Annotated in this window: 61 protein-coding genes and 1 tRNA gene (1 of these 62 only partly in view); 25 read left to right on the plus strand and 37 right to left on the minus strand. The window is 47.4% G+C overall.

The window, feature by feature from the left end; translation table 11 throughout:
- The 3 genes from HMPREF2606_RS07760 to HMPREF2606_RS07770 form a co-directional block, all read right to left on the minus strand.
- The coding region (locus HMPREF2606_RS07760) for a porin (RefSeq protein WP_141762184.1) at nt 1-424 on the minus strand (424 nt) is incomplete at its 3' end.
- A gap of 313 nt (nt 425-737) precedes the next feature.
- Nucleotides 738-1,583 carry a tRNA pseudouridine(38-40) synthase TruA gene (gene truA / locus HMPREF2606_RS07765; protein ID WP_070843482.1) on the minus strand — a complete coding sequence of 282 codons (846 nt, stop codon included), beginning with the start codon at nt 1,581-1,583 and terminating at the stop codon, nt 738-740.
- 231 nt (nt 1,584-1,814) lie between these two features.
- Nucleotides 1,815-3,800, minus strand: a complete 1,986-nt coding sequence (locus tag HMPREF2606_RS07770; protein WP_083325223.1) for a FimV/HubP family polar landmark protein — start codon at nt 3,798-3,800, stop codon at nt 1,815-1,817.
- A gap of 353 nt (nt 3,801-4,153) precedes the next feature.
- Here HMPREF2606_RS07770 and HMPREF2606_RS07775 point away from each other — a divergent pair, with 353 nt between their 5' ends.
- The 6 genes from HMPREF2606_RS07775 to dtd all read left to right on the plus strand — a co-directional run bounded on the left by HMPREF2606_RS07775 (nt 4,154) and on the right by dtd (nt 7,541).
- Nucleotides 4,154-4,687 (plus strand): septation protein A, encoded by a 534-nt coding sequence (locus HMPREF2606_RS07775; RefSeq protein WP_070712274.1) that lies wholly within the window; start codon nt 4,154-4,156, stop codon nt 4,685-4,687.
- Entirely contained in the window at nt 4,687-4,977 is a 291-nt protein-coding gene (locus HMPREF2606_RS07780; protein ID WP_004519663.1) for a YciI family protein, read from the plus strand. The genes HMPREF2606_RS07775 and HMPREF2606_RS07780 overlap by 1 nt, the downstream gene beginning before the upstream one ends.
- Complete coding sequence (locus HMPREF2606_RS07785; RefSeq protein ID WP_070712273.1) at nt 4,974-5,246, plus strand: BolA family protein; 273 nt, start codon at nt 4,974-4,976, stop codon at nt 5,244-5,246. Before HMPREF2606_RS07780 ends, HMPREF2606_RS07785 begins: the two co-directional genes overlap by 4 nt.
- Nucleotides 5,247-5,297: 51 nt before the next feature.
- Entirely contained in the window at nt 5,298-6,170 is an 873-nt protein-coding gene (locus HMPREF2606_RS07790; protein WP_070712272.1) for a peptidylprolyl isomerase, read from the plus strand.
- Between the two features lie 45 nt (nt 6,171-6,215).
- The gene (locus HMPREF2606_RS07795) at nt 6,216-6,980 is read left to right on the plus strand and encodes a peptidyl-prolyl cis-trans isomerase (RefSeq protein WP_070712271.1); all 765 of its coding nucleotides are present in this window, start codon (nt 6,216-6,218) and stop codon (nt 6,978-6,980) included.
- A 99-nt stretch (nt 6,981-7,079) separates the two neighbouring features.
- Entirely contained in the window at nt 7,080-7,541 is a 462-nt protein-coding gene (dtd, locus tag HMPREF2606_RS07800; protein ID WP_003748635.1) for a D-aminoacyl-tRNA deacylase, read from the plus strand.
- A 59-nt stretch (nt 7,542-7,600) separates the two neighbouring features.
- Here the strand turns inward: dtd and HMPREF2606_RS07805 are convergent, their stop codons facing one another.
- From HMPREF2606_RS07805 to hisC, 15 genes are all read right to left on the minus strand, one after another.
- Nucleotides 7,601-8,119 (minus strand): gluconokinase, GntK/IdnK-type, encoded by a 519-nt coding sequence (locus HMPREF2606_RS07805; RefSeq protein ID WP_070712270.1) that lies wholly within the window; start codon nt 8,117-8,119, stop codon nt 7,601-7,603.
- Between the two features lie 90 nt (nt 8,120-8,209).
- Nucleotides 8,210-9,595 (minus strand): GntP family permease, encoded by a 1,386-nt coding sequence (locus HMPREF2606_RS07810; protein WP_070712269.1) that lies wholly within the window; start codon nt 9,593-9,595, stop codon nt 8,210-8,212.
- Nucleotides 9,596-9,886: 291 nt separating this feature from the next.
- Nucleotides 9,887-10,540 carry an oxygen-insensitive NAD(P)H nitroreductase gene (gene nfsB / locus HMPREF2606_RS07815; RefSeq protein ID WP_283122356.1) on the minus strand — a complete coding sequence of 218 codons (654 nt, stop codon included), beginning with the start codon at nt 10,538-10,540 and terminating at the stop codon, nt 9,887-9,889.
- 72 nt (nt 10,541-10,612) lie between these two features.
- The gene (gene tatC, locus HMPREF2606_RS07820) at nt 10,613-11,389 is read right to left on the minus strand and encodes a twin-arginine translocase subunit TatC (protein WP_070712267.1); all 777 of its coding nucleotides are present in this window, start codon (nt 11,387-11,389) and stop codon (nt 10,613-10,615) included.
- A 15-nt stretch (nt 11,390-11,404) separates the two neighbouring features.
- Nucleotides 11,405-12,067, minus strand: a complete 663-nt coding sequence (gene tatB / locus HMPREF2606_RS07825) for a Sec-independent protein translocase protein TatB (RefSeq protein WP_070843484.1) — start codon at nt 12,065-12,067, stop codon at nt 11,405-11,407.
- Nucleotides 12,068-12,070: 3 nt separating this feature from the next.
- On the minus strand, nt 12,071-12,274 hold the full coding sequence (tatA, locus tag HMPREF2606_RS07830; protein WP_003679438.1) for a Sec-independent protein translocase subunit TatA: 204 nt from the start codon (nt 12,272-12,274) through the stop codon (nt 12,071-12,073).
- A gap of 41 nt (nt 12,275-12,315) precedes the next feature.
- Nucleotides 12,316-12,639: a histidine triad nucleotide-binding protein gene (locus tag HMPREF2606_RS07835; RefSeq protein ID WP_070712265.1), complete on the minus strand. Its 324-nt coding sequence runs from the start codon at nt 12,637-12,639 to the stop codon at nt 12,316-12,318.
- A gap of 118 nt (nt 12,640-12,757) precedes the next feature.
- Entirely contained in the window at nt 12,758-13,081 is a 324-nt protein-coding gene (locus tag HMPREF2606_RS07840) for a phosphoribosyl-ATP diphosphatase (RefSeq protein WP_070712264.1), read from the minus strand.
- A gap of 31 nt (nt 13,082-13,112) precedes the next feature.
- Nucleotides 13,113-13,511: a phosphoribosyl-AMP cyclohydrolase gene (gene hisI, locus HMPREF2606_RS07845; protein ID WP_141756549.1), complete on the minus strand. Its 399-nt coding sequence runs from the start codon at nt 13,509-13,511 to the stop codon at nt 13,113-13,115.
- A 53-nt stretch (nt 13,512-13,564) separates the two neighbouring features.
- Entirely contained in the window at nt 13,565-14,332 is a 768-nt protein-coding gene (gene hisF, locus HMPREF2606_RS07850; RefSeq protein WP_070712262.1) for an imidazole glycerol phosphate synthase subunit HisF, read from the minus strand.
- Nucleotides 14,333-14,372: 40 nt separating this feature from the next.
- Nucleotides 14,373-14,690 carry a hypothetical protein gene (locus tag HMPREF2606_RS07855; protein ID WP_036493171.1) on the minus strand — a complete coding sequence of 106 codons (318 nt, stop codon included), beginning with the start codon at nt 14,688-14,690 and terminating at the stop codon, nt 14,373-14,375.
- 167 nt (nt 14,691-14,857) lie between these two features.
- Entirely contained in the window at nt 14,858-15,595 is a 738-nt protein-coding gene (hisA, locus tag HMPREF2606_RS07860; protein WP_036493169.1) for a 1-(5-phosphoribosyl)-5-[(5-phosphoribosylamino)methylideneamino]imidazole-4-carboxamide isomerase, read from the minus strand.
- Between the two features lie 73 nt (nt 15,596-15,668).
- Entirely contained in the window at nt 15,669-16,313 is a 645-nt protein-coding gene (hisH, locus tag HMPREF2606_RS07865; RefSeq protein ID WP_070712261.1) for an imidazole glycerol phosphate synthase subunit HisH, read from the minus strand.
- Nucleotides 16,314-16,481: 168 nt separating this feature from the next.
- Nucleotides 16,482-17,438 carry an imidazoleglycerol-phosphate dehydratase HisB gene (gene hisB / locus HMPREF2606_RS07870; RefSeq protein ID WP_070584979.1) on the minus strand — a complete coding sequence of 319 codons (957 nt, stop codon included), beginning with the start codon at nt 17,436-17,438 and terminating at the stop codon, nt 16,482-16,484.
- A 19-nt stretch (nt 17,439-17,457) separates the two neighbouring features.
- Nucleotides 17,458-18,543 carry a histidinol-phosphate transaminase gene (gene hisC, locus HMPREF2606_RS07875; RefSeq protein WP_070584977.1) on the minus strand — a complete coding sequence of 362 codons (1,086 nt, stop codon included), beginning with the start codon at nt 18,541-18,543 and terminating at the stop codon, nt 17,458-17,460.
- Between the two features lie 218 nt (nt 18,544-18,761).
- On the opposite strand from hisC, the gene HMPREF2606_RS07880 reads away from it, so the two are divergent.
- From HMPREF2606_RS07880 to rplS, 9 genes are all read left to right on the plus strand, one after another.
- Entirely contained in the window at nt 18,762-19,118 is a 357-nt protein-coding gene (locus HMPREF2606_RS07880; protein WP_039862096.1) for a DUF2069 domain-containing protein, read from the plus strand.
- A complete protein-coding gene (locus HMPREF2606_RS07885) occupies nt 19,115-20,947 on the plus strand; it encodes a PglL family O-oligosaccharyltransferase (protein ID WP_070584975.1) in 1,833 nt (610 codons plus the stop codon). Before HMPREF2606_RS07880 ends, HMPREF2606_RS07885 begins: the two co-directional genes overlap by 4 nt.
- Nucleotides 20,948-21,153: 206 nt before the next feature.
- Entirely contained in the window at nt 21,154-21,831 is a 678-nt protein-coding gene (gene misR, locus HMPREF2606_RS07890) for a two-component system response regulator MisR (RefSeq protein WP_003748666.1), read from the plus strand.
- 15 nt (nt 21,832-21,846) lie between these two features.
- Entirely contained in the window at nt 21,847-23,244 is a 1,398-nt protein-coding gene (locus HMPREF2606_RS07895; protein WP_070584973.1) for a HAMP domain-containing sensor histidine kinase, read from the plus strand.
- 55 nt (nt 23,245-23,299) lie between these two features.
- Nucleotides 23,300-25,690: a bifunctional acetate--CoA ligase family protein/GNAT family N-acetyltransferase gene (locus HMPREF2606_RS07900; RefSeq protein WP_070584971.1), complete on the plus strand. Its 2,391-nt coding sequence runs from the start codon at nt 23,300-23,302 to the stop codon at nt 25,688-25,690.
- Nucleotides 25,691-25,765: 75 nt separating this feature from the next.
- Nucleotides 25,766-26,014, plus strand: coding sequence for a 30S ribosomal protein S16 (gene rpsP, locus HMPREF2606_RS07905; protein ID WP_003679465.1), 249 nt, complete (start codon nt 25,766-25,768; stop codon nt 26,012-26,014).
- A 15-nt stretch (nt 26,015-26,029) separates the two neighbouring features.
- Nucleotides 26,030-26,539 (plus strand): ribosome maturation factor RimM, encoded by a 510-nt coding sequence (gene rimM / locus HMPREF2606_RS07910; protein ID WP_070460175.1) that lies wholly within the window; start codon nt 26,030-26,032, stop codon nt 26,537-26,539.
- Complete coding sequence (gene trmD, locus HMPREF2606_RS07915; protein WP_003679468.1) at nt 26,539-27,288, plus strand: tRNA (guanosine(37)-N1)-methyltransferase TrmD; 750 nt, start codon at nt 26,539-26,541, stop codon at nt 27,286-27,288. Before rimM ends, trmD begins: the two co-directional genes overlap by 1 nt.
- 14 nt (nt 27,289-27,302) lie before the next feature.
- Nucleotides 27,303-27,668: a 50S ribosomal protein L19 gene (rplS, locus tag HMPREF2606_RS07920; protein WP_003679470.1), complete on the plus strand. Its 366-nt coding sequence runs from the start codon at nt 27,303-27,305 to the stop codon at nt 27,666-27,668.
- Nucleotides 27,669-27,879: 211 nt separating this feature from the next.
- On the opposite strand, the gene HMPREF2606_RS07925 is transcribed toward rplS, so the two are convergent.
- Entirely contained in the window at nt 27,880-29,289 is a 1,410-nt protein-coding gene (locus HMPREF2606_RS07925) for a PepSY-associated TM helix domain-containing protein (RefSeq protein WP_070712260.1), read from the minus strand.
- Nucleotides 29,290-29,634: 345 nt separating this feature from the next.
- Here HMPREF2606_RS07925 and greA point away from each other — a divergent pair, with 345 nt between their 5' ends.
- Nucleotides 29,635-30,111: a transcription elongation factor GreA gene (greA, locus tag HMPREF2606_RS07930; RefSeq protein WP_003684304.1), complete on the plus strand. Its 477-nt coding sequence runs from the start codon at nt 29,635-29,637 to the stop codon at nt 30,109-30,111.
- 98 nt (nt 30,112-30,209) lie between these two features.
- Entirely contained in the window at nt 30,210-30,638 is a 429-nt protein-coding gene (locus HMPREF2606_RS07935; protein ID WP_070460169.1) for a DUF4149 domain-containing protein, read from the plus strand.
- Between the two features lie 135 nt (nt 30,639-30,773).
- On the opposite strand, the gene HMPREF2606_RS07940 is transcribed toward HMPREF2606_RS07935, so the two are convergent.
- Nucleotides 30,774-31,535: an OmpA family protein gene (locus HMPREF2606_RS07940; protein ID WP_049336752.1), complete on the minus strand. Its 762-nt coding sequence runs from the start codon at nt 31,533-31,535 to the stop codon at nt 30,774-30,776.
- Between the two features lie 442 nt (nt 31,536-31,977).
- Here HMPREF2606_RS07940 and HMPREF2606_RS07945 point away from each other — a divergent pair, with 442 nt between their 5' ends.
- Entirely contained in the window at nt 31,978-32,928 is a 951-nt protein-coding gene (locus HMPREF2606_RS07945; RefSeq protein WP_070460167.1) for a CysB family HTH-type transcriptional regulator, read from the plus strand.
- Nucleotides 32,929-33,014: 86 nt separating this feature from the next.
- Here the strand turns inward: HMPREF2606_RS07945 and fnr are convergent, their stop codons facing one another.
- Nucleotides 33,015-33,749, minus strand: coding sequence for a fumarate/nitrate reduction transcriptional regulator Fnr (gene fnr / locus HMPREF2606_RS07950; protein WP_039862092.1), 735 nt, complete (start codon nt 33,747-33,749; stop codon nt 33,015-33,017).
- Between the two features lie 162 nt (nt 33,750-33,911).
- Here fnr and hemN point away from each other — a divergent pair, with 162 nt between their 5' ends.
- The 3 genes from hemN to HMPREF2606_RS07965 all read left to right on the plus strand — a co-directional run bounded on the left by hemN (nt 33,912) and on the right by HMPREF2606_RS07965 (nt 36,673).
- Nucleotides 33,912-35,333, plus strand: coding sequence for an oxygen-independent coproporphyrinogen III oxidase (gene hemN, locus HMPREF2606_RS07955; protein WP_070460164.1), 1,422 nt, complete (start codon nt 33,912-33,914; stop codon nt 35,331-35,333).
- A 69-nt stretch (nt 35,334-35,402) separates the two neighbouring features.
- Complete coding sequence (locus HMPREF2606_RS07960) at nt 35,403-35,648, plus strand: DUF1289 domain-containing protein (protein WP_070460222.1); 246 nt, start codon at nt 35,403-35,405, stop codon at nt 35,646-35,648.
- A gap of 38 nt (nt 35,649-35,686) precedes the next feature.
- Nucleotides 35,687-36,673, plus strand: coding sequence for a TraB/GumN family protein (locus HMPREF2606_RS07965; protein WP_070460161.1), 987 nt, complete (start codon nt 35,687-35,689; stop codon nt 36,671-36,673).
- Nucleotides 36,674-36,771: 98 nt separating this feature from the next.
- Here the strand turns inward: HMPREF2606_RS07965 and argF are convergent, their stop codons facing one another.
- From argF to HMPREF2606_RS08000, 7 genes are all read right to left on the minus strand, one after another.
- Nucleotides 36,772-37,767 (minus strand): ornithine carbamoyltransferase, encoded by a 996-nt coding sequence (argF, locus tag HMPREF2606_RS07970; RefSeq protein ID WP_070460158.1) that lies wholly within the window; start codon nt 37,765-37,767, stop codon nt 36,772-36,774.
- Between the two features lie 136 nt (nt 37,768-37,903).
- On the minus strand, nt 37,904-38,659 hold the full coding sequence (locus HMPREF2606_RS07975) for a methylated-DNA--[protein]-cysteine S-methyltransferase (protein ID WP_070460155.1): 756 nt from the start codon (nt 38,657-38,659) through the stop codon (nt 37,904-37,906).
- A gap of 96 nt (nt 38,660-38,755) precedes the next feature.
- On the minus strand, nt 38,756-39,889 hold the full coding sequence (gene dapE, locus HMPREF2606_RS07980) for a succinyl-diaminopimelate desuccinylase (protein ID WP_070460152.1): 1,134 nt from the start codon (nt 39,887-39,889) through the stop codon (nt 38,756-38,758).
- A gap of 112 nt (nt 39,890-40,001) precedes the next feature.
- Entirely contained in the window at nt 40,002-40,622 is a 621-nt protein-coding gene (locus HMPREF2606_RS07985; RefSeq protein ID WP_004519621.1) for a glucose-6-phosphate 1-dehydrogenase family protein, read from the minus strand.
- 34 nt (nt 40,623-40,656) lie between these two features.
- Nucleotides 40,657-41,166 carry a hemerythrin domain-containing protein gene (locus HMPREF2606_RS07990; RefSeq protein WP_070712259.1) on the minus strand — a complete coding sequence of 170 codons (510 nt, stop codon included), beginning with the start codon at nt 41,164-41,166 and terminating at the stop codon, nt 40,657-40,659.
- Nucleotides 41,167-41,258: 92 nt separating this feature from the next.
- Entirely contained in the window at nt 41,259-41,837 is a 579-nt protein-coding gene (gene azu / locus HMPREF2606_RS07995) for an azurin (protein ID WP_070712258.1), read from the minus strand.
- Between the two features lie 291 nt (nt 41,838-42,128).
- A complete protein-coding gene (locus HMPREF2606_RS08000) occupies nt 42,129-42,551 on the minus strand; it encodes a DciA family protein (RefSeq protein ID WP_070712257.1) in 423 nt (140 codons plus the stop codon).
- A gap of 154 nt (nt 42,552-42,705) precedes the next feature.
- Between HMPREF2606_RS08000 and secA the strand changes: the two genes are divergently transcribed.
- The 3 genes from secA (at nt 42,706) to HMPREF2606_RS08015 (ending at nt 47,247) form a co-directional block, all read left to right on the plus strand.
- Nucleotides 42,706-45,459: a preprotein translocase subunit SecA gene (gene secA / locus HMPREF2606_RS08005; RefSeq protein ID WP_070712256.1), complete on the plus strand. Its 2,754-nt coding sequence runs from the start codon at nt 42,706-42,708 to the stop codon at nt 45,457-45,459.
- Between the two features lie 132 nt (nt 45,460-45,591).
- Entirely contained in the window at nt 45,592-46,692 is a 1,101-nt protein-coding gene (aroC, locus tag HMPREF2606_RS08010; protein ID WP_070712255.1) for a chorismate synthase, read from the plus strand.
- A gap of 117 nt (nt 46,693-46,809) precedes the next feature.
- Entirely contained in the window at nt 46,810-47,247 is a 438-nt protein-coding gene (locus tag HMPREF2606_RS08015; RefSeq protein ID WP_070712254.1) for a ProQ/FINO family protein, read from the plus strand.
- A gap of 337 nt (nt 47,248-47,584) precedes the next feature.
- Here HMPREF2606_RS08015 and HMPREF2606_RS08020 read toward each other — a convergent pair whose 3' ends face one another.
- Nucleotides 47,585-49,159 carry an inorganic phosphate transporter gene (locus HMPREF2606_RS08020; protein ID WP_070712253.1) on the minus strand — a complete coding sequence of 525 codons (1,575 nt, stop codon included), beginning with the start codon at nt 49,157-49,159 and terminating at the stop codon, nt 47,585-47,587.
- A gap of 153 nt (nt 49,160-49,312) precedes the next feature.
- Between HMPREF2606_RS08020 and HMPREF2606_RS08025 the strand changes: the two genes are divergently transcribed.
- Nucleotides 49,313-50,416, plus strand: a complete 1,104-nt coding sequence (locus HMPREF2606_RS08025; RefSeq protein ID WP_070712252.1) for an anhydro-N-acetylmuramic acid kinase — start codon at nt 49,313-49,315, stop codon at nt 50,414-50,416.
- Nucleotides 50,417-50,463: 47 nt separating this feature from the next.
- On the opposite strand, the gene HMPREF2606_RS08030 is transcribed toward HMPREF2606_RS08025, so the two are convergent.
- From HMPREF2606_RS08030 to HMPREF2606_RS08065, 8 genes are all read right to left on the minus strand, one after another.
- A complete protein-coding gene (locus HMPREF2606_RS08030; RefSeq protein ID WP_070843485.1) occupies nt 50,464-51,141 on the minus strand; it encodes a hypothetical protein in 678 nt (225 codons plus the stop codon).
- A 318-nt stretch (nt 51,142-51,459) separates the two neighbouring features.
- Entirely contained in the window at nt 51,460-53,025 is a 1,566-nt protein-coding gene (locus HMPREF2606_RS08035; RefSeq protein WP_070843486.1) for a TerC family protein, read from the minus strand.
- A gap of 260 nt (nt 53,026-53,285) precedes the next feature.
- Nucleotides 53,286-54,077 carry a fimb protein gene (locus HMPREF2606_RS08040; protein WP_070843487.1) on the minus strand — a complete coding sequence of 264 codons (792 nt, stop codon included), beginning with the start codon at nt 54,075-54,077 and terminating at the stop codon, nt 53,286-53,288.
- A gap of 198 nt (nt 54,078-54,275) precedes the next feature.
- Nucleotides 54,276-54,351, minus strand: a tRNA-Asn gene (locus HMPREF2606_RS08045).
- Between the two features lie 96 nt (nt 54,352-54,447).
- On the minus strand, nt 54,448-54,807 hold the full coding sequence (locus HMPREF2606_RS08050) for a roadblock/LC7 domain-containing protein (protein WP_070460119.1): 360 nt from the start codon (nt 54,805-54,807) through the stop codon (nt 54,448-54,450).
- Nucleotides 54,808-54,846: 39 nt separating this feature from the next.
- Complete coding sequence (locus tag HMPREF2606_RS08055) at nt 54,847-55,488, minus strand: peptidase M23 (RefSeq protein ID WP_070646666.1); 642 nt, start codon at nt 55,486-55,488, stop codon at nt 54,847-54,849.
- A 1-nt stretch (nt 55,489) separates the two neighbouring features.
- Nucleotides 55,490-56,026, minus strand: a complete 537-nt coding sequence (locus HMPREF2606_RS08060; protein ID WP_003748733.1) for a GTP-binding protein — start codon at nt 56,024-56,026, stop codon at nt 55,490-55,492.
- A gap of 10 nt (nt 56,027-56,036) precedes the next feature.
- Nucleotides 56,037-56,863 carry the 3' portion of a response regulator gene (locus HMPREF2606_RS08065; protein WP_070843488.1) on the minus strand. It continues 277 nt past the right edge of the window, so 827 of the gene's 1,104 nt are visible here — the last part of the coding sequence; its start codon lies off the right edge, out of view; the stop codon is at nt 56,037-56,039.

A 56,863-nucleotide genomic window follows, 5' to 3' on the forward strand; every position in this document is an offset into this window, starting at 1 on the left:
AATCTACACGTTTGATTTTACCCAATTGCAGAGCGTCTGCGTTAGCATTACTAGATTCCCAAGGGTCGAAGCTATCGCTGCTGTCGTTCAGAGCAGTATTCAAGTTACCGGCACGAACTTTACCGAAACCGCCTTCCAAGCCCAAGAAAGATTCACGGTTAGCGAAACCAGAGTCACCACCGGCGATAGAAGTTTTTTGTTCAACTTGCCAGATAGCATTCAGGTTGCTACCCAAGTGTTCGTGGCCTTTGAAACCGATGCGAGAGCCGAAGTCAGCAATCTCAGTAGCAGTTTTAGAAGAAGTCTTACCCTCTTTTACTTTAGAAATTTCTACGCCAGCTTTGATTTGACCGTACAGAGTCACATCAGCCATAGCTGCAACAGGCAGAGCTGCCAAAGTCAGAGCAATCAGAGATTTTTTCATTGCTGTATTCCTTTTCTATTGTGAAGAAATAACTTAAGCAGACCGGACAATCCGCTTAGGCTTACTTTATCGCTGGAATCAGCGATTCCATGACTGTCACTATAATTGTTCCTTTCTAAAAAAACAAACTTTATTCAATTCCCCCCCACTACCGCAGAAACCAAACAAAGGCAGAGACAACCCAAAAAATAGAAATTTATTATTTAAAATCAATGATAAATTTCTTCAAAACCCAAATTTGCATTTTTACAACACTTTATCAGTGTACACATCAATCACGCTATTTTGTTGCTTTTATACCAACAATCCGCAGTCAGGCCGTCTGAAAATCATTACCTAGAACGCTCATCCACTCGGGCAAAGATAGTCGTGTCACCCCAAACTCATCAGGATAGTCAACACCTGTTAAATACAGACCATCAGACATAAAAGTTGGTGGAGCCTTCAATCTACTTTTTGCATGAAAAACCGACTCAAACTCATCCACACTGATTCTGCCGCTACCCACATACACCAATGCCCCCATAATATTGCGTACCATATGATGTAAGAATGCATTCCCATGCAAATTAAGGCACAGATAGCGAGAAGTTCCACTAATCTTTGTACTATATAGTGTCTTTATAGGGGATTTCGCCTGACATTCGGCCGCTCGAAAGCTAGAAAAGTCATGCTCACCCTCCAATAAGGCAGCAGCCTGCCTCATCAGATTTAAATCTAATTTCAAATGCGTCCACCCTACTCTGCCAACCAATAATGGAGAACGAACCGGTGAGGATTCCAATAAATAACGATAATGGCGACCATAAGCATCAAATCGGGCATGGAAATGAGGTGCAACTTTTTGCGCAACCAACACAGCAACACCATCAGGCAAATGTGCATTGACACCACGCACCCATGCTTGCTCCGGACGACTTACTGATGTATCAAAATGCACTACCTGGGCAGTTGCATGCACACCCGTATCCGTCCTTCCCGCAACAATGGTATTAATTCGCTCCCCTGCTATTGAAGATAACGCCTGCTCTAAGGCCGTCTGAACAGTCGGCAAATCTCCCACCTGTTTTTGCCAACCATAAAAACGGCTTCCATCATAAGAGAGGGTCAAAGCCCAACGCTGCACGAGATGCCCAATTGTATTTGCTTGTTCAGTCATTTCTTATACTTCTTGTAAATTGATATTGTTGCCTACGCGTAAGTAACAAATATTAAAAAGGCGTGATCAACACACGCCTCCATCCATTATGTATTTCAGACGGCCTTCATCTTCAACCATCACATAAAGCTGAAATCTTACTCAACTGACAATAGACTCAGCCAAAATCTTGCTTTTTAATTTACCATAAAAAAGATGCCGTCTGAAACGGCATCTTCATTTTACTGGCACTTATGCGCCAAGTTCTTTCATCAGTTTTTGGGCTTTATGCAGAATATCGCCTTCAGCCTCTTCAATCAGCCCTTGCAATGTTTCTCGAGCTGCTTCAGGATCACCGATTTCGATGTACATCTTAGCCAAATCATATTTAGCTTCAAACGGTGCAGTTATTCCGACTGATTCTGAAACAAAGCCTCTTTCACTATTGCTTTTATCGGCGGCCACTGAAACATCTTCAGATCCCCATTCCAATGCACCTTCTTCAATCACAAACTCAGAAGCAGCTTCTTCTTTCTCCACTTCTTCTTTGGTTTCTTGAATTTGCAAGTCTTGATCTTGCTTGATATCGAATGGCAACACATGGCCGTCTGAATCTTCAGGGGTATCTACCGTAAACTCGAGTGGCTCTTCATTTCGCGACTCGAAGACTTTTGTCTCTGTCGCAAAATCAAACTCAGCAAATGTATTTGCCTGCTCTTCTTTACGTTCAGGCATAACAACGGATACCGGCTGATATGGATTTTCCGGTTCAGGCTCGTACACGCTTTCTGTTGATTCGATACTATCCCAATCAGCATAGCGACGTTGCTCTGTCTCTGCATCATGCGTTACTGCACCTGAAAGAATACCTGTCTGACTATTGTCAATCTTACCCAAATCAAGTTTGACATCATTAATAGTGGAAGATTCTTCTACTTCATTGATAACCACATCATCTTCGAAATCATCTTCGATAAACAGACCGTCTTGAATTTTTTCAGACGGCGTTACTTTAGTTGCAGCAACCGCAGCAGCTGAAGCAGCAACATTTTTCCGTACGGCCTTCTCTTCATCCTTACGGCTTACAGGTGCTTCTTCCGGCTCATCTTTACGTTTACCGGCAGCTTTCAGCAACAACCAAGCAGCAATAAGGGCTGCACCACCTGCCAACAACCATTTCCATAAATTGCCGTCTGATTCGCTTTCTGTTTGCTCCGCGACAGAATCCGTGGTTGTAACAGGCTCAGAAGCCACTACATTCTCTTGGGCATCAGAAGCCATAGCTTCTTGAACATCGGACGCAGGAACAGTCGATGCGGCATTTTCATTAACAGCTGTAGATGCCGCTTGTTCTGTTTGTTCAGCTGAAGCTTGTTTCACTTCTTCCTGTTGCTGTGTATTTACGCCAGCATCTTTAACCTGGGCTTCAGTTTGAGTCTCAGGCTGAACAACAGGTTTTTCTGTTTTAGCTTCTGTTGCATTGACGGTTTCATTGCCTTTCTCTGTCGCCGTATTGGTTTTAACAGGAGCAGAAGCAGCCAAGCGTTGCAATTCGCTACGGTTTGGAATATTCAGTACTTTACCTGCCAACATACGGTTGGCATTATTATCGATAAATACATCCGGATTGGCATTTACCAAAGCCTGGATGGTTTGATCCAAGGTCATACCCTGAGGACGGATGCTGGACGCGATGGCAATCAGGGTTTCACCCGTACGTACCAAATGCTGCCTGCCTGAACGTGCAGCTGTGTCGTTTTTAGTAGGGGCCGTCTGAACTTGTTTTTTCTCAGCCTTACGCTGCACATCCTTACGCGCTTGAGCTGCCTGATTACCTGCTGCTTTATTGTTTTTAGTTACAGGCTGTTGGGCATTGCGTGTCGGCTCGGAGGATTGAGATTCAGTGGCCGGGCGGGTACGAACAGATGCAGCATCTTTAGAATCATATCCGGCCGGATCGATAATGGCGGTGTATTCACGCGATTGCGCGCCGACACCTACTTGGAAAACCAAAACAGGATCTTTGATGGCTTGAGAAGAGCGGATAGTAACGACTGCCTTATCGCCTGATTTGCGTACCGCCGCGCGCAAATTGCCATTTGAAATAGTGGCCTTACCGCCATTGAGCAGAGCCTGAGCTTCCTCACCAGTCACAGTGATACTGCCTGTAAAAGGCTCACCCAAATGAGATTGAACATTCAAGCCCCCCAAACCCGCAGAGGCACTGAGCGATGTCATTAAAGCGATAGAAGCTGTAATTAATTTAATATTGTGATGTTTTTTCAAAACGGATCCCCTGTTCGAAAATTATGGTACTAACCAATGTGCGCGCATTTAACCATATATTTACTAGATATTACGTCATGATATATTTTTAACCTATTCCTGCCAAGCAATAGAGGCTATTCAGCCTAAAATTCCTTAGCAAATCTATTACTTTTGCATGCTTGTGTTTCTTTTTTACAAATTTCGCCAACCCAAAACAAATATTTTATATAAATATATGTGGTGTTGAAGTTAAGGGGAAAGGTGCAAAAAAACACATCTCCCTGTATGATTAGCATTTACTCAATTAGTTTCATCATTAACATATGAAAGTTTTGAGCGACTTATTCGCCGTATTCTTATTTTTCATTACATACATCATCACCAAAGACATGATTGCCGCCACGGCTGTTGCGGTTGTAGTCGGCATTGCCCAAGCTGCGCTGACCTTTTGGAAACACCGCAAGCTGGACACCATGCAATGGATCAGCCTGATTTTGATTGTCTTTTTTGGCGGTGCAACGATTTTACTGAAAGACAACCGCTTCATCATGTGGAAACCGACCGTTCTGTTTTGGATCGGCGCGATCGTCATGCTGTTTAGTCATCTTGCCGGTAAAAACGGGCTAAAAGCCGTGATGGGTAAAGAAATGCAGCTTCCTGATTTTGTATGGACGCGCCTGACTTATGCATGGATTGGTTTCCTGATTTTTATGGGGGCTGCCAATCTCTTTGTCTTTACGTATTTTCCAGACCAATGGGTCAATTACAAATTGTTTGGCACATTGGGTTTCACAATCATTTTTTCTATCGCACAGGGCATGTATCTGATGCGTTTCCAGCCTAAGGAGAACCAATAATGGAATATTTCATGCTTTTGGCCACTGATGCCGAAGATGTCCACGAAGCACGCATGGCGGCACGCCCCGCGCATTTGGCACGTTTGGAAGAATTGAAAGCGCAAGGCCGTCTGCTGACTGCCGGCCCCAATCCCCTGCCGGATAATCCGGAACGCGTTTCCGGCAGCCTGATTGTGGCTCAATTTGAATCTTTGGACGCTGCACAAGAATGGGCCGAACAAGACCCTTACGTCGATGCCGGCGTATACGCCGAAGTCTTGATCAAACCCTTTAAAGCCGTGTTCAAATGAGCAATATGCGTCAAATTATCGAGGAACGCCTGCAGGCACTTGAGCCTGAGTTCTTCGATTTTGAAGATGAGAGCCATCTGCACGCCGGCCATGCCGGCAATAAAGGCGGCGGGCATTATGCGATATTGGTGGTCAGCAACGCATTTGAAAATATCGGCCGCCTCCAACGGCAACGTATGATTAAGCAGCTTTTACAAGACTTGTTTTCAGACGGCCTGATTCATGCACTCAGCATCAAAGCAACCACGCCGGACGAATACTTCCATTAAGATTACCGCCCAAACTTTGATTTCCAATCATTAATTTAGAAGAGAAATACGATGAAAAAAACCTACTTTGCTTCAGCCTTGATGCTCGCTCTGACTTCCGGCACCCTGTTTGCCCAAACTTTGGTTACCGTCAACGGCCAAGCCATCGACAGCAGCGTGATTGACGACCAAGTGGCTTCCGTACGCGCCAGCAATCCTAACATTCAAGATACGCCTGAATTGCGTCAAATGCTGACTGAACGTCAAGTTATCAGCACTGTTGTTACCCAAGAAGCCAAAAAATTAAAACTGGATCAAAGCGCTGAATTCAAAGCGGCACTGGAGCAAGCACGTGCCGATGCCGCCAAGCAAGGAGCGGATAAAAAGCCCACATTCAAAACCGAATGGGCGGCTTTTGAAAATGATTTGTTAGGCCAAGCTTTCGCGGCACACATCATCCGCCAATTTCCTGTTCAAGAAAAAGATGTTAAAGCCGCTTACAATGATTTCAGCAACTTCTATAAAGGCACCCAAGAAGTCCAGCTGGGCGAAATCGTAACCGACAGCAACAGCAATGCCCAAAAAGCCATTGCCGACTTGGACGCGAAAAAAAGCTTTGCTTCGGTATTGAACCAATATTCAATTGATGAAGCAGCCAAAAAAGCCGGCGGCATCCCTAAAGCTTATGTTCCGCTCAAAGATTTACAAGAATCAGCACCTCCGCTTTATGCAGCCGTCAAAGACCTGAAAAAAGGCGCGCACACTAAAACGCCGCTGCAAAACGGCAATCTGTATGCCGTTTTCTACGTCAATGACCGCCGTAATGTTACCGTGCCTTCTTACGAAGCCTCTAAAAACGAGATTGGCAGCGATTTACAGGGTGCCCGTGTTGATGCGGCCATTCAATCATTACTGAAAAAAGCCAGCATCAAAGTCAACAAATAATATAACGTGCCCGCCGTTTATAGCGGCGGGCAATAAGGAATCCACATGAACATCAAGCCCAAAACTGCCGTTTTGGCCATCCTTACCCTGTCAACGATCGGCTTGGCAACCGCCAAAGCACCTGAAATCGATCCCGCCCGCATCGACAGCATGGTTGCCGAAGTATTGAGACAGGCCGACCAGCATCCCAACCAGACTGCCAAACCCGATGGTCAGGCAATCCGCAAAGATGTGGTTACACGCTTGCAGACTTTGGAAATATTGAAAAATGAAGCCTTCAAAGCTGGTTTGGACAAAGATGCGGAAGTACAGAATCAGTTCAAAAACGTTGAAGCTGAGTTCTATGCCAACCAATACGCTGCTTATCTAGAACGTCAAACCGCAGTTGACGATGCCGAGTTGCGCCGTTTCTACGACCAGCAAACACGCATTATCAAGCTGCAACAAGTCAGCTTTGCCTCAGCCGACGAAGTACGCGCCGCGCAAGAACTGCTGCTAAAAGGCTTGTCATTCGAAGAGCTGATGAAGCGCTATCCTAACCCAGAACAAGAATTTGACGGCTTCATTTCTCCGCAACAGCTCCCTCCCCAACTGGCCGTTGCTTTTGCCGACATGAACCGGGGCGATGTAACGCACGAGCCGATTCAAATGGAAAACCGTTTTTATCTGTTTAAACTCAGTGCAGTAGAGCATGATCCGAATGCCGAACCTTTCGAGCTGGTACGCAACCAAATTGCCCAAGCTGTCAAACGGCAAAAAGTTAATAATCAGATCGAACGCATCTTAAAAGAAAACGGCATTAATCCGTAAATTGATTCAATGGTTTCAGGCCGTCTGAAACCATACTCCAACCCAAAGGGCGTGTCTTTTACGCTCTTTTTCACAAACTTCTTTATATCCAAAAACATCATGCGCGCCGTTATTCAAAAAGTTACCCAAGCCAAAGTTGACGTTTTGTCCGAAAACTCCCGCGAAACCTGCGGAAAAATCGACAACGGATTTATGATATTGCTCGGCGTTACCCACGCCGATACGGAAGCAGATGCCAAATACATTGCGGACAAAACCGCCAACCTGCGTATCTTTGAAGACGAAAACGGCAAATTAAATTTATCGCTCAAAGATGTCGGCGGCTCGATATTATTAGTTTCCCAATTTACTCTTTACGCCGATGCGCGCAGCGGCCGCCGTCCGTCCTTCTCCAATGCCGCCCCTGCCGAACAAGCGGATAAGCTTTATCAATATACCGCGCAACTTTTGCGCGAACATGGACTGACTGTCGAAACCGGCAGATTCCAAACCCATATGCAGGTTTCCCTTTGCAATGACGGGCCGGTTACCTTATTGCTTGATTCGCAAAAAACATTCTAAATCTCATCAAAAAAGGCCGTCTGAAAGATTTCAGACGGCCTTTTCATTTCTGTTCATTATTAAATCAAGCCTTGCACTTTTACCCAGTTCACAATATCTGCCTCAACGGCTTCAGGCGAACCCGGATTGTCGATTTTAACGCCGTACTCATCCGCACCCAGCTCTTCCAAAATCTCCAGCTGCGAATCCAGCATTCCGGCTTTCATATAATGCCCCTGACGCGACAGCATACGTTCGAGATTGATTGCTTGAGGCGGAGTCAGATGGATAAAAGCCACCTTCCCTTCCGCACCACGCAGAATATCGCGATAGTGATGCTTGAGTGCGGAACAAGTAACGATGGAATATTTTTCCCCGTTTTTTGCCTGCTCCGTCATCCAGTCACGCAAATTGCCCAGCCAAGGATAGCGGTCTTCATCCGTCAGCGGAATACCGGCACCCATTTTGTCGCGGTTGGCTTGGGTATGGAAATCATCGCCTTCGGCATAGGGACATTGATCAAGATATTTTTGCAATGAGAGTGCGGCCGTGGTTTTACCGCAACCGCACACTCCCATCATGACAAAATGTGTCGTCATTTTTCTACTCCTTGTTTATCTGAATTTTAACGGTATTTGAAAACAGGCGGATTGTGTTATCTCAAAACACTATACGCCGGCCATTTTCGATTAAACCAAGATAAACAACACTGACGATAAAGCAAAACCGATGAGTGCGATAAGTGTTTGGTTGACCGTCCATGTCTTCAAGGTCGTCGGCACATCCATATCCAACAGACGGCCGACAAGCCAGAAGCCTGAGTCGTTAAAGTGGCTGCAACCGACGGAACCTGCCGCTGTCGCCAATACCACGCAAGTAATCTGCCAATCGCTGAAACCTGCCGCCGCAACGGCCGGCGCCATCAATGCGGCAGCGGTAGTCAGGGCAACAGTTGCAGAACCTTGCGCAATACGCAAAGCCAAAGCCACCAAGAAACAACCCAGCAAAACAGGAATACCCAAGTCCGCCATGCTGTCGGCCAAAGCCTTACCGATACCGGAAGCACGCAATACGCCGCCGAACATACCGCCCGCACCGGTAATCAAAATAACCGAGCAAACCGGGCCCAATGCGCCATCAATGGTTTTCTCCAAAGCGCTGGCTTTTTCGCCACGTTTGCTGCCCAATACATACAGGGCTACCAAAACAGAAATCAGCAAAGCAATCGGTGTAGAACCGAGCATTCGTGCAAACTGCACCCAGCCTTCATCCGCACTGACCATTTTCTCGCTGATCAGAGTAGACAAACCAGTATTCAAGAAAATCAACAACATAGGAATCAGCATAATGCCGATGACTGTAGATGCTTTTGCAGGCGCTTTCGGTTGGTCGTTATCTTGCGTACCGCCGCTGAGCAGATCAGGAACGGGCACATGAATGCTGCGACCCAAAACTTTACCCAATAAATAGCCGCTGAAATACCAAGTAATCAAGGTAACAGGTAAACCCAAAATCAGCAGTTGACCAATATTTGCACCATAAAATTCAGAAGCGGCAATCGGGCCGGGATGAGGCGGCAGGAAGACGTGCATGACGGAAAATGCGCCAATAGATGCCAACGCATAGGGCAAAACAGTTTGCTTCATGCGGCGTGCCGTTGCAAACACAATCGGCAACATCACCACCAAACCGGCATCAAAGAAAATCGGAAAACCGAAAATCAAAGAAGCCACGCCTAAGGCAAACGGCGCACGTTTTTCACCAAAAATCCGAATCAGCGCATCCGCCAAAGATTGGGCACCGCCGGAAGTTTCCACCAAACGGCCGAGCATTGCGCCCAAACCGACCAGCAACGCCACGCTGCCGAGCGTACCGCCAAAGTTTTTGACCAACACATCATTAATGATACTGCCCATAGGCAGGCCTGTTACGATAGCAGTCAGCAGGCTGACCAATACCAACGTCAGCAAAGCATGAACACGCAGTTTCACAATTAAAATCAAAATCAGCAAAATTGCCGCCGCCGCAATACCGAGCAAAGTACCGGCACTCAGCGTTTGAGTCCAACCATCCATTTTGAAGCCTTTCTCTGTAAGAAAAATACAAATTTATTAATGTTTTTTAACATATATGAATACGATAACACATTTATCCATGAAATCGTATGGCTAAATCCGGCCAAAATATAAGCACCTATTTTTCCAAACCCTTTTTGTAAGATGCTTGAAAATAAGGAGGACAAAGAAAAACAAGAGCAATAAAAAGGCCGTCTGAAAAGTAGTTTATTTTCAGACGGCCTGACATTATGCTTCTCAATAAGATAGAAACAGATGGCTTTTTCAAAGATCTGAAACCAAGCCCCTCGGTTATACCTGGGTAAAAATTACCTCGTTTTCCAAACGTGATTTCGGCAATTTGGCATTAAAATCATCTTCGGCGCGATAGCCCAATGCGACAACGGCAACAGCACGATAACCTTTTTCAGCCAAACCAAATTCTTGATCCAAAACAGCCATATCCACCCCTTCCAACGGAACGGCATCCACACCCAAGGCCGCAGCGGCAAACAGGGTGAAGCCCAAATTAATATGAACTTGTCTCGACAACCATTGGGTTTCGTCTTGCATTTGCTTGCGGTGGATACCCAAGAAAGTGCGGCGCGCATTATCGCCCATTTGCTTATTTTCGGCCGTAGCAAAACGTCCGTCTTTATCTTCCTGTTCCAACACGCCTGCCAAATAGTCATCATCGGCATGCACCCGCGCCGCAAATACGATTACATGTGAAGCGTTGATGATTTTGGGCAGGTTGTACGGAAAATTTTCTGCAGATTTGGCTACCCGTGCTTTCCCTGCTTCATTATCTGTAATCACAAAATGCCAAGGTTGGATATTGACGCTGGAAGGACTGTAGCGCAGTGCCGCTTCGATTTGGGCAAAATCTTCGGCTGAAATTTTTTTGGAGGCATCAAAAGATTTGGTGCTGTAACGTTTTTGTACGATATCCTGAACATTCATCATGTTGTTCCTTAAAATTTAAAACTGTCATAAACACAAAGGCCGTCTGAAAAATCCTTCAGACGGCCTTTATTCTCAAATTTCCGCCGGCGGCTGCGGTGTATCCTCATCTTCCTGCTGCGTTTTGGCCTTGGCAAAACGGCTGAACCAAATGCCGGCTTCGTAGAGCAGAATCAACGGAACGGCAAGCAGGGTTTGAGAAATTACGTCAGGCGGCGTGATGATTGCGGCCACGATAAACGCACCCACGATAACATACGGACGGGCGTTCTTAAGCTGAGCGGTCGAAACAATACCCATTTTTGCAAGCAATACCACAACAACGGGCACTTCAAACGTCGTACCGAATGCAACAAACATGCCCAAAATAAAGGACAGGTATTTGTCGATATCGGTCGCCATATTGACGCCGACAGGGGTTACACCGGCCAAGAATTTGAAAATAACGGGAAACACCAGGAAATAGGCAAACGCCATCCCAACGAAGAAGAGCGTCACGCTGGACAACACCAGCGGCGTAATCAAACGCTTTTCGTTTTGGTATAAGGCCGGGGCGACAAACGCCCAAACTTGATACAGCGTGTGCGGCAAGGACAGCAGAAACGCCGCCATCAAGGTAACCTTGACCGGCACAAAAAACGGCGCGATCACATCGGTCGCAATCATGCTGGTATCTTTAGGCAGATTGGCCATCAATGGTTCGGCAACAAAGGTATAGAGCTGCTGGGCAAACGGCATCATGCCCAAGAAGCAGACGACGATGCCGATGACGATCCACATCATGCGGCGGCGCAGCTCGAGAAGATGCTCGATAAGCGGTTGGACGGGTTGTTCGTGTTGAGGTTCGGACACCGGTTGACTCACTTTTTACTTACGGACGCGCAGTTTGGGTTTGGCGTGGAATTTCGGGCGCATATCGCGTTTGCGGCTCATCGCCTGCTTACGCAAAGAAGTCGTATGCGGCGGAGGAACATCGGCAACAGGAGATTCGATATAGCTGACTTCTACCGCAGGAGCAGGTGAAACCGAAGCCGTCAAATACTCACGCCAAGCGCGGTCTTGCTCAGACTCGGCATTTTCAGCCTCGACTAGCTCTTGGGTTTGCACTGCCCCACCCTGCTCAGAAGCCTCGATTGCACTTTCATTCTCAGTGCTGTTTGAAGCCAGATCAGGCAAAGGATTGCCAAACTCATCCACACCGAAATCGGCAGGCGTTTTTTGTTCGGGCAGGCGCTCCCACGGCTTGAGGCCGTCTGAAATATCGCTCAGATTTTTTTGTGCATCATCGCCCAAGTCTTTGATACCGTCGCGAAACTCCGAAGCGGCGGCTTCAAATTCCTGCTTGACTTTGCGCAATTCGTCCAACTCAGCCTGAGTGTTGAGTTCCTGCTTGACGTTGTTGACGAAGCCTTGCAATTTACCAACCAAACGCCCGGCCGTGCGCGCGGCTTGCGGCAGACGTTCGGGGCCTAACACTATCAGGGCGACAACGCCGACCAGCAGCAATTCGCCCAAACCGAAATCAAACATGGATTATGCTTTGTCTTCGTCTTTTTTGTGTTCGATGACTTCGTCTTTTTTGGCATCTTTGCCGTCTGTACCTTCGTTCAGGCCTTGTTTGAAGTCATGCACTGCACCGCCGAGGTCTTTGCCGACGTTGCGCAATTTTTTGGTACCGAATACCAAAACGACGATAATCAGTACGATAATCCAGTGCCAAAGAGAGAAGCTACCCATGATAAATCCTTGAATTTGTTTAATTTAAAAAGAAATAATAATTATACGGGCGTACCCATGATATGAATATGCAGGTGGAAGACTTCCTGTCCGCCGCCTTTACCTGTGTTGATTAGGGTTTTGAAACCGTTGGTCAAACCTGCCTCTTGGGCGATTTGAGGGACTTTCAACATCATTTTACCCAACAGGGTTTGATGTTCGGCAGTGGCGTGTGCCAGTGAATCGAAGTGCACTTTCGGAATCAACAGCAGATGTACCGGCGCGGCGGGACGGATGTCTTTAAAACAAAGCATCTCATCGTCTTCGTAAACGGTTTGTGCCGGAATATCTTTGGCGGCGATTTTGCAGAAAATACAATTATCCATAATGGCTCCAATGGCCGTCTGAAAACGGGTGCAACGGGTTTCGCTAAACAAAGTGAAATCGTTTTTGCCCCAAGAGACGGATTCTGAAACAGGTCAAATACGGGATTGTAATATAAATTCAAGATTCTTTGCGAGAAGCTTTTTCCACCAATCCCGACAAACCTTGACGGCGCGCAAGCTCGTTGACCACATCTTCGGCGCGCAATCCGTGATGCGCCAATAAAACCATGGTGTGAAACCACAAATCCGCCACTTCGTAAACCAAATGTTCGCCACCGCCATCTTTAGAGGCCATCAAGGTTTCACCCGCTTCCTCGATGACTTTTTTCAAAATCTTGTCTTCGCCTTTGTGCAACAGTTGGGCAACGTAAGAAGCATCGGGATCGCCGCCTCTGCGCGAATCGATGACGTTTTGGATTTGGGTAAGGATGGTATCGGTCATGGTCGGTTTCTCTTATTTCTTTCAGACGGCCTTAAGAATGTTTATGTCCGTAAATTGCTTCTTCGTCTTTCAACACGGCATCCACTGTCTGCCATGCACCCTCTTGCCAAACTTTGTAAAAGCAGCTTTCACGCCCGGTATGACAGGCAATGCCGCCGTTTTGTTCAATCAACATAACCACAGCGTCGCCATCGCAATCCAGGCGCAATTCGTGTACTTTTTGCGTATGCCCCGACTCTTCGCCCTTCATCCATTGTTTTTGGCGGGAACGGCTGTAATAGTGGGCAAAACCGGTTTCTACGGTTTTTTGCAGGGCTTCTGCGTTCATCCAGGCAACCATCAGCACACGGTGTGTCTGCCAATCTTGGGCAATCGCGCAAACCAAACCTTTTTCATCAAATTTTACGGCATTCAGCAGCGTTTCGTTTATGTTCGACATTCGCGTTTTTCTCCCATATTTTTCAGACGGCCTTTGGGTAGCAATCACAAACGCACTTCAATTCCTGCTTCACGCATGGCCAGTTTCGCTTCGCGGATACTCGCTTCGCCAAAGTGGAAAATACTGGCGGCCAATACCGCATCAGCCTTACCTTCTTTAATACCGTCCACCAAATGCTGAACCGAACCGACGCCGCCGGAAGCAATGACCGGAATATCGACCGCTTCGCTGACCGCGCGTGTCAAAGGCAGATTGAAACCTTGCTTGGTGCCGTCCCGGTCCATGCTGGTCAGCAAAATCTCGCCTGCGCCGCGCCGCTGCATTTCGACAGCCCATTCCACCGCGTCCAAACCGGTCGGATTACGTCCGCCGTGGGTAAAGATTTCCCAACGGGTGTTTTCAGGGTTGACCGCTTTGGCATCGACAGCAACGACAATCGCTTGCGAACCAAAAAAACCGGCCGCTTCGTTTACCAACTCAGGATTGGTTACAGCGGCCGTATTGATGCTGGCCTTATCGGCACCGGCATTGAGCAGGCGGCGGATATCGGCAACCGTACGCACACCGCCGCCGACGGTTAATGGAATAAAAACTTGCGAAGCGACCGCCTCGATAACGTGCAAAATAGTATCGCGATTGTCGCTGGAAGCGGTGATGTCCAAAAAGGTCAACTCATCCGCGCCTTCATCGTTGTAGCGTTTGGCAACGTCAACCGGATTGCCTGCATCGCGCAAACCCAAAAAGTTGACGCCTTTTACCACGCGGCCGTCTTTTACATCCAGACAAGGAATAATTCGTTTTGCCAATGCCATACCCAATACCTCTTATCCGTTATCAGGCCGTCTGAAACCGTCAGGCCAAAAATTTGCCCAACCAATCCGGCAAATGTTGCAACAATTGAAAATAACCGATACCGGCCATCATCGCCAACACGCAGGAAATAATAAAATTGCTGTCGATACGGCCGACAATGGCGAAAATCAACCCGGCAAATGCCCATATTATCCCGTTGAAAATCATCCAATAGGTATCGATAATCGGCAAATCAAACGCCGTCAGCTGCCGCAATATCACTGCAATCAGTGTAAACCACAAACTTTCGCTTAGCGGATACACTTCGCGGTCGGATGACCAGATAATCCAAAAACCCAAAACAAACGCTTCAAGCATACTAATCCCTTAATAAAAAAATATCGATTGGGTTATTTTTATAATTATTTCAAACAGATATAAACCCATGACCTATACAGGCAATCCCTTTGAGTGCATTTTTGTGTGCTGCGTCAGCCGCTGCGTTTTAATGGCCTGCAAGGTCTTATCCGCATAATCCGACACATTTAAGCTAAAGAATCGGCCAGTTTTTGCGCCTGTGCAAAATCAATGCTTCCCTCGTAAATTGCACGGCCGGTAATCGCTCCGCTCACACCTTCTTTTTCGACGGCACACAATGCGCGGATATCATCCAAATTCGTCAAACCGCCGGAAGCGATAATCGGGATATTCACGGATTGGGCCAATTTGACGGTAGCTTCGATATTCACGCCGCTCATCATGCCGTCGCGGCCGATATCGGTGTAAATAATGCTGTTGACGCCATCGTCTTCAAAACGTTGGGCCAAATCGACGACATGATGTTCCGTTACCGTTGCCCAACCGTCTATCGCCACCATACCGTCTTTGGCATCCAGGCCGACAATAATCTGCCCCGGAAATTCCTTGCATGCTTCGCGCACAAATTCAGGATTTTTTACCGCAGCCGTGCCGATAATCACATCAGTCAAACCCAAATCTAAATACTTTTCAATGGTTTCCAAATCACGGATGCCACCGCCAAGCTGTACCGGAATATCTTTGGCCACGGCAGCCAAAATTTCTTTAATCGCCGGAAAATTTTGAGGAACGCCTGCGAATGCGCCGTTCAAATCAACCAAATGCAAACGGCGTGCGCCTTGGTTGCGCCAATGCAAAGCCATCTCTGCCGGCGAATCGGAAAACACCGTCGCCTGCTCCATCAAACCTTGTTTCAAGCGGACACAACGTCCTTCTTTCAAATCAATGGCAGGTATCAACAGCATTTTTTTCTCCTCTATTCAGTTTCAGTATATTTTACACAAATTAGCGATTTTTAGCAGATTTATGTTAAAAACCTCAAATCTGCCAATTTAAAAAATTCCGCAGCAGCAATAATCCTGCCTGATGACTTTTTTCCGTGTGAAACTGTGTGGCAAACACATTGTCTTGACCGACAATGCAGGCAAATTCATTCGGATATTCGCTGACGCCTAAAACAATCTCTTCATTTTTCGGCGCAAAATAATAGCTGTGAACAAAATAGAAATATTCGTTCTGCCCAATGTCTTGAAACAAAGGATGCGGGCGGGTTTGACGTATTGTATTCCAACCCATATGCGGCACTTTCAGACGGCCTCCCTGTGCATCGGTTTGATTGGGCAAAAACCGTTTGACTTGGCCTTCAAACCAACCCAAACCATCTGTATCGCCTTCTTCGCTGTGTTCAAACAATAATTGAGCACCTACGCAAATTCCAAAAAACGGCTTGTTTTTCAGGCCGTCTGAAACCGCCTCGCCCAAATCGCTTGCCTTCAGCGCCGACATACAATCCGGCATGGCACCCTGCCCCGGAAAGATAACCTTATCTGCCGCCATCACCTCTTCTGGCCGCGAAGTCAGATAAACCTCGGCATTTTGATTGGACAAGACCTGCGCCGCCTGAACAGATTTGAATACTGAGTGCAGGTTTCCCATTCCATAATCGACAATCGCTACTTTCATTGTTTCTCCTCAGGCCGTCTGAAAACATTTAATGATTAATATAATAATAAGAATGATTGTAGCAAAAGATGGTTTAAAACAAAATATTGCCACCATACAAGATGAATAATAAAGGCCGTCTGAAATCCCGATCGGTTTCAGACGGCCTTTATTCATTCACACGATGCCTTATTCTTCAGACGCGGCTTCTGCTTCTTCTTGAACAGACTCTTCACTCAACGTGCCTTTGGTAGAAGGCGTTTGACCCATCATGTGCGGATCGTATTCGACCGCCATGCGCAATGCACGGCCGAAGGCTTTGAAAACGGTCTCGGCTTGATGATGTGCATTACGGCCGCTCAAGTTATCGATGTGCAAGGTCATCATGCTGTGATTTACAAGGCCGTGGAAAAATTCTTCAAACAAATCGACATCAAAACGGCCGATCAGGGCGCGGGTAAAGTCAATGTTGTACACCAAGCCAGGGCGGCCGGAAAGGTCGATGACTACACGGCTCAACGCTTCATCCAGCGGAACATAGGCATGGCCATAACGGGTAATGCCGGCTTTATTGCCAAGCGCTTGTTTCAGGGCCTGACCCACCACGATACCGATGTCTTCAACCGTATGATGGTCGTCAATGTGCAAATCGCCTTTGCAGGTAATATCCAAGTCAATCAAACCATGACGCGCCACTTGGGCAAGCATGTGTTCAAGGAAAGGAACGCCGGTATCCAAGCGATATTTGCCGGTACCATCAAGATTGAGGCTGACGGTAATTTGGGTTTCGCAGGTATTACGAGTAACGGTAACAAAACGGCCTTCGGTTGAAACACCAGTTTCTGCTGCTTCGACAGTTTGTTTTTCCAAACGCGCCGCTTCAACCGCTGCTGCTTTTTCTTGATCTTTGCTGTGACCACGGTTCAGCCAGCCTTTGCGTTTGTGCATACCGGATTCCAACTTCGCAGCCAGGCTCGGACGAATGCCGCGTGCAGACTCATCGCCTGCTTGTTGTTCCAAACGGCGTTTGAGCTGAGACAAAGAGGCGGAGTTTTCATAACCGCACGCGCGTGCAAGCTTGGTCAATGAGCCGGCTTCTTCAACCAGTAACAGAAAATTGGTCAAATGCAGTTGAGCTTTGTTCATAATGGTAGTTTCCTTGAAATCAAAGATTGGGGTAAAGGTTTCTAATAACCGCCAAGACGGCATCATTTTGCGCTGCCGAGCCTATGGTTATGCGGACACACTGATCCAAAAGCGGATGGCTGCCATGCAGTTTTTTAATCAGTATGCGGTTTTGCTTCAATGTTTCAAACAGCTCGTTCGCATCAGGAACGCGAACGGTAATAAAGTTGGCTTCGCTCGGAAAAACTTCCAAACGGTTTAATTTCAACAATTCATTCATCACGCGCGAACGATCGTTTTTTAATGTATCAATGTTTTGCTGAATAATTTGATGATGTTTCAATGAGAATTTTGCCGCCGCCAAGCTTAATTGATTCATATTGTAAGGCGGAAGGATTTTGGCCAGTTCACCTATAATGCTTGGACTTGCCGCTGCATATCCCATCCGCAAGCCGGCAAAGCCGATTTTACTGATGGTGCGCATTACGACCAGGTTTTCGACTTCGCCCGCCCACGGAAGGAAACTGTCATGATGAAACGCACCATATGCCTCATCGACAACCACAATGCCGGTTGCCGCACGAATGACCGCCTCTACTTCTTCTCGCTTAAAGCACACGCCGGTAGGGTTATTGGGATAGGCAATAAAAATTAATGACGGCCGATGTTGCTCGATAGCGGTCAAAACGGCAGGGAGATTTAAAGAAAAATCCGGATTTAAGGGAACGCCGACATATTCCATGCCATAAAGCGCGGCATTATGACGATACATAACAAAACTTGGCTCAATACCCAATACACGCGCATTTGGTTTGGCAATCAGCATAGTCAAAAATTGGATAAGCTCGTCGGAGCCGTTACCCAACGCGATTTCCGCTTTATCGGGAATACCGAAAACCTCCCTCAATTCTTCATAAATGCCGCTCTTGGCAGTATGGGGATACAAATGAATCGGCGCCTGCTTTGCCAAGTCCGCCCATTCCGATAATAAAGATTCATACCCGGCGAAAGGATGATGCGGACACTCCATGGCGTCCAACTTAATAAAACCTTCCGGCAAATCGGCAACCTGATAGGCTGTCATTACTTTAATATCATCACGGATAACATCAGCAACGCGATTCATGGTTTTCTATCCTCCTGAGATAAAGTATTTAGAATAATAGCACAATCTTTATTAAATATATATATTAATAAGACTATAAAACAAGATAAAGTTTCATTCGTTTGAAGAAAAAACAATAAATCCTTTCTTCAACATCTTTAAGCAATATTCTTGGCTTACCCTGCCTTTTTAGCGGTATAATTTTAAGTTTTCCAGTACGGCTTTACGCCCTCAATATTGTGAACAATACACGCTCCCCATTACCTTATCTTGCAACTTCCATAAGCCTTATCCTGCTGATCCTGCTTTCCTTATCATGGGAATTATGGATCGCGCCATTGCGCGAAGGCGGCTCATGGTTGGCACTGAAAGCCCTGCCTTTGTGCTTGCCGTTGACCGGCATTTTGAAAAAACGCATCTACACTTACCAATACAGCTCCATGCTGATTCTGATTTACTTTGCCGAAGCCTGTATGCGCCTGGCAGACACGGCTCTCGCCAGCCGGATTTGCGCCGCCGTTTCCGTATTATTGTGCATTGCCTTTTTCCTCGGCTGCCTTGCATTTATCAAACAACAAAAACACACATCAAAATGACCTACCACACACTTTCAGACGGCCTGACTGAATCTTCAGTGAAAACCTTTTGGCCTTTATGGCTCAGTTTTCTTTGGATTTGTGCCATCCCTTTTCTTTCACTCTACCGAGTCGGCCCATTACCCAGCTTTTATCTGGAAGCCATTTCACTGAGCGGCTCATTGGTACTGACATTGATTAGCGCACACAAAGGCCTGCTGAATATCCGCCTTCCCGCACTCAGTATCGGTTTGTTTGCCATGGCTGCATTTTGGTCGCTCCAAGCGCGCCTCATGCACTCTACCTACCCCGGCATGAGCGATATTACTGCCTGGACCTTTGTCATTTTGGCACTGGGCGCATGGTCGGTGCGGGGCTGGGTAGCAGCTTACGGACAGGAGCGCGTCGTCAGCATCTTTGCTTGGTCTTTATTGATAGGGGCAACCATACAAGCCACCATCATCTGGCTGCAATTTAAAGGCTGGTCCAACGTAGAGTGGTTGAACGGTATCATTGCCCGAAGCAACGGCACCGTAAACGGTCAACTCGGCCAGCGCAATCATTTGGGACATTATTTAATGTGGGGCATTTTGGCGGCATCCTATTTATGGACGGCACGCAAAATGTCCAATACAGCAGGTTTTCTGTTCGTATTGGCTTTGACCGCAACCCTCGGCCTTGTCAACTCGCGCACCATCTTAGGCTACATCGCCGCCCTATTCCTGATTACGCCGTTATGGTTTTGGCGTACCCGTTTCCAACACAAACGCGCACTGTGCATTTTTCTCCTGACTGCCATCCTGGCCGCCGCTTTCCAATTCGGTATGGGCAGCCTGTTGGATTTGTTTGGCAACATCAAATACGAAACTGCTGTCGAACGCGCAGGCACCAGCGGCTTTGAAGGCTCCATGCGCCAAATCGAATGGAGCAAAGCATGGATTGCCTTTAAATCCGCACCTTGGTTCGGCCATGGCTGGAACAGCTTTGCCCAGCAAACCTTTCTGATCAATGCCCAGCAACAATATTTCCCCAATAATATCCTCGGCGTACTGTTTACCCATTCGCACAATATCGTCATGCAGTTATTGTCCGAAATGGGCATTGCCGGCACCTTGCTCGCAACCTTAACCCTGCTTGCAGCCGTATGGCGACTGTTGGGACTCAACCAAACACCGGCCTCGCTGTTTTTACTGACTGCCGCCTCCGTCAGCCTCTGCCACAGCATGCTCGAATATCCGCTTTGGTATATCTACTTCCTTACCGTATTCAGCCTGATTCTGTCTCTGACACCTTCTTATCCGAAAGATGTTTCAGACGGCCCTTTATCTACCCGAATCAGACAATGGGCAGGCGGTATAGCTGCTTTATCGATTTTAATCGGCATGGCAAACCTCAGCTGGGAATATCAAAATCTGACCCAATATAGCCGTGTAGGGAAAACCGACGATCCGCAAACAGTTCAAAACAAAATCGACGGCTTGCAACGACTTTCCAAAGAAAGCCCCATGCTTGCCTATTACGCCGATTTGAGCTTGAGCAAACGTGCCGACCCGACCGATGCCTACATCCGTCCGTGGGCGGAAGAAGCCGCACTCAAAGCCCTGACCTACCGCCCCTACTCCAGCGCCTACCAAGTCGGCCTTTACCTCTACCGACAAGGCAAAAAAGAAGAAGGTGCGCAATGGATGCAGGCAATGCAATATTATTATCCTTATATGATGTATTTCTACGCCGACAAAATACGCAGCCACCCGGCATTCGCCCCCTTGCTGCCCAAACTTTTGTCCGATTGCAAAGATTTCATCAACGCACCGAAACACCAAACCGCCCAATCATGCGACAAACCCTGAACAAAACACACCCAATTGTCAGTTTGTCCTTACAGGCCGTCTGAAAATGTAAAGAGCAGCGAGTTTCTATGCAAAAAAGCGCAAAAGCACAGAAAATTACGCTATCAACAAAAGCAGATTGCATGTTAAGATTGAACACAACTCTATTTTAAGCGCCATACTGCCATTTAGTACCGCGGCGCATACAATCACGAAAAGGAAATTCCATGAGTCGCGTATTACTCGTAGATGACGATGCCCTCTTGACCGAATTGCTGACCGAATACCTGACTGCCGAAGGCCTCAACGTTCATAGTGTTCCCGACGGCGAAGCCGGCGTTCAAGAAATTCTGACCGGACAATACGATGTCGTCGTATTAGACTCCATGATGCCTAAAATGAACGGTTTGGACGTGCTGAAAAACGTACGCACCCAAAGCACCGTACCCATCATCATGCTGACCGCGAAAGGCGACGACATCGACCGCATCATCGGTCTGGAAATGGGTGCGGACGATTATGTTCCGAAACCATGCACACCGCGCGAACTCTTGGCCCGCATCAACGCCATCCTGCGCCGTGCGCAACACAGCAACGAACAAAACAACGCGCCTAACAGCATTTCCGTCAGCGACGTCGTTTTGTACCCGGCCAAACGCCAAGCCAGCATCAAAGACACTCCGCTCGAATTGACCAGCACCGAATTCAACCTGCTCGAAGTTTTGATGCGCCACGCTGGACAAGTCGTCAGCAAAGAGACCCTGTCTATCGAGGCACTCGACCGCAAACTGGCTAAATTTGACCGCAGCATCGACGTACACATCTCCAGCATCCGCCACAAATTGGGCGATGCCTCCTTGATTCAAACCGTACGCGGCTTAGGCTACCTGTTTGTTAAAAACTAAAGATTAAACAGATCAATGAAACTGTTTCAACGCATCTTCGCCACATTTTGCGCAGTTATCGTCTGCGCAATCTTTGTGGCGAGTTTTTCATTTTGGCTGGTACAAAATACCCTCGCCGAAAACCAATTCAACCAACGCCGCACCATCGAAACCACATTAATGAGCAGCATCATCTCCGCGTTTAACTCGCGCGGAGACAGCGGTGCGCGTGAAATTCTTTCGGAATGGAAAAACAATCCGGTCTCCAATGCCGTTTATGTGATTACCGGCGATGATAAAAAAGATATTTTAGGCCGCGACATCGATAGCCTCTCCATCGAACGCGCCCGTATCTTTGCCATCAACAATCCTGAATCTGATTTGGCACACATCGAATACGACCGTTTTGGCGAAGAATACCTCTTCTTCATTAAAGGCTGGGACAACCATCAGGCCCAACGTCTCCCTAGTCCGCTCTTCATTCCCGGCTTGCCGCTTTCGCCTATTTGGCACGAATTTATCATTCTGTCTTTCATCATCATCGTCGGCCTGCTGATGGCATACATCCTTGCCAACAACATTACCAAGCCCATCAAAATTCTTGGTGGCGGCATGGACAGAGTAGCCAACGGCGAACTCGAAACCCGTATTTCCCAACAAGTTGACGACCGTGACGACGAATTGTCCCACCTTGCCGTGCAGTTCGACAAAATGGCCGAGAAACTTGAAAAACTTGTTGCCAAAGAGCGCCACCTGCTGCACCACGTTTCTCATGAAATGCGTTCGCCGCTGGCACGTATGCAAGCGATTGTCGGCCTGATTCAATCTCAGCCGCAAAAACAAGAGCAATATCTCAAGCGACTCGAAGGCGAACTGGTGCGCATGGATACTTTGGTCGGCGAATTGTTGACCCTCTCCCGCCTAGAGACTTCCAATATCCCTTTGGAAAAAGAAAACCTCAAACTCGTTTCATTCCTGACCAACTTGATTGAGGACAACCAAAGCATTGCCCACCAAAACAATCAAAGCGTTACCCTGAGCATTGACCCTAAAATCCCTGAAAATGCCGTAATCAGTGCCAACGAAGGCTATCTATACCGTGCCTTCGACAACGTTATCCGCAATGCCATCAACTACAGTCCGGAAGGCAGTACCATTCAGGCTCATATCGGACAAGACGGCAAACACTGGATTATCGATGTTACCGACAACGGCCCGGGTGTCGATGAAATGCAGCTTCCGCATATTTTTACCGCCTTTTATCGTGCCGACTCCAGCGCACACAAACCCGGCACCGGCTTGGGGCTTGCCTTGACGCAACACATCATGGAGCAGCACTGCGGCAAAATCATTGCTGAAAACATCAAACCCAACGGCCTGAGGATGCGTTTCATCCTTCCCAAAAAGAAAGCCGGAGACAAAAAAGAAGCCTAAAAATAAGGCCGTCTGAAACTCTTCAGACGGCCCAAAACACAAATAAGGAACCATCATGAATGCAACCGTCCAAACCGGCTACTTCTTCATGCCCGAACACATCATCCTTGTCGGCGCCAGCGAACGCCCCCACAGCCTTGGCGAACGCATTTTCAGCCACCTGCTCGGTTCCTCATATCAAGGCAAAATCACGCCCGTCAATCTCCGCCACAGCAGCGTTGCCGGCCTCCCCTCCTACTCCAGCCTCAGCAAAATTCCAGGCCAGGCCGACCTAGTTGTTGCCGTCATCCCGCACGACCATTACGACACACTGTTCAAAGCCTGCCGCAAAAAAGGCCTGCGCCACATTATCCTGATCCAAGATTGGGAGAACCTGCCGCCCGAATCCTGCAAAAACGCCCGTTCCATCATTCAAAAATATCACGGCGACGAATTAAACATCAGCGTTTGTAACAGCGCAGGCGTCCAACTTCCCTCACTCAATCTCAATATCGGCACCCAAGCCGACTATCCGGCCGGCCATATCGCATTACTCACCGGCCACAGCACTGTCAGCCGCAACATCAACCATCTGCTGAACACAATGCATCAAGGCATATCGCGCCACATCAGCCTCAACTACAACCTAAGTCCCACCACATCCGCCGACTGGCTCAACCGCTTCGGCCACAACCGCCATACCAAAGTTGCCGTCATCCACTACAATCCGACCGAAAACCAACGCGAGCTGTTCAGCGCCATCCGCCACTTCACACGTCACACCCCGCTTATCCTGTTGTCCACACACCATACCAACGACACAGACAAAGCCATCCTGCGCAGCCTCAGCCGCCATTGCAATTTCCAACCGGTATTCAATACCGCCGAGCTGGAAGCAGCCCTAAAAGCCCACCTTTCCGGCATTCCCGTCATTACCAACCCCACCATTCTGTCCGACACGCCGATAGAATGGCTGCACACTACCGCCAATGCCTGTGAATTGACCCTCGACCTCCCAACCGATGTACCATCCATCCGACAAGGCTGCATCGGCAGCAACCCCACGCCTGCACGCATCCACCGTCTGGCGCTCGAACAATTACAAAATCCGCATACTCAAGCCCTGCTCGGCATTATTTCGCCAGATACGCCGGATGCGTACAGCATTCATCAAACTCTGGATAATTTGACACAAAAAACCAGCAAGCCCATTCTCGTCAGCTATCGTTTTTCAGACGGCCTGACTCGGTTTAACACGCCGGAAGAAGCCTTACTGACACTTTATTTCCGCAATCAAACCGCCTATTTGCAACAGGTGCAAAATACCCCTGCGCCAGCCAAAACAGGCCGTCTGAAAACACCTAAAAGCAAAAATATCGATAAAGCCATTGCTTCCGGCCAAACCGAACTGATGGCGGAAGCCCTATACCTGCCTCCGTGCCAAACCCAAAAACACAATGCCGTCCAGTTCCGGTTCAGCCGCCATGCCATTTACGGCAACATCCTTTCCGCCCATTACAACGGCAAAACCGAAGCCGCATTACCTCCATTTACCACACTCGATATCCAGCGTTTAAGCCAATTTGCAGAACTCGACAACACTTCCGTTCTCAATCAATTCCTGTATTCCCTAAACACGCTTATCCACAACAACCAGCATATCGGCGACATCATCCTCAACTACAACGGCAGCCAATACAGCAGCACCATCATTCCCGAAATTGTGGAAAAACCAGCCGCGCCGACAACCAAAATCCCCAAAAAAGCCGTCCAAACCTTAGAACAGGCCGCCGCTAAAATGCAAAGTGCCGCCGCCTACCTCCAACAAAAAAATCCGGTCGCAGCCGAATTCCTACGCAACACCGGCGAAGCCGCTTCCGAACTGCTGCACCCTAAAACCGAAACGCCCGAGATACAAAACGTACTCGCACCCTATCCGAGCCAAACCGATACCTTTACCCTGCCCGACGGCAACACACTGCACATCCGCGCACTAGAACCTGAAGATGCCGAAGCCAAACAAAAATTTGTCCGCCAATTACCCGCGGCCGACCGCTATACTCGCTTCATGACCCATACCAACGAGTTACCGCTGCCCACACTCGCACGGCTGACCCGTCCCGATTTCCATACCGAATGCGCGTGGGCAGCCTTCGCTTCAGACGGCCGTATCGTCGCAGTCAGCCGCTACAGCCGCATCAATCGCAATGAGTGCGAGTTCGGCATTACTTTAGCGCCTGAAGTACGCAAAACCGGCTTGGCCGGCAAAATGATGAGCTTCATTATCCAAACTGCCACACAGCAAGGTTACCAAACCATGAATGCGGAAATCCTCAAAGAAAACACACCGATGCTCAAACTCGCTGAAAAATCAGGATTTACCGTTACCCCATCGGAGACCGATCGCGGCCTGTATCAAGCAAGCCTCGATTTGAACGAATGGCAAAACAGCAACAAAAACAAATAAAAACTTGCATAACCCGTGTGAAATATCCTAAAATTAGCGGTTTCTATATATCCGCATTTTTCAAAAGGACTCAAAATGGTAGTTATCCGTTTGGCTCGCGGCGGCTCAAAACACCGCCCTTTCTACAACGTAGTCGTAACTGACTCTCGCAACCGTCGTGACGGCCGCTTCATCGAGCGCGTAGGTTTCTACAACCCCGTTGCCAACGAAAAACAAGAACGCGTACGTTTCGACGCAGACCGCATCAACCACTGGGTTGCTCAAGGCGCGAAAGTTAGCGACGCAGTTGCCAAACTGATTAAAGAGCAAAAAATCGCTGCTTAATCAGCCGAAACGACCATGACAGACACTCAAAAACGGGTAGCCATGGGCTACATCAAAGGCGTATTCGGCATTAAAGGCTGGCTTAAAATTGCCGCCAATACCGAATATACCGACAGCCTGCTGGACTACCCCGAGTGGCAGTTGTGCAAGGATGGCAAAACCCTGGATGTTATGCTTGAGGCAGGTAAAATTGTCAATGGCGAACTTCAGGTCAAATTTGAAGGTATAGACGATCGCGACCAAGCATTTGCCTTGCGCGGCTATACCATCGAAATCCCCAGAGAGTCATTCGCCCCTACTGAGGAAGATGAATACTACTGGGCAGATTTAGTCGGCATGACCGTCATCAACAAAGAAAACATCGTCCTCGGCAAAGTCAGCAACCTGATGGAAACCGGTGCAAATGATGTTTTGATGATTAAAGGCGAACACGGACAAATCCTGATTCCCTTTGTCTCCAACTATATCGAATCTGTCGATACCGACAGCAAAACCATTATCGCCGACTGGGGTTTGGACTACTGATGCTGATTCAAGCCATCACCATTTTCCCAGAGATGTTCGACAGCATTGTCGAATATGGCGTTACAGGCAGAGCAAGAAAACAAAATCTTTGGCAGTTCCAAGCCATCAATCCCCGTAAATTTGCCGACAATAAACTTGGCTATATTGATGATCGCCCCTTCGGAGGTGGTCCGGGAATGATTATGATGGCGCCGCCGCTTCAAGCGGCAATCGAAGAAGCCAAAGCAAACTCGCAAAAACCTGCCAAAGTAATTTATCTCAGTCCGCAAGGTCAGCCGCTGACGCATAAAAAAGCTGCAGAACTTGCCGAACTGCCCCATCTTGTTCTTCTATGCGGACGCTATGAAGGCATAGATGAAAGACTGTTGCAAAGCAGTGTGGACGAAGAAATCAGCATTGGCGACTTTGTCGTCTCGGGCGGTGAATTACCCGCCATGATGTTGATGGATGCCGTCTTAAGATTGGTCCCGGGTGTATTGGGCGATATACAGTCAGCCGAACAAGACTCGTTTTCAGACGGCCTTTTAGACTGTCCTCATTACACCAAACCCGTAGAATTCCAAGGCATGATGGTTCCCGAGGTCTTACGCTCAGGAAATCATGGCTTGATTGCCGAGTGGCGATTGAAACAATCGCTGCGACGCACTTTAGAGCGCCGACCTGATTTATTGGAAAAGCGCAGTTTAATCCCAAAGGAATCCCGCCTCTTAAAAGAAATCTTGCAAGAGCAACAGGAAATCCAATCATAACTTAGGAAAAACAAATGAACTTGATTCAACAATTAGAGCAAGAAGAAATCGCTCGCTTGAACAAAGAAATCCCTGAATTCGCTCCAGGCGACACCGTTGTCGTATCTGTACGCGTAGTTGAAGGTTCTCGCAGCCGTCTGCAAGCATACGAAGGTGTTGTTATCGCTCGCCGCAACCGTGGCCTGAACAGCAACTTCATCGTTCGCAAAATCTCTAGCGGCGAAGGTGTAGAACGCACTTTCCAACTTTACTCTCCTACCGTAGAAAAAATCGAAGTTAAACGCCGTGGTGACGTACGTCGCGCCAAACTGTACTACTTGCGCGGCCTGACCGGTAAAGCAGCTCGCATTAAAGAAAAATTGCCTGCTCGCAAAGGTTAATCGCTTTCATCAAAAACCCACTTCAATGAAGTGGGTTTTTTGTTTTTATACAAGATCTCCTCATCTTTCTTACACAATCCTGCAAGCCAATCACAATACACTTCTCGCGCATAAACTTAAACAGAATCATAATTCCCTTGCTTCTTTTAACCTTTATACAAAAGGCCGTCTGAAACAAAAGATTCAGACGGCCTTTAATCACATCGGGCGGTTATTTAAACCATCTTGCCAATGCAGGGATACGCGACAACAACAGTGTATCCAAAATCCAAATAACAGCAATTGCGGCAATAGCTGTTGGGAAAATCACAGCCAAAATCAGAAGTGGCACAGCCATTGCCCACCATACCGGCAATTTGATTTTCTGTGCAGGAGGAACCAAACCACGTGCTTCCGAAGGACGGCGTTTCCACCACATCACACAGCCGCTGATGCAGACGAAAATGACTGCCAAGCAGAACAAAACGTTCGCCAGCACACTCCACCAGCCCATCGTACCGATATGCAGCGCAATGCTGACCGCCATGAATTTACCAAACCAGTTGTAATCATCGTAATGGATGTCGGCAAGGACTTTGCCGCTGTATTGATCGATGTGTACCGTGCGGTCGGCGGTCGGACTGGGCATATCGTAGCTCATCGAGTCCTGAGACAGCGTCCACACGCCCGTTTCGCCTTTAGGCAAATTAAGCTTGTAACGGCCTTCAAAACCAATTTCGCGGGCAAAGCGGTCAACTGTTTCCAAAGTCATCGGTTCGCTCGGATTGATGCCGTTTTCGCCCTTCGTCGTACCGGAAACAGGCATAGGCGTAAGCTCCAGAACCCATGGCACTTCTTTGATTTTACCGTCGTTTAACACATCGCCGTGGGTCGGCACGGTAGATACAGGGTTCGGTTCGACGCCCCATTTACCGGCAGGGAATTGGCTCCAAGACTGAACCAACTTACCGCCCCAAATTCCCGCCCAAGCAACGCCCGAGAGACAGAACAGCAACAGAAGCAAAGAAACCCAAGTGCCGAATGCGCCGTGCATGCTACGCCACCATGTACGTCCTTTACCTGCTTTCGGTACAAGCATGGATTTCACACCGCGCTGTTTTGCCCACCACAGGTAAATCCCGGTAATGATCATCAAAATAGTCAGTGAAGCGGCTGTTTCCAGTATATAGTCGCCCACCGTGCCGATCATCATATCGCCATGGATTTCGTCCATGATGTGATACCAGCCGTCATTGCGCGGCGTTGAATTGACGACCTTCGCCGTATAGGGATCAACGGCAACCATAGCAGCCTTATCGTCATTGTTCACGCGGAATACGGCAACCATATCATCTGCGCGCGGCGCAATATACTGCACTACCGAAGCAGTTTCCGGATTCACAAACTGTCTAGCAGCTTCAGCCTGAGCCGACAAAGGCTGCACTTGCGCCTGCGGCGTAACATGTATGCGTTCGCCTTCTTTACCGGTGACATTGGCAAATAGCAGCATTCCCAACCCTGTAACAGCGAGCAGGGTTAAAAACGGCGCAACCAAAAGTCCGGCATAAAAATGCCATCGCCAAACAGTCAAATAACGGCGGTTAGCCTGTTGTTCATTTTGGGAAGTTGGTTTTGTTTCCATATATTCTCTTTATATAGTTAAAGCAGACTAATTATTACGAATTAGCATCAGACATTTTAATCAAAAACATTCATTTAAGAAACCGTTTTTCCGATGCAGCTTTGAAATACTTCAATATTTAGTTTTCAGGCCGTCTGAAAAAACAAAATAGAACAGAAAACAACACTTTACTGAAAATCCGTTTTAATCATTGCGGTTTCGGCAGAATTTGGTAGAATACAGGCATTACTTATTTATTCATCAAGCCGCCAAGCTTTGGCGGCTTGTATTTTTATTTCCAATCCGGCTACCGCGCGTGGCCGGATAAAATTTTAAAAGCATCATCATGCTTTCATGGAGAACTCAATGCAAAAAATCCCTTTGACCGTCCGTGGTGCAGAATTGTTGAAACAAGAACTTCAACACCTCAAAAGCGTAGCACGTCCAGAAGTCATTGAAGCCATCGCCGAAGCACGTTCGCACGGCGACTTGTCTGAAAACGCAGAATACGAAGCCGCCAAAGAGCGTCAAGGCTTTATCGAAGGCCGTATCGCCGAGTTGGAACACAAACTCTCTATGGCGCACATCATCAACCCTGCCGAAATCCATGCAGAAGGCAAAATCGTGTTCGGTACAACTGTGACACTGGAAGACTTGGAAACCGAAGAACAAGTTACCTACCAAATCGTCGGTGAAGATGAAGCAGATATCAAAGAACGCAAAATCTACGTTGGCTCCCCCATTGCCCGAGCCCTGATCGGCAAAGAAGAAGGCGACGTTGCAGAAGTTCAAGCACCCGGCGGCGTGCGTGAATATGACATCATTGCCGTACAATATATCTAAATAAACAAAAGGCCGTCTGAAAACATTTTCAGACGGCCTTTTGTTATACCTAAAAACACCATAATTAAAGAAAATAAAATCTTCCCAGGAGAAGCATAATGAATCTACTATACAAAATTATCCAAACCGCTGCCGCCATGTGGCTTGGTATGCAGCTGACAGCAGGCTATGTTACTGCCCCTATCCTGTTCCGCATCCTGCCCAAAATGCTGGCAGGAGAAATCGCCGGCATTTTATTTGCCATCACAGCAATATGCGGCTTAGCTATTTTTGGCGCAGCCTATGCCTTTTTCAGACGGCAACTTGCCTCCCTCTCTTGGTGGATCTTGGTACTTTGGCTACTCTTAGCCTGTAATCATCTTTTGGTTACGCCGGTTATCGAGGCACACAAGTACGGACTGGATAACTGGCTGCTGTCTCTAGTAGGCGGTACATTCGGCATTTGGCATGGCTTATCCAGTATCATCTTTTTGATTTGCACAATACTCGCCGCTGTTTGCGTATGGAAATGGCCCAAGCCAAACTAATCCGTCTTAATAAAAGGCCGTCTGAAAGACTTATTTTCGGACGGCCTTTTATTTTGAATCATGAATTCCCCGACTCTTCAAATATAAACCATAAAAAAATGCCCTGCAATATGCAGGGCATTTTTCACAAACCGATTAAGGTTTAGCGTAACCGTGAACGCCATTGTAAGGAGCTGGGATCCAACCTTCATCAGTAGCAGGCAATTCGCCTTGACCTTCGATAGTTTGGCCTGGAGCAACTTGACGAGTAACAACGCTGCGGATTTTAACATCAACGCGACGGTCAGGTTCGATACAAGCGATAAGGGCAGCACGTTTCTTAGCTTTAGAAACTTTTTTACCCAGTTTAGCAACTTCAGCTTCACAAGTAGCAGTCATTTGAGCTTGAGACTCGCCCAGACCTACTGCAGAGATTTTGCTAGAAGCAACGCCACGGCCTACCAAGTAGTTAGCAACTACGTTGGCACGACGCTCAGACAGAGCTTGGTTGTATTCTTCAGAACCCATGAAGTCAGTGTGACCTTCAACACGTACAGTTTGTACGCTGTCGTTGCTCAGGCGTTGAGCCAAAGAGTCCAAGTTTTCTTGAGCTTCAGGACGCAGGTTGTCTTTGTCGAAGCCGAACAGAGTTTTAGTAGACAGAGAAACAGTTTCATCAACATACTCAGGAGCTTGTTGTACAGGAGCAACTGCTTCGCGGTCACCACATTCAACACGGCCTTCGGTAGCTTTGTCGAAGTAGCTGTTTTTCCAGCATTCGCCGTAGTTGTTACGGACGATTTCTTGAGATTGGCTGCTTACGGTGTAACCGTGTTTGGTGTGCGCTTCGCTGGCCATAGCGGTGCCAGAGGCAACCAAGGCAACGAACAATGCGCTTAATTTCAGCTGTTTGGTCATTTTATTCCCTCATCAAATTGTTATGCGGCGGACTAGGAAAGCAACCGCTGCAAAGTACCAATATACAGGCCGCAGTATCAAAACAGCGGCAAATCGGATATATCAGGTTGCACTATAAAGAAGCGCAAGGCAAACTGTCAATACTCGATGCCTTCAAACAATCATGAAGTGCCTGCTTCCTAGTAGTTAATCATGCCGAAAAATCAATCTTGTGTCATTAATTTAGGGCAAAATCAGACAATTCACCTACCTAAAGTTGTACAAAAACAACAAAACCCCTTTCCCTCTTCTTTCCTGAATTTCCTGTTTTCATATCATTAAAAGATATTTTCATTAAAAACAACCATTTTCAAAACTCGGGGCAAAACTGGGCAAAATATGTTAAATTACATGCCGTTTGTCGCACAAAATCCACAATAACAACGTATTCGGTACTGCTACCATGAAACTGCAACAATTACGTTACGCCCTTGAAGTTTACCGGCACAATCTGAATGTCTCCGAGGCTGCCGATGCGCTTTTTACATCCCAGCCCGGCATTTCCAAACAAATCCGCCTGCTTGAAGAAGAATTGGGTATCCAAATTTTTATCCGCAGCGGCAAACGTGTGGTTTCCGTTTCGCAACCGGGCAAAGCCGTGTTAGATATTTCGGAACGAATTTTGCGTGATGTACAAAACATTAAAAATATCGGCAGCGAGTTTACCGATCACGACAGCGGCTCGCTGACCATCGCGACAACGCATACCCAGGCGCGTTATGCCTTGCCCACAATCGTTGCGGAATTTGTCAAAAACTACCCTAAAGTCAATTTGACCATCAAACAAGGCAGCCCTTCTGCCATTGCGCAAATGGTCAGCAGCGGCGAAGCGGATTTGGCAATTATTACCGAACGCATTGACGATCATCCCGAGTTGGGCAAACTGCCCTGCTATGAATGGAACCATGCCGTCATTGTTCCGCATGACCACCCTCTTTTGGACTGCCGCAATCCTTTAAGCCTTGAAGATTTGGCTTCTTTTCCGCTGGTTACTTACGAATTTGCTTTTAATTCCGGCAGCAGTATCGCGCGTACCTTTAATAAAGCGCATATCGAGCAACCTGATGTTGCCTTATCGGCTGCCGATACGGATGTATTGAAAACGTATGTACGCTTAGGCTTGGGCGTTGGTTTGATGGCCAAAATGGCGTACGATCCCGCGGTTGATCAAGATTTGCAGCTGATTGATGCGGCACACTTATTTGAACCGTCGCCCACTTGGATAGCCTTACGCTCGGATACTTACCTGCGCGGTTACGCGTATGACTTTATCCAGATGTTTGCACCGAAACTGACCAGAGAAGTAGTCGACCGCATTCTGTACACGCCGGTTGTTGAAGATTTTTCAATTTAAAATTTGACTATCACTTGCGCAACTTAACAATTATTCTTTAATTCTTGTTAAAAAGGCCGTCTGAAATATTTCAGACGGCCTCAGATTCAGATAGCGTGTGAACAACCGGAAACCATTTTCTTCAAAGTCGTCGCATCTAGGATTTTGATGTGCTTGTGTTCAACCGAAATCAAGCCTTCGTGATGGAATTTGGATAAGGTGCGGCTGACCGTTTCCAGTTTCAGCCCTAAATAGCTACCGATTTCCTCACGCGACATCCGCAAGATAAAATCATTGGCGGCAAAACCTCGTGAATAGAGACGCTGAGACAGATTGAGTAAAAATGCCGCCAATCGCTCTTCAGCGCGCATATTGCCCAAAAGCAGCATAACGCCCTGATCTCGAACAATTTCGCGACTCATCAAGCGGAAAAAGTGAGAGCGGAGGCTGGGAATATCCTGACCGAGTTCTTCAATATGTGTAAACGGAAGCTCGCATACCTCGCTGTCTTCCAAAGCCACAGCATCACAGCTGTGAATATGGGAACAAATCCCATCCATACCGATCAGCTCGCCCGACATAAAAAAGCCGGTTACCTGATCTCGTCCATCTTGGCTGGCGACTGTTGTCTTAAAGAAGCCCGCACGGATGGCAAACAAAGAGGTAAACGGCTCGCCGGCACGGAACAGGTATTCACCTTTTTTCAGACGGCGGCTTTGACGAATAACCGCATCTAATTGTGAAAATTCGTTAGGCATTAGTCCGACAGGCAAACACAGTTCTCGTAAAGAACATGTGGAACACAAGGTTTTCATTTGATGTGTTGCATTGTGTGTAGCCATAACGCACCTTTAATTTGCTTAATTCTCTCAACCCCTGATTAAGCCGAATAACTATTGACCCATGTCAAAGTCGGCATATCATTATGAGGCATTCTACCAAACTATCGAAATTTTGACTAAAATTTTCCCTAATTTCCTTACTTCATACTACAAGCCCCGACCATGAAAATCATCCCCATCTCAAATAACACCAACACAAACAATGAATTACCGGAATTTGATCGTGAATTAATTGCCAGTTTGCCATCAAGCGGTCCACGTTATACATCCTATCCGACCGCCGACCGCTTCCATGAAGGCTTTAAAGAAGCCGAATATATCCAAGCTTTAAACCTGCGCAACATGGGTGCGCTCAACAAACCCCTTTCGCTCTACATCCACATTCCCTTCTGCAATACCATCTGCTATTACTGCGGCTGCAATAAAATCATTACCAAAGACAAAAGCCGTGCCGATGCCTATATCCAATATCTGGAAAAAGAAATGGAGTTGCTGGCACCTCATTTAGGCGGAAGACACCAGCTCGCACAGCTCCACTTCGGCGGCGGTACGCCCACATTCCTGAGCGATGACCAACTCGAACGCGTCTTCGACATGATTCGTAAATACTTCCAGCTGATTCCCAACGGCGAATACTCCATCGAAATCGACCCGCGTAAAGTCAGCCGTGAAACCGTCCTCAAATTGGGCAAACTCGGTTTCAACCGCATGAGTGTCGGTATTCAAGACTTTGACCCTAAAGTACAGGAAGCCGTCAACCGCATTCAAAGCTACGAAGAAACCAAAGAAGTGATTGATGCCGCGCGTGAAGCCGGGTTTAAATCGGTCAGCGTCGATTTGATTTACGGCTTGCCGCACCAAAACACCGAAAGCATCAAAACCACCATCGATACAGTCTTATCCCTCGATCCCGACCGCCTTGCCCTCTACCACTACGCCCACCTGCCGCATATCTTCAAACCGCAACGCCGTATCGACACCAATGTCGTACCCGGCAGTGAAGAAAAACTCGATATGCTGCAATATTGCGTCCAAACCCTGACTGAGCGAGGCTACGTTTTCATCGGCATGGACCACTTTGCCAAACCTGACGACGAGCTCTCCATCGCACTCAAAGAAGGTTTCCTGCAACGAAATTTCCAAGGTTATTCCACCTATGCCGACTGCGACTTGGTGGCGATCGGCATGTCCTCTATCGGCAAAATCGGCAGCACCTACTCCCAAAACGAGCGCGATATCGATGCCTATTACGCCGCACTCGACGCCGGACACCTGCCGATTATGCGCGGCTACCAGCTCAATCAAGACGACATTTTGCGCCGCAACATCATTCAGGATTTGATGTGCCGCTTCTCGCTCGACTATCGGATTTACGAAAGCGTGTTCGGCATTCCGTTTAGCCGTTATTTTGCAGCGGAACTGGAAGATATGAAGCAACTGGAAACCCTCGGCCTGGTCCACCTCAAACCGCACGGCCTGACCGTTACGCCGAAGGGCCGTTTCCTGATCCGCAACATCGCCATGGTGTTCGACTACCATTTACGCCATAAAGAAACCAAAGCCAAATACTCGCAAACCGTATAAACACTTAGGCCGTCTGAACATATGTGCTATATTTCAGACGGCCTTTTTTCACATCAAAAGCAACACAAAATGGATCAACCCGATTTCTTCCCCATTCCCAGCCCCTGCATCGGCGTTTGCGAAGCCAATGCCAAAGGTTATTGCAAAGGCTGCCTGCGCAGCCGGGAAGAGCGCTTGTACTGGCTCCAGATGACCGATAGCCAAAAACATCAAGTCATGCACCTTCTATCCCTCAGGAAGGCCAAAATCCGCAACCGCAAACTGGAAAAAACCGAAACGGGCGAACATCCGGTTCAAAACCTGCTCGATTTCTAAATTGCCCTTGCCGACCGCACACCACAATAAGGAAAAACATGAAAAAACTGCTTGCCTGCCTGCTTGTACCATTGACCGCCCTTGCCCTGGGCGCCTGCAAACCCGCCGCAACTTCATCCGACAACAAACCCGCCGAACTCAACTGGCAGCAGCCTAAACTGACCAGCAATGTTTGGAAAATCAGCAAAGAAGGCCAACCCGATTCCTACCTGCTCGGCACCATCCATATGGGACGAACCAATCAAACCTTGTCTTCCGATGCAGTCAAACTGTTGCAATCCACCGCCCAACTGACGACAGAAGTTGACGCATTGCCGGACAGCAGCCCGGAAACGGCAAAAATGTATCAAAAATACTTCAAGGAAGTCATGAGTACCGAACCACTCAGCCGTAAGCTCGGCAAAGCAGATTTCCGTCTTTTACAAGAAATCTATTCGCAAAATGAAGAAAGCCGACCCATCACCCAAATTGCCGACAAACTCCATCCGTGGGCGGCATTCATTTTTGCCGGCAGTACATTTCCCCGAGGGTATAGCGCAGAAACCGGTGCAGATATGTTGCTGACCAACGCGGCCGCCGACATCAATAAGCTGCGTGGTTCATTAGAAAGTTTGGACGATGTTACCGCGATCTTCAAAGCTCAGCCTGAAGAAACCATGCTCAACTTTCTGAAAGCCAGTATTAAAACCTATAAAGAAGAAACCGAAGATGTCAAAAAACTCCATCAAGCCTATTCAGACGGCCGCTTTGAAGAACTCATCCCACTTTTGGAAGAAACCGAACAACGCACCCTCAAACTTGTTGATACCAAATACGCCAAAGCTATGTCCGATTGGCTGAAAAACGACCTTCTGATCCGTCGCAACTTGGCATGGCTGCCTGAAATCCGCAAGCAATCTGCCAAACAAAGTACCCTCTTTGCTGTCGGCATTGCCCATTTACCCAGCGAAAAAGGTCTAATCGAACTACTGCGTAAAGAAGGCTATCAAGTAACACCCGAACCCAAAGTCCTGATTTGGCAATAAATCCAATCAAACGACAAGGCCGTCTGAAAGTCTTTCTTTCAGACGGCCTTTATTTAATCTCTATTAAATGAAGCAGTAAGCAATATTGAGCGTAACAATCAATCGCCCAATGCCGCCACCATCACCGCTTTAATCGTGTGCATCCGGTTTTCTGCCTGATCAAACACGATGCTGGCTTCGCTTTCAAAAACTTCTTCCGTTACTTCCACACCATTCAGGCCGAATGTCTCATAAATCCATTCGCCGACTTTGGTTTCGCGATTATGGAAAGCAGGCAGACAGTGCATAAATTTAACTTGCGGATTTTCCGCCGCGGCCATTAATTCGGGCGTAACTCGGTAATCTTTCAGCAAATCGATACGTTCCTGCCACGCCTCTTTAGGCTCACCCATGCTGACCCACACATCGGTATGGATAAAATCCACGCCTTTCACGGCTTCTTTCACATTCTCCGTCAACAGAATCCGTCCGCCGGTCTCTTTGGCAACAGCCTGCACCGTCTCGATAATGTTTTCAGACGGCCACAAACTTTTCGGCGCACCGATACGCACATCCATGCCCAGTTTCGCAGCCAACACCAGCAACGAATTGGCCATGTTGTAACGCGCATCGCCGACATAGGCAAACGCAATCTGGTTCAAAGGCTTGTCGCTATGCTCGCGCATCGTCAGCGCATCAGCGAGCATTTGAGTCGGGTGAAACTCGTTGGTCAAACCATTGAACACAGGCACGCCTGCATACTTGGCCAGCTCTTCCACCACATCCTGTCCAAAGCCGCGATACTCGATACCGTCAAACATCCGCCCTAAAACACGCGCCGTATCCTTAATGCTTTCCTTATGCCCGATTTGGCTGGCAGACGGCTCCAGATAAGTTACCCCTGCCCCTTGATCACGCGCAGCCACTTCAAACGCGCAACGGGTGCGGGTTGATGTTTTCTCGAAAATCAGGGCAATGTTTTTTCCCTGCATCCGCTGCACCTCGCACCCTGCTTTTTTAGCGGCCTTCAATTCGGCGGCAAGGTCGAGATAGGTAGTGATTTCTTCCGGCGTAAAATCCAAAAGTTTTAAAAAATGGCGGTTTTTCAGGCTCATGTCTTATTTCTCTTTTTCTAGCGTGGGGGTTGCCCAACATTTTTCTCCATGCAGATTTTTCCGGGCTTCCCCGACCTTCTGCTGCTCAATTTTTCAGAATGCGAAGCCTGCCCGAAGCGCGGCTCCTTATCCTCTATCAAAACAAGGCCGTCTGAACTTCACCTCGCTCCAAGGCAAGCAACGATTGTTTGCGGTTCAAACCGCCTGCGTAGCCGGTCAGCTTGCCATCGCTGCCGATGACACGGTGGCAGGGAATCAGGATAGACACCTTGTTCTGCCCGTTTGCAGCGGCAACGGCACGAATGGCTTTAGGATTACCCAACTGTTGCGCCTGCTCCTTATAACTGCGCGTTTCGCCGTAAGGAATGGTCAGCAGCGCATTCCACACCTGCTGCTGAAAGGCTGTACCTATCGTTTCCAAAGGTGTCGCAAAAACTTTCAGACGGCCTTGGAAGTATAAATCCAATTCTTGACGCAAAAGTTGCGTTTGCTCATTTTCTTGGAAAATAAACTGTCCGTTCAAAGCTTTTTGGACAGCCATGATTTCCTGTTCCATATGTTTCTGCCCGACAAATTCCAGCAGACACAAACCCTTACTGCCGAACACCGCCAACATCTCACCCAACGGCGTGGCAACCGCGGCCGCAGTCAGTTCGTTCGGACTATCAGGATAACGCGCTTCCAACAGACGGATGGCTCGGCGGATACGGACATATTCTTCGGGCGTGCAGCCGATACGGTCGATAAAATCCTGCTCGAACTGCTTGGCTTCGTGTTCCGTAAGACGCTCGTGCAGCAAGGCTTCGAGAGTAACGGGAAAGTCAGTTTCCAACTGCTCTCGGATTTCATTCCACCTTGATGGAAGGTCGTTTAAAGAAGGCAGAGTAATCATATTTTGCCTTGTCCAATTATCGATAACTTAAACGAAAACAAAAAGAGCAAAAGAATCATATCGCCCTATCGTTTTTCAAAGCCTATACGGCCTTTTTCACTTAAACAAACGTTTCAACATACCTTCATATACTGCCGACAGCTTCGGAATATCTTCCAAACGTACGTTTTCGTTGATTTGGTGGATGGTCGCGTTAGACGGGCCTAATTCGATGAGTTCTTTGGCAATGGCTTTGATGAAGCGTCCATCCGAAGTACCGCCGGTAGTGGACAATTCGGCCTCAACGCCACAAATCTCGGCAATGGCTTCGCGCGCCACATCGGTCAGTTTTCCGGCCTGAGTTAAAAACGGTTGGCCGGAACAAGACCACTGCAAATCATATTGCACGCAGTGTTTGTCCAAAATGGCGTGGACGCGTTGTTTCAGTCCTTCTTCGGTGGACTCGGTAGAAAAGCGGAAATTGAATTTGACGTTCAGCTCGCCCGGAATAACATTGGTCGCGCCTGTACCGCCGTTGATATTGGAAATTTGGAAACTGGTCGGTGGAAAGTATTCGTTGCCCTCGTCCCAGACTTCTTGTGTCAGCTCTAACAAGGCCGGGGCAAAAGTATGCACGGGATTGATTGCCAAATGCGGATAGGCAATATGGCCTTGCTTGCCTTTGACGGTCAGATTGCCCGACAGCGAGCCGCGGCGGCCGTTTTTCAACATATCGCCTAATTTATCCACGGCAGTCGGTTCACCGACGATACAGTAATCAATCAACTCGCCGCGCGCTTTCAACACATCGACGACTTTGGTCGTACCGTCCAGCGCATCACCCTCTTCGTCCGAAGTAATCAGGAGCGCGATGCTGCCTTGATGATTGGGATTTTCGGCAACGAATCGCTCGCAGGCGGTAACAAAACAGGCAATGCTGGTTTTCATATCCGCCGCGCCGCGGCCATACAGACGGCCTTCACGCTCGGTCGGTTCAAACGGTGGCGAATCCCATTTTTCAACAGGGCCTGTCGGCACGACGTCGGTATGTCCGGCAAAGCAGAACACCGGAGCCTGAGTACCGCGTCGCAACCAAACATTTTTGGTGTCGCCAAAATAAAGCTCTTCTACGGCAAAACCGATTTTTTGCAGACGTTCGGCCAGTAGTTGTTGGCAGTTTTGGTCATCCGGCGTAACGGACGGGCGGGAAATCAGCGCTTTGGCAAGCTCTAAGGATTGAGTTTCGGTCATATTTGCTCACTTTGAGAAACAGGCCGTCTGAAACGTTCTGAATATAATTTTCAGACGGCCTTGAGTTCATTTGAAGATACTGAATGGACAGTCTGCCTTTCGGTATTCTGAGTTATTTTCCATGGCAAGCTTCATACAGCGGCAGTAAGTCTTCCACTGTTTCCACTATCCATTTCGCGACATCCTGCTTGCCCAAATCATCGCGTTCGATGTGTTTCCCGATACAGAAGAAATCTTTGTCGTCTCGAAGCTTTCTATCGCCGTCGCTTTGTTGGGCAACGGTACGATAATCGTCATATTCGCTTTCCGCACCGTGCCACATATCGAAGGAAGCGTATTTTTCAGTATCAAAATTATCCAGCCAGCGGTTGTAATCAGGCAGCGCAATGGGCGACACATCGGCTTTATAGCAATGCCAGTCCAAGCTGACGCTCAAACGGCGGCGATTCAGCAAAATCGATAAAATCGCTGCGGAATTTTTATATTGTTCGTATTTGAAATACGCAAAGAAATGAGCGCGTACCTGCCAGCCGTTACACCAGCGTTCGATATGCGGCGGCGCAAACGGCGCACCCAATTCGGCGGCAACCTGCTGGATCAGCTGCTGCCATACTTGCCAGTTTTCTTTATAGTCTGCCTTGATTTGCGGAATGCTTTCAGGCTGGTATTTTTTAAGCTGGGAAAACTGGAAAAAAGGGATATTGAACAAATCGCAACTTTTTGGGGTCAGCATCGTGTATTCCTTGGGACGATTGTTTCAGACGGCCTTATTTGCGGCGGCGTGCGGCCATAATTTCGCCGATTTCGGTCAGTTTTTCTTTGGGGATAAAGGTTTTGCCCATATCAAACAGCGGCTCTTCAATCGCCAGATGGATATCATATCCTGCGACAAAAAGTTTGAATGCTTCGGCATCAGGGATATAGGCGTTGTCCGCTTCAAGCTTGGCAAATTCAGCCGCTACGCCGTCCCAGTTGCTATGCAGGCTGACATGTTGGCGCAAAAGCTCGTCAACGCTTTCTTGAGCTTGCGGCGCATATTGCAACAAAAGCGGAAAGAAGTTTTCTTCTTCATCTTCATGGTGCAACGGCGCGGCAACGTTGAAATACTGGGCAATTTGGCGGATGGTTTGCAAAACAACCTGATTGCAGCCATTTTCGGCAATATAGTCCGACAACATGGCAACCTGGCTGCAGAAACGGCGCACTTTGCCATGACAGGCGTACAGCATTTCAATGGGTTCGGCAAAAGTAACGCTTTTGGTTTCAAACGGATTCATGGTTTTGAGGTTTTATTCTTAAATTAATGTTTCCAGATTATAACAAAACAGCCTGCGCAAGGCAGGCTGTCTGTTTTTAAGCTTAATGCGGATTAGTCAACCAAAGTAACTTTACCATTCATCAAAGCGCCGTGACCTGGGAAGGTACAAGCGAATTTGTATTCGCCGTCAGCCAGTTTGGCAGGATCCAGAGTCAAAGAAGATTCTTCGCCGCCACCGATCAGTTTGGTGTGGGCAACAACGCGTGCATCATCAGGTTTAACGTAGTCAGTGTCAGCTGCGCCAACGCCATCTTTGAAAATACCGTCCATGTCTTCAGTTTTACCGATAACAATGTTGTGACCCATGCTGGCTTTAGGTTGGGTACCGGTGTGTTTCAGGGTGATGGTGAATTCTTTACAAGCTTTGCTTACTTGGATTTCTTTAGTGTTGAACTGCATAGCGTCGTTGGCTTCAACAGTAGTCGCGCAGTTGCCGGCAGCAGGAGCAGCGGCAGCGTCTGCCGGAGCGGCTTCAGAAGCAGGAGCTGCATCAGCAGGTGCAGTAGTTTCTGCAGGGGCAGCTTCGGAAGCGGCAGAAGTAGCAGGGGCTTCAGCAGGTTTTGCAGCTTCTTGAGAGCATGCAGCCAGGCCGATAACGGCAGCGGAAATCAGAGCCAGATAAGCTTTCATTGATGTATCTCCTAATGATGAGAGTTTCGTTAAGTTCTATTAATAGCACTACGCGAATATATTAATAAAAGGCAAACGCCAAACTAAAATTTATCCGTATAGCGTGATGTGAAATTCAGGCGTTATTTTGCTACAAACTTCACACGAAATCAAAGTTTCAAGCCAAGTTTACATCAGTTTACCTAAAAGAAAACAGATACTTTTTAGGTCGTATTTCTTTAGTATTAGATGCTATCAGCCGAATGATATAAGTTTTAACATTTATTAACCATAATCTCATTTAGCATGATTTTAGCGGCTGTGCTTGCGGACTAATTCTGCCAATGTCGCCGCCAATTCGGGATGCCTGCCTTCCAATTTGGCCGCAGCCGCATCGAAGCTGTCCAAAGCAGCCTCGCTCAATCGCAAGCTGTTGGTTTTCGGATGAGGAGGAGGTTTGGGGACCACCCTGACCGCCACTTCCCGTATTCCGTCATGTAATGCTTGCAACTTGGGCAGCATGGCGGGCAGGATCATTTTTAAACGCGAAGCAGCCATATTGTTGGCAGCAAGCAAAACCAATCTTCCGTCTTCTACGCAGGCCGTCTGAAAATGCGGATGCAGGTTGGCCGGCAAAACCGTTTTGACTTTTGCATCCAATTTCCGCCATTGTTGCGATTGTTGCAACAAGCCCGCCAGTAAATGATCGCGCTTGCCTAATTGTGCTAAATCCATATATTTCAGACGGCCTCTCAGTAAATTAACCAAACAATTACAATTGAAATACAGCAAAACCGCCTTTATTTCAAACAGCATTACCGCGTTATACAAGCGCTTGTGTTAAAATCCCAATTTCGCCCACTATTATATCAAGGCGCAGGAATTATTCATGCTGACAAACATTGCTAAGAAAATCTTCGGCAGCCGCAACGACCGCCTGCTGAAACAATATCGTAAATCCGTTGCTAAAATCAATGCACTCGAAGAACAGATGAAAGCGTTGAGCGACGCAGATTTACAGGCCAAAACCGCCGAATTCAAACAACGCCTCTCTGACGGACAAACGCTAGATGATATTTTGGTTGAAGCCTTTGCCGTCTGCCGCGAAGCATCGAGCCGTGTATTGGGCATGCGCCACTTCGATGTACAGCTGATCGGCGGTATGGTTCTGCACAACGGCAAAATCGCCGAAATGCGTACCGGTGAAGGTAAAACACTGGTGGCTACCCTTGCCGTTTACCTGAATGCATTGTCAGGAAAAGGCGTACACGTCGTTACCGTCAACGACTACCTCGCCTCCCGTGACGCGAGCATTATGGAGCCGCTGTACAACTTCTTAGGCTTGAGCGTCGGCGTGATCGTAGCCGATTTGCAACCTTTCGAACGCCAAACCGCTTACGGCGCCGACATTACTTACGGCACCAACAACGAATTCGGCTTCGACTACCTGCGCGACAATATGGTTACCGACCAATACGACAAAGTTCAACGCGAATTAAACTTTGCCGTAGTCGACGAAGTGGACTCCATTTTGATTGACGAAGCGCGTACGCCGCTGATTATTTCCGGCCAGGCGGATGACAACATCCAGCTCTACCGTGTGATGAACGCCGTTCCTGCCCACCTTATCCGCCAAGAAACCGAAGAAGGCGAAGGCGATTACTGGGTAGATGAAAAAGCACACCAAGTTATCCTGAGCGAAGCCGGTCACGAACACGCCGAGCAAATCCTGACCCAAATGGGCTTATTGCAGGAAAACGATTCGCTCTACTCTGCCGCCAATATTTCCCTGATGCACCACCTCATGGCTGCATTGCGCGCGCACACCCTGTTCCACAAAGACCAACACTACGTCATTCAAGACGGTGAAATCGTGATTGTGGACGAATTCACAGGCCGTCTGATGGCCGGCCGCCGTTGGTCCGAAGGCTTGCACCAAGCTGTTGAAGCCAAAGAAGGCGTAGAAATCAAACGCGAAAACCAAACGCTTGCATCTATTACCTTCCAAAACTACTTCCGCCTGTACAGCAAACTGTCCGGTATGACCGGTACGGCCGACACCGAAGCCTTCGAGTTCCAAAGCATTTACAACCTCGAAACCGTCATCATCCCGACCAACCGTCCTGTACAACGTAAAGACTTCAACGACCAAATCTTCCGTTCAGCTGAAGAAAAATTTGAAGCCGTTGTCAAAGACATTGCCGAATGCCACAAAAACGGTCAACCGGTTTTGGTCGGCACCACCAGCATCGAAAACTCCGAACTGGTTTCTGACTTGTTACACAAAGCCGGTCTGCCGCATAACGTTCTGAACGCCAAAGAACACGAGCGCGAGGCATTGATTGTAGCTCAAGCCGGTAAAGTCGGCGCAATTACCGTTGCCACCAACATGGCCGGCCGCGGTACCGATATTGTCTTGGGTGGCAACCTCAAACATCAAATCGAAGCCATCCACGCCGATGAAACCCTGAGCGAACAGCAAAAACAAGCGCAAATTTCCGCCCTTGAAAGCGGTTGGCAAGCTGAACACGACCAAGTTGTGGCCGCAGGCGGTTTGCACATTATCGGTACAGAACGCCATGAAAGCCGCCGTATCGACAACCAATTGCGTGGTCGTGCCGGTCGTCAGGGCGACCCTGGCTCCAGCCGTTTCTATCTGTCGTTTGAAGATCCATTGCTGCGTCTGTTTGCACTCGACCGTGCCGCAGCCATCCTCAACCGCTTGGCACCTGAACGCGGCGTTGCCATCGAACACGGCCTGCTGACCCGTCAAATCGAAGGCGCACAACGTAAAGTCGAAGGCCGCAACTTCGATATGCGTAAACAAGTTTTGGAATACGATGATGTTGCCAATGACCAACGTAAAGTGATTTACCATCAACGTAACGAAATCCTGACCAGCAAAGACGTCAGCGATTTGACCCGTGAAATCCGCGCCGACGTTATCAGCGACTTGGTTGATTACCACATCCCGCCTGACAGCATGGAAGAGCAATGGGACATTCCGGCACTGGAGCACCAACTTGCCGCCGATTTCCGCCTGCATGTCGATATTAAAGGCTGGCTGAAAGAAGACAGCACTTTGGACAACCAAGACATTAAAGAACGCCTCATCAAGCGCATCGAAGACGAGTATGCCGAAAAAGTCAAATTGGTCGGCAAACAGGCTATGTCAGACTTCGAACGCAATGTTATGCTGCAAGTTATCGACAACCAATGGCGCGAACACCTCGCCGCTATGGACTACTTGCGCCAAGGCATCCACCTGCGCAGCTATGCTCAGAAAAATCCGAAACAAGAATACAAACGCGAAGCTTTCGCCATGTTTGAAAATCTGTGGCGCGGTATCAAACAAAACATTGCCGCTTTGCTGACTGCCGTTCAAATCGAGCGCAACAGCGAATACGACCACACTGCCGCACAAAGCGTCAGCGATGTTCAAACCGTCCACTCCGATGCGCCTGATATGGAAGAATTGCTCGGTCAATCGCAAACCGATTTGGTTACCGAAGCGTTCGATCCTGACAGCACAGACTTCAGCCCTGAAGCACTTGCACAAAACGGCCTAATTGTTCACCGCAACGATCCTTGCCCTTGCGGCAGCGGCCTGAAATACAAACAGTGCCACGGTAAATTAAACTAAGCAGTCATCTCAAAAGGCCGTCTGAACAAGTGTAAAAACGAAATCAAAGATTCTCGTTTCACCGTTCAGACGGCCTGAGAATTATCCAAACAAGTAAAAAATTTCCAACCCCAATTTCAAAAGAGTATCCCTATGGCAGGCAATACCTTCGGACAAATCTTTACCGTTACCACTTTCGGCGAAAGCCACGGCGCAGGCTTGGGCTGCATCATCGACGGCTGCCCGCCAGGATTAGAATTGAGCGAAGCGGATATCCAATTTGACCTTGACCGCCGCAAACCCGGCACCAGCCGCCACGTTACCCAACGCCGCGAAGCCGACCAAGTCGAAATCCTCTCCGGCGTATTCGAAGGCAAAACCACCGGTACACCCATCGCCCTCCTAATCCGCAATACCGACCAACGCAGCAAAGACTATGGCAATATCGCCACCAGCTTCCGCCCCGGTCATGCCGATTACACCTACTGGCATAAATACGGTACACGCGACTATCGCGGCGGCGGTAGAAGTTCCGCCCGCGAAACCGCTGCCCGCGTTGCAGCCGGAGCAGTTGCGAAAAAATGGCTGAAAGAAAAATTCGGTACTGAAATTACCGCCTACGTTACCCAAGTCGGAGAAAAAGAAATCCAGTTTGAAGGCTACGAATATATTTCCCAAAATCCTTTTTTTGCAGCAAACCAAAGCCAAATTGAGGACTTGGAAAACTATATGGACAGCGTGCGCAAATCATTGGATTCTGTCGGCGCAAAACTTCATATCGAAGCAGCCAACGTCCCTGTCGGCTTAGGCGAACCGGTTTTTGACCGCCTCGATGCAGAAATTGCCTATGCCATGATGGGTATTAACGCCGTCAAAGGCGTGGAAATCGGTGCAGGTTTTGATAGCGTAACTCAACGCGGCAGCGAGCATGGCGACGAGCTCACGCCTCAAGGTTTTCTATCCAACCACTCAGGCGGCATCTTGGGCGGCATCAGCACCGGACAAGAAATTCATGTGAATATTGCCATTAAACCGACCAGTTCCATCGCCACACCGCGCCACAGCATTGATATAGAGGGCAACCCTGTCGAACTTGCCACACACGGCCGCCACGACCCCTGCGTCGGATTACGCGCCGCTCCGATTGCAGAAGCCATGCTGGCATTGGTATTGATTGACCACGCCTTACGCCATCGTGCACAAAATGCCGATGTTCAGGTAAATACACCGGACATTGCCAAATTGGAAAAATAACCGTTTATTTCTGAATATTCTCAGAAAAATTTAGCCAAATCACAGTCTTTATACTACAATAGCACCTTATTGCCGTATGACGAAAATACGGATTTATATTAGAGGAATACAACCGCAATGGCACAAGAAACCGCTTTGGGCGCTGCGCTGAAATCTGCCGTCCAAACCATGAGCAAGAAAAAACAGACAGACATGATTGCCGACCACATTTACGGCAAATATGATGTATTCAAACGATTCAAACCGTTGGCCGTCGGGATCGACCAAGACTTGGTTGCCGCCCTGCCCCAATACGACCCTGCACTGATTGCACGCGTACTGGCCAACCACTGCCGCCGTCCGCGCTATCTGAAAGCCTTGGCTCGCGGCGGCAAACGTTTTGACTTGAACAACCGCTTCAAAGGCGAAGTCAGCGTAGAAGAACAAACCATCGCCCAACAGCACCCAGCCGTTCAACAGGCATTAGCTGCACAAGCCGAACGCCAAGCCGCTAAGGCTACCGCTGAAGCAGAAACAGCTCCTGCACAAGCTGAGACCAACGAAGCTGCTGAATAATGTTCAGACGGCCTGCTAAGGCTTGCACTAAATAAATAGAGACCCCAATTCAATACGACATCTTTAACGTCGATGAATTGGGGCTTTTTTATTACCTTAACCTTATAGTGGGCTGATTAAAAATAGCTTTATTTGCCCTCACTACGAACCAAAATCTTTTCTAAAATATTCCCAATAAGGTATTTCTCTATTACCTTGATTACTCTTGTATCAGTTCAAACATTGAACAGCATGATTTATACATCGCTAAAACAAACTCAAATCTACCCCTTACAAAAATAAATAAAGGCCGTCTGAAATCTATCTTTCAGACGGCCTTTTGAAATCAAATAGCCAATTAAAACACGGCTTGTAAAACCAAATAGCTGACAACAGACAAAACGGCAGCGGCAGGCAAGGTAATAACCCAAGCAAGGCCGATCGGTTTCATCAACTTCCAGTTGGCATTGCGGTTAACCAAGCCGATACCCAAAACTGCACCCACCAAGATATGGGTACTGGAAACAGGTAAGCCCATAAATGATGCGGCCATCACGACGGCGGCGGCAGAAAGCTCTGCAGAAAAACCTGACGCGGGATGCATTTCTGCCAAGCTGGTGCCTACGGTTTTAATCACTTCTTTACCGACAAACCATAAGCCGACGATCAAAGCGATACCGAAAGTCAACATGGCAATTGGCGGCACGGCGTTTTGAGCGGTAATGCTGTTGGTACGCAACACATCCATAATCGCGGCAAACGGACCAATCGCATTGGCAATATCGTTTGCACCATGGCTGAATGCGAAACCGCAAGCGGTAAATACCTGCATCCATGAGAACATTTGGAAAGTCGATTTATCCAAATCTTTGCGTTTCAAACTTTTGGCGAATACAAACGTACCCATCCAAATAGCCGCGCCGATCATGAAAATGGTCAGGAAGCTGTTGACGTTGCTCATACCCAAATGCAGATTTTTCAGACCTTTGAAAATCAACATGGCCGCAATCATCATACCGCCGACAGAAGCAATAAACGGCACCCAAGAATGCAGGGCTTTGTAAGAATCTACTTCGCCCTTACGGCTGTCAAAGCGGTGCAGACCGCGATAATACTCAGACTGCAATTCTTCGGGATCAAAGTCCGGCTCATCATAAATTTGGGCATCGTGCGCCATTTTGGTGGCGTATTCGACTTTTTCAGACTCACTCAAGGCTTCAAAAAACAGGCGATGCTCTTCTTTATAGGCTTTCTTCTCCAGCTTGATGCCTTTGAGCGTATTATCGGCCCAAGAGTTGTAGTCCAAAACGTTTTTCTTAATTCGTGAAAACAACAGATAGGAAACGATGCCACCCAAAACCGGAGACAATATCCAAGACAATGCAATTTCGCCCAACTTGTCCCATTGAATCAACGTAACGGAATCCACACCGTTCAATGCCGCCATACATAAGGCGCTACCGACGATACCGCCGATAATGGCATGTGTAGTGGAAACCGGCAGACCTTTGCGAGATGCAAAAAGCAGCCACAATGCCGCAGCCAAAAGCGCAGACATCATAATAAAGACAAACTGCATCGGATCCAGATGCATGCCATTCAAATCGACAATACCCTTACGGATGGTATCTGTTACCTCGCCACCGGCAATCACTGCGCCACTGACTTCAAATACTGCCGCAATCAGCAAGGCTTGCGGAATGGTCAATGTGCCGGAGCCGACACTTGTACCGAAAGAGTTGGCAATATCGTTACCACCCACATTAAACGCCATGAAGACGCCGAAAAAGGTAGCAAGGATAAACAGGCCGGAGTGGTTGTAGTGGGTATAACCCAGGCCCCAATAAATAAAATAGCCGACCATGCTCACAAGCATAGCGGCAAAAACCGTATTAATCAGCTTCAAGTTCGCACTCGACTGAGTTTGAGCCATGGAAAGTTTCCTTTTGGAAAACATGTTGAGTCGCGTTATTTTAACCTTTTTGTAATCTTTCTTGCACCAACTATTTACATTAAATGCCGAAATTCCCGTAAAAACGTCAAAAGGCGTTAAAATGTCGTTTTACCTCCTCTTTCTGTAACCGAAATGCAACCCCAATACTATATCGGCATCATGTCAGGAACCAGCATGGACGGTGCCGATGCCGTACTGATTCAAATGCAGGGCAAGCAATGGCAACGAGCCGTTACCCACAGCTTTCTACCCTATTCAGACGGCCTGCGCCAAGAATTGTTGGCACTACAAGACATAGGCGAAAATGAATTGCACAGAAGCAATATCCTGGCGCAAACACTCAGCCGCCTATACGCCCAAACCGTACAGCAACTGTTGGCAGAGCAAAACCTGTCGGCTCAAGACATTGCCGCGATCGGCTGCCACGGACAAACCATCCGCCATGCGCCTGAACACGGTTACAGCATTCAACTGGTCAACCTCCCCCTGTTAGCCGAACTGACCGGCATTTTCACAATTGGCGACTTCCGCAGCCGCGACCTTGCCTGCAATGGTCAAGGTGCGCCCCTCGTCCCCGCTTTTCACGAAGCGCTGTTTCAAGATGCGAATGAAACCCGCGCCGTACTCAACATTGGCGGCATTTCCAATATCAGCATCCTCCCGCCCGATAGCCCTTCTTTCGGCTTCGATACTGGCCCCGGCAATATGCTGATGGACGCATGGATGCAACATATTTGGCAGCAGCCTTACGACAAAAATGGGGAAAAAGCCGCACAAGGCAAAATCCTCCCTGACCTGCTCGCTTCCCTGCTCGACCATCCTTACTTCAGCCGCCCTTATCCCAAAAGTACAGGCCGAGAGTTGTTTTCCCTAAGCTGGCTTCAAGGCCGTCTGAAAGGTAATGAAAAGCCGGAAGATGTCATGCGCACATTGGTCTTTTATACCGCACAAACCATTTTTGATGCGACCAAACAAGCTGCTCCGGCGATTCATCATCTTTATATCTGCGGCGGCGGCATCCGCAATCCGGTTTTGATGCAAGACTTGGAAACCCTGTTTTCTCCCGTCACCAAATTGCACAGCACAGCCAAGCTCCATCTTGACCCGCAATGGGTCGAAGCCGCCGCTTTTGCCTGGCTTGCAGCCTGTTGGTGCAATCAAGTTCCGAGCAACCCCCACCATGCAACCGGCGCACATTCACACCGAATCTTAGGTTCGGGACATTACGGCAACTAAAGTTGAATCAATAAAAAGGCCGTCTGAACATTTTCAGACGGCCTTTACTATATTAGCCTTTCCTTTTTTTTATGGGTTGTAAATAATGCTGCACGTCCTTTATAAAAATCTAAGTTAAACAAATCAATATTAAAATGTTTGCAATATTCAGCAACCATATCAACCGTTAATCGCTCCTTTTTGATTCTTTTTTCATAGCTAGTTAAGTTCTCAAATTCAAAAGGTTTTCCACTTTGTTCAAAAGTTGTTTTACTGGTTTCTTTATGCACCATAATTGTTCTACTTTCTACTGCATATTCTGAGATTTTATTTGCACCATTTCGCCAATGAAACATTACCGCACCAAATTCATCTTTCTTAAAATCTGGAGAAAGATATAAGCTGATATTCTGTATCCCCCATGTTTCGGATAGATAACTAGGTTGGCTAAATACGTCTGTACCACGATATCCATTTTCCATATATAAGCACCATTCAGAAGCAGTCTCTAAAATAATATATTTATTGGGGTATCTCAGCGCAAAAGGTTCCAACATTTTAATTTTATCCGACAAACTTAATTCATCAGATACTTTTTGATGATGTACCGTCCACCCCCATATTAGACCAAGCTCTTGCAATCTTTGCTCAAAGCGTAACACCATCTCATTAAATGGAATTTTAAAGAAACACAAATGAGTGGTATGAGGTTTATGATCTTGTAAAAAAAACTGTGGGTTATTCATAATCAATCTAACGTCCTTAAAATAACAATAGCATCTTTATCATTGCTGAATATTCGATCTGCGTGTGGTATTCCGCGCGATGAAGTGCTTCGATCGTACTCAATATACACCCTTTTACCTGATGGAAGCATTGCTTGCAAGTCTGGGCGGCATATTCCTACGCGACAAAGATTTCCATTAACCTGTTGCTGATTAATCCTAATATCTGTCGCACCTAAATTTTTTAAATAAATTGCATCAGCTTGTACAGCTTGGTTTTGTGTTAAAGTTTTACCAATAGTCCTCCCTTCTAGCTTTTTTACTTCTGTTGGTATGGGATTAACAGCATTCTTCTTCCGGCAAACGATTGATTTTCACACGGGCAATCCGTTGCCCATCCTTCTCAACCACCTCAAAACGCCAGCCATGGTAATCGATGAAATCACCTACATCAGGAATACTTTGCAACTCTTCCATAATCAAGCCGGCAACGGTATGAAAGTCCGCATCTTCCTCTTGAGCAGGCAGATTTAACTGAGAAGCCAATTCCACATACTCCAATGCACCATCCACAGACAGTGTTTCATCCTGACTGGCTGGAGCAGCTTCTTCTTCCTCACGCTCAAACTCTTCGGGGAACTCACCGGCAATGGTTTCCAATAAATCTTTCATGGTTACCATGCCTAACACCGCACCAAACTCATCCACCACCAAGGCATAATCCGCGCTGCTTTGACGGAACAATTCAATCGCATTCAACGCCGTCGTACTGTCCGGCAAAATCAATGGTTGGCGCAAGGCCGTCTGAATATTGATTTCTCCCGATTCAAGCAGCTGGTTCAGTAAATCTTTTTTACTGATATAGCCCAAAGGCTCATCTACACCTGCCTTACCAACAACCAACAAACGGCTATACGGCGTATTTTTCAACTGCGCATTTTGTTCTTCCCGACTTTGGGAAATATCCAATTTCTCGATTTCCCGACGCGGAATCATCACGCCCATAATCGGACGCTCCGCCAAAGTCAGCACGCTGCGAATCATGGATTTTTCGTTTTCTTCAAAATGCTCGTCATCGCCGCCGTTATCTCCTGCTTTTGCCAAAATGCTTTCGCGGATACCCATCATACCCAACACATTTTCAGCGGTGCGCTTACGCCAAGAAGTACTGATGTAGTCATTTTTGCGGGCATTCTTTTGCGAAACCTGATTAAACAGCTCGATCAAAATCGAGAAACCGATCGCCGCATACAAATAGCCTTTCGGAATATGGAAATGGAAGGCTTCCGCAATCAGGCTGAAACCAATCATCAACAAGAAACCCAAACACAACATCACAACGGTCGGATGCTTGTCCACAAAGGCAGTCAACGGTTTGCTGGCAGAAATCATCACCGTCATCGCCACAACAACCGCACCCATTGCCACCACAATATGATCCACCATCGCCACTGCCGTAATAACAGAATCGATAGAGAAAACTGCATCCAAAATCAAGATTTGCGCCACAACGCCCCAAAAAGAAGAATGCTTCTTCTGTCCTTCAGCAACCGCAAATTGATTGTGGCCCTCAAGGCGTTCGTGCAGCTCAGTAGTCGCTTTATAAAGCAGGAAAATACCGCCGGCAAACATAATCATGTCTTTACCGGAAATCTCCAAGCCGCCCAACTCAAACAAAGGTCGAGTCAGCGTCATGATGTGCGCCATAAAGCCCAGCATAAAAATCCGAATAACTACGGCCAAACCCAAGCCCGTTATCCGTGCCTTATCACGTTGCGACGGTTTAACCTTGTTTGCCAAAATCGCTACGAAAACAAGGTTATCAATACCTAAAACAACTTCCAAAACCAGAAGCGTGGCAAAGCCTATCCAAGTATGCGGCTCGGCCAACCAACTGAAATCCATAATGATAGCGTTCCTTTAAAATACAAAAAGGCAGCCGTTCCGCTTAAAACGGACAGACTGCCAAATTTCGGGCATAGATAAAGGGAAAGAAGCGGTATAACAACTACTCTGCTCTGCGTCTTTCATGAAAATTTTATGCCTCGGTCAACAATAATGGCAAACAGTTTATCAGTTTGACGAAAGAAAGGCAAAGTCTGACAGCATATTTTCTTTTAAAAACAGTCTATACCATCACTTACCAGCTTTCAGACGGCCTTTTCTTACTTGATAAAACCATCAATCGGCGCATAACCCAAGAAATCTGCCTGATCATTCAATATCACAACCCATTCTTTACTTCGCGCACTGGTAAACGGCAAGAAATACAACTCTTTCCCATTGTTTTCCAATGAAGCCTGTTTAAAAATTGATTCCTCACTCATGCCACGGGCTTTTACCAAGACAGACAACGGTTTCATTACCTTACGAATTTTCTCACGTTCCTGTTGCGAATCTGGCAACCACCAAGAAGGCCTCATACTCGGTTCAATACCTTTCAAAGACAAATCAAGACTTTGGTTAGCCTCATCTGGACTCATTGCTTCACGTAACCCAACACGACGCACGCCAAACCAAGATAAACCCTGCAAATCCTTCGGAGCATGGCTCAAGTCATTGACATCAATTTCTGCAGCAGTTACCACATTTATCCTATCGGTTTCGAATGCGGAAACCACTGGACGCGCCAAAGATACGTTGTACAAACCATAAATTAAAGCAACCAGCTGAATCATGCCGATTAAGGAAAAATCAATAATCCTCTCTTTAAGTTTCTTGCTCGGGCTGGCAAGAATCAAAGTCAGCAACGGGCCGCAAACAATATCTACTGAAATGACCAGTTTATATAAAGCCAATCCGCCTGTCAGTTCGGCATACGGATAAGGATACCAAACTCCAAATACCAACAAAGCGGCCAATCCTGCCAAAATCAGACTAATCAACAAATGCCATGCCGCATTTTTTAATGCGAACCGAAAGCGTGGTGAAGAATGTAATGTATGTCCGTTTTCCATAGATAACAATAAGATATTATTTCTTCTATAAATATTATGTATAGCTTAAAAAATAAATGAGATATTTAAATATGCTGGTAGGCCGTCTGAAAATTGAAGCATTAACTGCAACCATCTCACCACGCATTATTAATATGTTTAAAATACCAATAAATAGATAAAATAAAAACCACCATACAAGATGGTGGTTTTAAAATTTGGCTCCCCGACCTGGGCTCGAACCAGGGACCTGCGGATTAACAGTCCGTCGCTCTACCGACTGAGCTATCGGGGAATTAAAGATGGAATTATATAGAAAATATCAGAAACTTGTCAAGCAACAATCTATATAAAAACAAAAATATTTTATATCTTTTTAATTTATAAAACTTTATAAGATTTCAGCAATTTGTTTGGCCGCACGTTTCGCATCCAACAAAATCAAGCCCAATTTACCGCTTTCTTTTGCCATCAATACCAACACTGCATTTTCACCTGCTTGACTCAACAGAATATAGCCATTTTTACCTTTAACCATTACCTGATCCAACTCACCGCAAGCCAACTCATGTACGGAACGATTACCCAATGCCAAAAGCGTTGCCGACATCGCACCTACACGGTCTGCATTCAGGTGGGAAGGCAGCATGGTTGCGATCGGCAGGCCGTCTGTAGAAATAACTGCAGAAGCAGTGATATCAGCAGAGGTATTGTTCAAATCGCTTAATACAGAGATTAATAGTTGTTGCATAGTCGCTCCATTCTAAAATAAATATCGGTCAGGCAAAAATCAACGGCTGCCGTATCGGTGGTACAGCACTTTAACCAAAGTAACAAAAGCCTCTTTATTTAAGTCAGGCATTCCGCCAATTACCAAAATCAGCTTGGTCATGCCAATATACAGGGGGAAAAAGGTCAATTCACTTTGGCCTGAAGGATCACAAATACCCCATGCACTATTATTGATATGCAGGTTATTGCGAATCAAAAGACGGTGTTTGTCTTCCATTTTGGCCACTTCACTCGCCAAAAGGCCCAACTCTTCCGCAGCCTCGTGATGGAAATTAGCATTGGCAAAATACAAACCGTTTTCATCAGCCAATAAAGCTTTGCCAGAATTAGACAACTGTTCCAACAATGTAGGCAATTGCTCGTCAGTCAAATGGATATCGTCTGTGCTGATTTCTTCATCACCATACAAAAATTCCAAGCGTTGGAGGCGATACAGTAGGTTCAAAGCGGTATTGATGTCGCTGGTATCCGCCCATGCCAAGATTTTTTCGCTGCTGATGGTTTCAGACGGCTCTGCACGCAACAGGCCATACAATAAAGTTCTGCTGGCACTGGGCGTATCATTTGAAACAGCATAATACGCACCCGCCGGTGTAATCTTAGGATATAAATTTGCTTGTAAAGAAAGTGTCGCTTCCATCTTATACCTCTAATCCGGGGTCAATTGAGAACAACATAGCAGTAACTAATTGTTTTACATCGTCTTCTCGACGCGCATCAATCTCAAAAACCGGTACATTAAAATTATTCTGTGCTAAATATTTTTGATAAACATCCACGCTTGGTAAGGATCGGATATCCATCTTCGTTACCCCTACAACCAAAGGCGCTTTTTTCAGCAATTCCCGGAATGCATCCAAGAAGAATTGCAAGTCTTTCAATGGATTGCTTCTTGTATTATCCAAAAGAAGCACCAAACCCATACTGCCTTGGCTCAGAATTTCCCACATGAAATTAAAACGCTCCTGACCAGGCGTACCATAAAGATGGACCTTGGTTTCCTCATCCAAATGAATGACACCGTAATCCATCGCTACAGTCGTGTACCCCTTGCGGACAAGTGTCATATCGGATGCGGATGCATCGGTTTGAACCGGTGGTTCATCAGATAAAGCTGAAATTGCAGTGGTTTTACCTACGCCAACAGGACCGGTAAAGATAATTTTATTTTCTTTCATGACGTGTCCTTTACGATTTACCCAGCAACTTACGCATCAGGCGTTGCAACAGGCCGCGAGGTTGTTCTTTCGACGGACCGGCAATTTTTTGAGCCTCTTTGCTCATTGCTGTTTCAGGTACGTCTTTGCTATTCACATCAATCTGTTCGTTCAATGAAGGCGTATTGTTCGCATCAGTTGCAAACTCTGTATCTGTCGCCAAAAAGCCGGTCATATATGTTGCCGATAAATAGTTCAAAATATCAGGCATTTCTAAAGGCATAACTTTATAGAGGATGTTCAGATTAACAGACGTTTTCGTCAGAAATGCCGACAGACGCATAGATTCCGGAACATGTGCCAAACGGGTTAAGTTTGGCCACCGCTTGAGTGTAAAAACAGTTTGCGGCGTCATCGGATAAATCAGACGGCCTGATGCAGTCCAAATAGCCATTTGCCACAAGCATGACATAATGGTGACTTTGGCTTTTTCTTTCCATTGAGGATTATCAGGAACAGCCTTACACACGACAGCCAAGTTATCGTTCTTACACAATTTCTCCAACTCATTGGCACTGACTGTCAACAGTACACGCTGAATACTAGGAAACACGATTAATATCGGCTTGCCTTCATGCAAGACAGCAACATCTTGATGTCCTTGACTGGCAAATTTCAGCGCGCCCAACAAGCCTTTATTTGGATTAAATCGGCGAATGGTTGCTTTTCTAGTGCCATCGGAATTTGATTGTCTTTTATTCTCTTCAGCCGCTTGTTGCTCAGACGGCTCAAAAACATTGCCACCTTGAGCCAGGCTGCGCAAAACAGGAAACAAGGTATCAAATTTGACCGGCTTAG

The sequence above is a fragment of the Neisseria sp. HMSC070H10 genome (assembly GCF_001837635.1).
Taxonomy (GTDB): Bacteria; Pseudomonadota; Gammaproteobacteria; order Burkholderiales; family Neisseriaceae; genus Neisseria; species Neisseria subflava_A.

Bases quoted from the DNA above. Each gene is read 5' to 3' on its own strand.
- truA (WP_070843482.1), bottom strand. From the start codon at position 1,583: ATGACTGAACAAGCAAATACAATTGGGCATCTCGTGCAGCGTTGGGCT.
- HMPREF2606_RS07770 (WP_083325223.1), bottom strand. From the start codon at position 3,800: ATGACATCGCTCAGTGCCTCTGCGGGTTTGGGGGGCTTGAATGTTCAA.
- HMPREF2606_RS07775 (WP_070712274.1), top strand. From the start codon at position 4,154: ATGAAAGTTTTGAGCGACTTATTCGCCGTATTCTTATTTTTCATTACA.
- HMPREF2606_RS07780 (WP_004519663.1), top strand. From the start codon at position 4,687: ATGGAATATTTCATGCTTTTGGCCACTGATGCCGAAGATGTCCACGAA.
- HMPREF2606_RS07785 (WP_070712273.1), top strand. From the start codon at position 4,974: ATGAGCAATATGCGTCAAATTATCGAGGAACGCCTGCAGGCACTTGAG.
- HMPREF2606_RS07790 (WP_070712272.1), top strand. From the start codon at position 5,298: ATGAAAAAAACCTACTTTGCTTCAGCCTTGATGCTCGCTCTGACTTCC.
- HMPREF2606_RS07795 (WP_070712271.1), top strand. From the start codon at position 6,216: ATGAACATCAAGCCCAAAACTGCCGTTTTGGCCATCCTTACCCTGTCA.
- dtd (WP_003748635.1), top strand. From the start codon at position 7,080: ATGCGCGCCGTTATTCAAAAAGTTACCCAAGCCAAAGTTGACGTTTTG.
- HMPREF2606_RS07805 (WP_070712270.1), bottom strand. From the start codon at position 8,119: ATGACGACACATTTTGTCATGATGGGAGTGTGCGGTTGCGGTAAAACC.
- HMPREF2606_RS07810 (WP_070712269.1), bottom strand. From the start codon at position 9,595: ATGGATGGTTGGACTCAAACGCTGAGTGCCGGTACTTTGCTCGGTATT.
- nfsB (WP_283122356.1), bottom strand. From the start codon at position 10,540: ATGATGAATGTTCAGGATATCGTACAAAAACGTTACAGCACCAAATCT.
- tatB (WP_070843484.1), bottom strand. From the start codon at position 12,067: ATGTTTGATTTCGGTTTGGGCGAATTGCTGCTGGTCGGCGTTGTCGCC.
- tatA (WP_003679438.1), bottom strand. From the start codon at position 12,274: ATGGGTAGCTTCTCTCTTTGGCACTGGATTATCGTACTGATTATCGTC.
- HMPREF2606_RS07835 (WP_070712265.1), bottom strand. From the start codon at position 12,639: ATGGATAATTGTATTTTCTGCAAAATCGCCGCCAAAGATATTCCGGCA.
- HMPREF2606_RS07840 (WP_070712264.1), bottom strand. From the start codon at position 13,081: ATGACCGATACCATCCTTACCCAAATCCAAAACGTCATCGATTCGCGC.
- hisF (WP_070712262.1), bottom strand. From the start codon at position 14,332: ATGGCATTGGCAAAACGAATTATTCCTTGTCTGGATGTAAAAGACGGC.
- HMPREF2606_RS07855 (WP_036493171.1), bottom strand. From the start codon at position 14,690: ATGCTTGAAGCGTTTGTTTTGGGTTTTTGGATTATCTGGTCATCCGAC.
- hisA (WP_036493169.1), bottom strand. From the start codon at position 15,595: ATGCTGTTGATACCTGCCATTGATTTGAAAGAAGGACGTTGTGTCCGC.
- hisH (WP_070712261.1), bottom strand. From the start codon at position 16,313: ATGAAAGTAGCGATTGTCGATTATGGAATGGGAAACCTGCACTCAGTA.
- hisB (WP_070584979.1), bottom strand. From the start codon at position 17,438: ATGAACAAAGCTCAACTGCATTTGACCAATTTTCTGTTACTGGTTGAA.
- hisC (WP_070584977.1), bottom strand. From the start codon at position 18,543: ATGAATCGCGTTGCTGATGTTATCCGTGATGATATTAAAGTAATGACA.
- HMPREF2606_RS07885 (WP_070584975.1), top strand. From the start codon at position 19,115: ATGACCTACCACACACTTTCAGACGGCCTGACTGAATCTTCAGTGAAA.
- misR (WP_003748666.1), top strand. From the start codon at position 21,154: ATGAGTCGCGTATTACTCGTAGATGACGATGCCCTCTTGACCGAATTG.
- HMPREF2606_RS07895 (WP_070584973.1), top strand. From the start codon at position 21,847: ATGAAACTGTTTCAACGCATCTTCGCCACATTTTGCGCAGTTATCGTC.
- HMPREF2606_RS07900 (WP_070584971.1), top strand. From the start codon at position 23,300: ATGAATGCAACCGTCCAAACCGGCTACTTCTTCATGCCCGAACACATC.
- rpsP (WP_003679465.1), top strand. From the start codon at position 25,766: ATGGTAGTTATCCGTTTGGCTCGCGGCGGCTCAAAACACCGCCCTTTC.
- rimM (WP_070460175.1), top strand. From the start codon at position 26,030: ATGACAGACACTCAAAAACGGGTAGCCATGGGCTACATCAAAGGCGTA.
- trmD (WP_003679468.1), top strand. From the start codon at position 26,539: ATGCTGATTCAAGCCATCACCATTTTCCCAGAGATGTTCGACAGCATT.
- rplS (WP_003679470.1), top strand. From the start codon at position 27,303: ATGAACTTGATTCAACAATTAGAGCAAGAAGAAATCGCTCGCTTGAAC.
- HMPREF2606_RS07925 (WP_070712260.1), bottom strand. From the start codon at position 29,289: ATGGAAACAAAACCAACTTCCCAAAATGAACAACAGGCTAACCGCCGT.
- greA (WP_003684304.1), top strand. From the start codon at position 29,635: ATGCAAAAAATCCCTTTGACCGTCCGTGGTGCAGAATTGTTGAAACAA.
- HMPREF2606_RS07935 (WP_070460169.1), top strand. From the start codon at position 30,210: ATGAATCTACTATACAAAATTATCCAAACCGCTGCCGCCATGTGGCTT.
- HMPREF2606_RS07940 (WP_049336752.1), bottom strand. From the start codon at position 31,535: ATGACCAAACAGCTGAAATTAAGCGCATTGTTCGTTGCCTTGGTTGCC.
- HMPREF2606_RS07945 (WP_070460167.1), top strand. From the start codon at position 31,978: ATGAAACTGCAACAATTACGTTACGCCCTTGAAGTTTACCGGCACAAT.
- fnr (WP_039862092.1), bottom strand. From the start codon at position 33,749: ATGGCTACACACAATGCAACACATCAAATGAAAACCTTGTGTTCCACA.
- hemN (WP_070460164.1), top strand. From the start codon at position 33,912: ATGAAAATCATCCCCATCTCAAATAACACCAACACAAACAATGAATTA.
- HMPREF2606_RS07960 (WP_070460222.1), top strand. From the start codon at position 35,403: ATGGATCAACCCGATTTCTTCCCCATTCCCAGCCCCTGCATCGGCGTT.
- HMPREF2606_RS07965 (WP_070460161.1), top strand. From the start codon at position 35,687: ATGAAAAAACTGCTTGCCTGCCTGCTTGTACCATTGACCGCCCTTGCC.
- argF (WP_070460158.1), bottom strand. From the start codon at position 37,767: ATGAGCCTGAAAAACCGCCATTTTTTAAAACTTTTGGATTTTACGCCG.
- HMPREF2606_RS07975 (WP_070460155.1), bottom strand. From the start codon at position 38,659: ATGATTACTCTGCCTTCTTTAAACGACCTTCCATCAAGGTGGAATGAA.
- dapE (WP_070460152.1), bottom strand. From the start codon at position 39,889: ATGACCGAAACTCAATCCTTAGAGCTTGCCAAAGCGCTGATTTCCCGC.
- HMPREF2606_RS07985 (WP_004519621.1), bottom strand. From the start codon at position 40,622: ATGCTGACCCCAAAAAGTTGCGATTTGTTCAATATCCCTTTTTTCCAG.
- HMPREF2606_RS07990 (WP_070712259.1), bottom strand. From the start codon at position 41,166: ATGAATCCGTTTGAAACCAAAAGCGTTACTTTTGCCGAACCCATTGAA.
- azu (WP_070712258.1), bottom strand. From the start codon at position 41,837: ATGAAAGCTTATCTGGCTCTGATTTCCGCTGCCGTTATCGGCCTGGCT.
- HMPREF2606_RS08000 (WP_070712257.1), bottom strand. From the start codon at position 42,551: ATGGATTTAGCACAATTAGGCAAGCGCGATCATTTACTGGCGGGCTTG.
- secA (WP_070712256.1), top strand. From the start codon at position 42,706: ATGCTGACAAACATTGCTAAGAAAATCTTCGGCAGCCGCAACGACCGC.
- aroC (WP_070712255.1), top strand. From the start codon at position 45,592: ATGGCAGGCAATACCTTCGGACAAATCTTTACCGTTACCACTTTCGGC.
- HMPREF2606_RS08015 (WP_070712254.1), top strand. From the start codon at position 46,810: ATGGCACAAGAAACCGCTTTGGGCGCTGCGCTGAAATCTGCCGTCCAA.
- HMPREF2606_RS08020 (WP_070712253.1), bottom strand. From the start codon at position 49,159: ATGGCTCAAACTCAGTCGAGTGCGAACTTGAAGCTGATTAATACGGTT.
- HMPREF2606_RS08025 (WP_070712252.1), top strand. From the start codon at position 49,313: ATGCAACCCCAATACTATATCGGCATCATGTCAGGAACCAGCATGGAC.
- HMPREF2606_RS08030 (WP_070843485.1), bottom strand. From the start codon at position 51,141: ATGAATAACCCACAGTTTTTTTTACAAGATCATAAACCTCATACCACT.
- HMPREF2606_RS08035 (WP_070843486.1), bottom strand. From the start codon at position 53,025: ATGGATTTCAGTTGGTTGGCCGAGCCGCATACTTGGATAGGCTTTGCC.
- HMPREF2606_RS08040 (WP_070843487.1), bottom strand. From the start codon at position 54,077: ATGGAAAACGGACATACATTACATTCTTCACCACGCTTTCGGTTCGCA.
- HMPREF2606_RS08050 (WP_070460119.1), bottom strand. From the start codon at position 54,807: ATGCAACAACTATTAATCTCTGTATTAAGCGATTTGAACAATACCTCT.
- HMPREF2606_RS08055 (WP_070646666.1), bottom strand. From the start codon at position 55,488: ATGGAAGCGACACTTTCTTTACAAGCAAATTTATATCCTAAGATTACA.
- HMPREF2606_RS08060 (WP_003748733.1), bottom strand. From the start codon at position 56,026: ATGAAAGAAAATAAAATTATCTTTACCGGTCCTGTTGGCGTAGGTAAA.